Source organism: Yokenella regensburgei ATCC 49455 (genome assembly GCF_000735455.1).
Lineage (GTDB): Bacteria > Pseudomonadota > Gammaproteobacteria > Enterobacterales > Enterobacteriaceae > Yokenella > Yokenella regensburgei.
Genome location: NZ_JMPS01000081.1, coordinates 1 through 55,436, shown reverse-complemented (window position 1 = coordinate 55,436; position 55,436 = coordinate 1). Strand labels below are relative to the sequence as shown.

The following is a 55,436-nucleotide window of genomic DNA, read 5'->3' as shown; positions in this document are numbered from 1 at the left end:
GGCAGCCCGTCCAGCACACCCTGTGAGTAGGGCTCTGCCTGATGCTGGCTGGCGAAACTACCGTGATCGGCAGGGTGCCAGTCCTGGCTTGCCACTACCGCATCGCCGCGCGCCTTGCACCAGCCGATAAGCTGATTTGCCACATCGATAGTGCTATCACCTTCCGGCACGGCAAGCGCGCCGCCGGCGCAAAAATCGTTTTGTAGATCAACCAGCAACAATGCACGATGGCTCATGGTCACTCCTTAATCATCCAGCGTCAGCTCGCCGCGCAGGTTCTGCTGCATCGCGATGCGCATCTCTTCCACGTCGAGATCCTGACTTAACAGATAGTGAAGCTTAGTCAGCGTCGCCTCAACGGTCATGTCGGCACCGCCAATCACCCCGGCATGCGCCAGCGCGTTACCGGTGGCATAGCCGCCCATATTCACCTTGCCAGACATACACTGGGTTAGATTAATCACCAGAATGCCGCGCTGGCTGGCCTGCGCCAGTTCCTGGAGAAACTCACCGTTCTGAGGCGCATTGCCGACGCCATAGGAGCGCAGGATCAGCGCTTTCACCGGCTGGCGCAGGAAGTTACGCACCACTTCGGCGGAAATTCCCGGATAGATGGTGACCACACCAATCGGCTGCGGGGTAATCGGATGAACGATCAGCTCACCCTCGCCGTGAGGGGCCGCTGGGGTATTGAGACGGCGGATATGGATCCCGGCCTCCAGCAGCGGCGGCAGGTTAGGGGAGGCAAAGGCATCAAAGCCGTCGGCGTGGGCTTTAGTGGTGCGGTTGCCCCGGAACAGACGGTTGTTGAAAAACAGCGTCACTTCGTTGATCGGGTAGTTTGCCGCTACGTACAGCGCGTTCAGCAGGTTGATCTGCCCGTCAGAGCGCAGCTCCGCGAGCGGGATTTGCGAACCGGTCACGATCACCGGCTTGCCCAGGTTCTCCAGCATGAAGGAGAGAGCCGAGGCGGTGAACGCCATCGTGTCGGTGCCGTGCAGGATCACGAAACCGTCGTACTCGTCGTAATGGGCCTTAATATCGTCGGCGATATGCTGCCAGTCTTCCGGCGTCATGTCCGAAGAGTCCATCAGCGGCGCGTATTCATGAATGGTGAAGGAGGGCATCTCCGGGCGATGGAATTCAGGCATCAGCGCCAGCTGGCGCTGCAGGTGACCAGAGACAGGAATGTAACCGTGTTCGGAGCGTTGCATACCGATGGTACCGCCGGTGTAGGCAACGTAGATTGATTTCTTTTGCATGGTATCAGGCTATGACATAAAGAAAATCCCCTCCATTCGGAGGGGATAAGGATTAACGTATATTGGCGCAGGTCAGGCAAATTGCATAGCGGTTTTGCGGATCGTTAAAGACCGCAAGCTTGTCGCTCTCCGCTTTCACTGCATTTGCCGCCGTAGCCAGCGGGGCCGGAAGGGCAGCCTGAATCGCGGCTGGCAGCGCTGCGCGTACAGAACCGGTCAGGCTATCGAGCACCATGTTGAAGAACGACGGTTCGTCCTGATAGTACTCAATATGCCACTGTTTGAGCTTCGCCAGCTCGGCCGCTTTTGCTACCGCATCGTCGAAGTCGCCGAGACTGTCGACCAGACCGTTGGTTTTCGCGTCGGTACCGGTCCAGACGTGGCCCTGGGCAATTTTATCTACCTGTTCCGGTGTGCTGTTACGTGCATTCGCCACCAGGGTGATAAAGCGCTTGTAGCCATTCTCAATACTGAGCTGCATCATCTCCTGCACTTCCTGCGGCAGGGCTTTGGTGAGCGACACGTCCGCCAGCGGTGAAGTGGCAACGCCATCGGTGTGAACGCCAACGGAATCGAGCGTATTTTCCACGGTATTGATAACGCCAAAGATGCCGATGGAACCGGTCAGGGTGCTTGGGTTAGCAATGATGTAGTTAGCCGGGGTGGAGATCCAGTAACCGCCGGATGCCGCCATACCCCCCATCGATACCACAATCGGTTTGCCTGCGGCTTTCGCGGCTGCCAGTTCCGAACGGATAACTTCAGATGCCGTCACGCTGCCGCCCGGGCTGTTCACCCGCAGGACAATCGCTTTCACTTTCGGGTCAAGGCGCGCGTCGCGGATCTGCGCGGCGGTGGTATCACCCCCAACGTTCCCCGGCGTTTCCTGGCCGTCCATGATGGCGCCATTGGCGAAGATAACCGCCACGCTGTCGCCCTGATCGGACGGTGTTTTCAGCGCGTAATCGTAGAAGCTGATGTTACGGAAGTTTTTGTCCGCTTTGCTCCAGCCAAACTGTTTGGTCAGCGCTTTTTCCACTTCAGCGCTGGAGGCCAGTACGTCCACCAGTTTGTTATCAAGCGCGTACTTCGCGGTGTCACCGTCGGTTTTACGCAGGCCTTCGAGCATCTCTTTCGCACCCGGGAACACCTGCTGCGGCGTTATCTGGCGGTTGGCGGCAACGGTGGTCAGGTAGTTCTGCCACAGTTCGCCAATCCAGCGGCTGTCGGCTTCGCGCGCTGCCGGTGACATATCATCACGGATAAACGGCTCAACGGCAGATTTATAGGTCCCGACGCGGAAGACGTGGGTTGAGACTTTCAGCTTGTCGAGCAGGGCTTTGTAGTACAGGCCGTTGGTCGCGAAGCCATGTAAATCAACAACGCCCTGTGGGGAGAGGTAAATTTTATTGGCGAAGCTCGCCAGATAGTACTGGCCCTGGCTGTAGTTATCGCCCACGGCATACACCGGTTTGCCGCTGTCGCGGAATTCGCGCAGCGCTTTGCCGATATACTGCATGGAGGGCTGGTCGGCCCCGGCGAAATCTTTCAGATCCAGCACGATACCGGTGATGTTGCGATCATCTTTTGCCTGACGAATGGTCTGCACGATATCGAACAGGGAGTTTTCCTGCAGACGATCCGAGCTTGCGCCCAGCAGCTGACGACTCAGCGCGCCGATTTTACCGCTGGTCGAAGGCTTATCCACCACCACGCCGGTAATATTCAGCGTTAATGCGCCGCGGGCGGTGCGTTCAGAGGTGCTGCTGCTGAACTGCAGCCACACGCCAACCACCACCAGCACAATCAGAATAAAGAACAAATTCAGCACCAGCTCACGGACAAAATTGAGCAAGCGCCAGGTCCATTTAAAGAATCCGGCAAAAATTCGCCATAGGGTTCGCATGTATTCTCCCTGACAAAACAGATAAAGAGGGCGCAACTGCAGGCGCAACGTTGGGTTATCCTAAAGTTCCCGTCAGCGATTGTCAGCAGGAATCGCCTCCGGTGCTGTAACAATTTCCACGCGCATGTTAATTTTATGAAAAATAACGTCACAGGAGCAGCTTAAATGGACGCACTCGAATTATTGATTAATCGCCGCAGCGCCTCCCGTCTGGCCGAACCGGCCCCGGCGGGTGAGCAATTAGAGAATATTTTACGCGCCGGGATGCGTGCCCCTGATCACGGTACTCTGCAGCCGTGGCAATTTTTCGTGATTGAAGGCGAGGGGCGCGAGCGTTTCAGCCAGCTGCTGGAGCGCGGTGCCGTCGCTGCCGGGCAGGACGAAAAGGCGATTGAGAAAGCACGCAATGCACCGTTCCGCGCGCCGCTCATCATTGCCGTCGTCGCGAAGTGCCAGGAGCATCACAAGGTACCGAAGTGGGAGCAGGAGATGTCGGCGGGCTGCGCGGTGATGGCAATGCAGATGGCGGCAGTGGCGCAGGGCTTTAACGGTATCTGGCGCAGCGGCGCGTTGACCGAAAGCGACCTCGTTCGCGAAGGGCTGAAGTGCCGTTCGGAAGATAAAATTGTCGGCTTCCTGTACCTCGGTACACCACAGCTGAAGGCCTCTACCACCGTTAGCGTTGCTGATACCGCGCCGTTCGTGGTGCGTTTCTGACGCGTTGATTTTTTGTGGCCGGGCACTGCTGCCCGGCCCATCATGCTTATTTCTTCTGTTTCGCGAACTCGTCTTTCGCTTTCTGTAATTGCTGCTGGAATGCCGGGTTGGTGTGCAGCGTGGCGACAACCGCTGAACCGACAACCCTTGCTGCATCCACATCGCTCTGCCAGTGATAGCCGCAGATCACCCGGCTTTGCCCCAGCTCAAAGCCTCGTTTTAAGATGTCGTTCTGTCGCTGCGGGTTTATCTCTGCCAGTACCAGCGCCGTAGCCCAGCCGATAGAGGTGTGGCCCGACGGGTATGAACCGTTTTTCGACAGCTTATCCTGCTCAGTGGTATTGCAGGTGGATACGCCGTAGAAGGCAAACGGGCGAATACGCATGTACTTCTCTTTCGCCCCGCGGGTCGCCAGATCGCCCGCGTCCTCAATCATGTTAGTCAGAAGCTTGTGCAGCTCTGGTGCGTCTTTTTCGGTGATCGGCGAGCCAAACGCGCCGGAGAAGGCGTTAGCCACGCCGCCGCCGCTGAGGTTGGCATCTTCCGCCGCGAGCTTACCGCGCTCGGTGCCGCGCAGCAGGCGACCTTTCTCATACATCGCCTGATCGTTCAGAAACGCAATACTGCCGACTTCCGGCGGCGGTGGCAGCAGTGCCAGGCTGTCAATCGCCTGCGCATTGGTCAGGTAATACAGATCGGGCTTGGTCGTGGCATCGTTGCCTGAAGGGGCAAGAGCAAAAGCGCTGGTGGTAAACAACCCGGCAAGACACAAAGCTATCACGCGTTTCTTCATCATTTATTCCTTTCTAATGGGAAAACTCCTGCTGACAACCGTTTCGTTGTCATAATTCTGTCATATTGTAGTAAAAGTAAAATCAACGTTAAAAACATTGCCCTGGCTCGCAAAACGCAGGTTTTGTCTGCTTAATGAGCAACAGTGCGCGAAATCAGACGGCAACACTTACCTGTACGGCGTTTGGGCGCTAACATATCCGGATTGCAATGACAGGAGATGTCCATGAGCGAGCAAGCCATTCGTTTAACGCAATACAGCCACGGAGCCGGTTGCGGTTGTAAAATTTCCCCCAAAGTGCTGGAAACCATCCTGCATAGTGAGCAGGCGAAGTTTATCGACCCGAACCTGCTTGTCGGTAACGAGACCCGCGACGACGCGGCGGTCTACGATCTGGGTAACGGTACTTCCGTTATCAGCACTACCGATTTCTTCATGCCTATCGTCGATAATCCGTTTGATTTTGGCCGCATCGCCGCGACCAACGCCATCAGCGATATTTTTGCCATGGGCGGCAAACCTATTATGGCGATCGCCATTCTCGGCTGGCCAATCGAAAAACTGGCGCCGGAGATAGCCCGTGAGGTGATTGAAGGCGGGCGCTTTGCCTGTCAGCAGGCGGGGATAGCCCTTGCCGGCGGCCACTCTATCGATGCCCCGGAGCCGATTTTCGGCCTCGCGGTTACCGGTATCGTACCGACCGAGCGGGTGAAGAAAAACAGCACCGCGCAGGCGGGATGCAAGCTGTTCCTGACCAAACCGCTGGGCATCGGTGTGCTGACCACCGCCGAGAAAAAATCGCTGCTGAAGCCAGAGCACAAAGGTCTCGCTACCGAAGTGATGTGCCAGATGAACCTCGCGGGTGCCGCTTTTGCCAACATTGAAGGCGTGAAGGCGATGACCGACGTCACCGGTTTTGGCCTGCTCGGACACCTGAGCGAAATGTGTCAGGGCGCAGGTGTACAGGCGCAGGTGCGCTTTGCCGATGTGCCAAAACTGCCGGGCGTGGAAGAGTACATCAAGCTGGGCGCCGTGCCGGGCGGTACCGGGCGTAACTTCGCAAGCTACGGTCATCTGATGGGCGAAATGCCGGATGAGTGGCGCGCGCTGTTGTGCGATCCGCAAACCTCCGGTGGGCTGCTGCTGGCCGTCGCACCAGGTTCAGAGACCGAAGTGCAGGCCGCCGCGGCTGAGTTTGGTATTACGCTGACCGCTATTGGTGAGCTTATCACCGCGCGTGGTGGACGACCGATGATCGAGATTCGTTAATTCGATGCGGCTGTTTATTGCGGAAAAGCCGAGTCTGGGCCGCGCCATTGCCGATGTGCTGCCAAAGCCACATCGCAAAGGCGACGGCTATATAGAGTGTGGTAACGGGCAGGTGGTGACCTGGTGTATCGGTCACCTGCTGGAGCAGGCGCAGCCGGATATCTACGACAGCCGCTACGCCCGCTGGAATCTGGCAGACCTGCCGATTGTGCCGGAGAAGTGGCAGCTCCAGCCGCGTCCTTCGGTGACCAAACAGCTCAACGTTATCAAGCGGTTTCTTCATGAAGCCAGCGAAGTCATTCACGCCGGAGACCCGGATCGCGAAGGACAGTTGCTGGTGGATGAAGTGCTGGATTACCTGCAGCTGTCCCCGGAAAAGCGTCAGCAGGTACAGCGTTGCCTGATTAACGATCTCAACCCGCAGGCGGTAGAACGGGCGATTTCGCGCCTGCGTGCCAACAGCGAGTTTATTCCGCTTTGCGTATCTGCTCTGGCCCGTGCCCGCGCTGACTGGCTGTACGGCATCAACATGACCCGCGCCTGGACGCTGCTTGGGCGCAATGCCGGGTACCAGGGGGTGCTGTCGGTGGGGCGCGTACAGACGCCGGTGCTGGGGCTGGTGGTTCGCCGCGACGAAGAGATAGCAAACTTTGTCGCTAAAGACTTCTTCGAGGTGAAAGCGCATATCGTCACGCCAAAAGACGAGCGCTTTACCGCCACCTGGCAGCCGAGCGAGGCCTGTGAACCGTACCAGGATGAAGAAGGACGCCTGCTGCATCGCCCGCTGGCAGAGCACGTGGTTAACCGTATCGGTGGTCAACCGGCTATCGTTACCGCATACAACGACAAGCGCGACTCTGAGGCCGCACCGCTGCCGTTTTCGCTTTCGGCCCTGCAGATTGAAGCCGCCAAACGCTACGCTCTGAGTGCGCAAAACGTGCTGGATATCTGCCAGAAGCTGTATGAAACCCACAAACTGATTACCTATCCGCGCTCCGACTGCCGCTACCTGCCTGAAGAGCATTTTGCCGGTCGTCATGCGGTGCTGAACGCGATTGGCGTGCACGCGCCTGGTCTGCTGCCGCAGCCTGCGGTGGATGTCGATACGCGTAACCGCTGCTGGGACGATAAAAAGGTTGATGCCCACCACGCGATTATCCCGACGGCGCGCAGTTCGTCCGTGCATCTGAGCGAGAACGAAGCCAGGGTGTATGAACTGGTGGCGCGTCAGTATCTGATGCAGTTCTGCGCCGACGCGGTGTATCGCAAGTGTCAGATCGATCTCGATATCGCCAACGGCAAATTTATCGCCAAAGCACGTTTCCTGGCGGAAGCGGGCTGGCGCACGTTGTTAGGCGCAAAGGAGCGTGACGAAGAGAACGACGGCACGCCGCTGCCGGTGGTCGCGAAAGACGATACGCTGTTGTGCGAAAAGGGTGAGGTGGTTGAACGTCAGACGCAGCCGCCGCGCCATTTTACCGATGCGACGCTGCTCTCGGCGATGACCGGTATCGCCCGTTTTGTGCAGGACAAAGACCTGAAAAAAGTGCTGCGCGCAACCGACGGCCTGGGGACGGAGGCAACCCGCGCCGGAATTATCGAGCTGCTGTTCAAGCGCGGCTTCCTGACCAAGAAAGGGCGTTATATTCACTCAACCGATCCGGGAAAGGCGCTGATTCACTCGCTGCCTGAACTGGCATCGCGTCCGGATATGACCGCGCACTGGGAATCGGTGCTGACGCAAATCAGCGAAAAGCAGTGTCGGTATCAGGACTTTATGTACCCGCTGGTCGGCACACTGCACGAGCTGATTGAGCTGGCGCGCGGCACCCGAGTCAGCCAGTTCCGGGGGCTGGTCGCGCCCGGCGGCGAGACGCCGAAGAAGAAAACCTTCAGCAAGGTGAAGAAAAAGAAACCGGCAGAGCCGGAGGCGTCCTGACGATATCGCTTACCCGACCTACGCGCAAACGTAGGCCGGGTAAGGTGCATCCGGCAATCGACGTAACTTAAATTACGCCCTGCGCCAGCATCGCGTCGGCAACCTTAACGAAGCCCGCGATGTTGGCACCCTGCACGTAGTGCGTTTGTTTACCTTCACCACCGTACTCGACGCAGGCATGGTGAATATCCAGCATGATGTGGTGCAAACGCGCATCTACTTTTTCTGCTTTCCAGCCCATGCGCGCCGCGTTCTGCGCCATCTCAAGACCGGACGTTGCGACGCCACCGGCGTTGGCCGCTTTACCTGGCGCAAACAGTACGCCAGCCTCAAGGAACAGGTCGGTGGCCGCGATGGTGGTCGGCATGTTCGCGCCTTCTGCCACCGCCTTCACGCCGCCCGCAATCAGCGCACGGGCCGCATCGACGTCCAGCTCGTTCTGCGTGGCACACGGCAGGGCGATATCCACCGGCACTGACCACGGCTGCTGGCCTTCCTGATACTGAAGGCCAAACTCGTGGGCGTAGTCGGCGACGCGACCATCGCGGCTGGCTTTGATCTCGCAAAGACGAGCAAGTTTTTCAGCGTTGAAGCCCGCTTCATCTACCACGGTACCGCTGGAGTCAGAGGCGGTGACCACCCGGGCGCCGAGCGCCATCGCTTTTTCGATAGCGTACTGCGCCACGTTGCCAGAACCGGATACCGCAACGCGCATCCCTTCAAAGCCCAGACCGTGGCGCTTCAGCATCGCATCGGTGAAATAGATAAGGCCGTAGCCGGTGGCTTCCGGGCGGATCAGGCTGCCGCCAAACGACAACCCCTTACCGGTGAAGACGCAGGAGGTATCGTTGGAGAGCTTTTTCATCATCCCGGCCATAAAGCCCACTTCGCGGGCGCCCACGCCGATATCGCCCGCCGGTACGTCGGTGTCTGAGCCGAGGTGGCGGTACAGCTCGGTCATCAGCGCCTGGCAAAAACGCATAATTTCGCCTTCGCTTTTACCTTTAGGGTCAAAATCGCTGCCGCCTTTACCACCGCCCATCGGCAGGGTGGTCAGGGCGTTTTTGAAGGTCTGCTCAAAGCCAAGGAACTTCAGAATCGACAGGTTAACCGAGGGATGAAAGCGCATGCCGCCCTTAAAGGGACCGATTGCCGAGCTAAACTGCACGCGCCAGGCGCGGTTTACCTGCACCTGATTACGATCGTCAACCCAGGTGACGCGGAACTGGATGACGCGCTCTGGCTCTACCAGGCGCTCCAGCAGCGACATCTGACGATAGCGCGGATTGTGTTCGAGGAATGGCCACAGCGTGGTCATCACTTCCCGTACGGCCTGCGCGAATTCCGGCTGATGCGGGTCGCGCTGCTGTACCCCTGAGAGAAATGATTCCAGAGACGGTTTCTGTTCCATAGATATAAGAACCTCTTATGATTGTTAGTAATTGTATTTGCTAAGATTATAATTATTGGAAACGAGCGTTTTTCCGACTATACCACCCGCGACGGCGCGGCTGGCAAGGAAAATTTAAGGATGTTCGCGAATGAGCCGATATAGTTAGTTCAGAAGCCATCAGGAAGATAAAACATGAAACGAATCGTGATTGCCGGATTACTGGCGCTGATTGCCGGTAGCGCTCAGGCAGACCGTTACCGTCCGGATGTTGAAGTGAACGTACCGCCGGAAGTTTTCAGCTCCAGCGGCCAGCGTGCACAGCCCTGCAATCAGTGCTGTATCTACGAAAACCAGAATTATTCGGAAGGGGCGGTCATTAAGACCGATGGGGTTCTGCTGCAGTGTCAGCGCGACGAAAAAGCCATCAGCACGAATCCGCTGGTCTGGCGGCGCGTAAAGCCATAAATGCTTCCAGGAGCGGAATATCCGCCGGGGCCAGCGTATAATCCAGCGCTGCCTGCGGTGTACACCACACCAGCGCGCTGTGGTAGTGCGCCGTCAGTTCGCCGCTGAAGCCGGGCACATGCCAGGCGTACAGATGGATAATCCGCCCTGAAATTTCACGCTGGTGGCTGGCCACGTACACGCCAGGCGTTGCGGTGATCCCCAGCTCCTCCTGCAGCTCGCGAACCAGCGCCTGCGGCTGGCTTTCACCGGCTTCGACTTTCCCACCAGCAAATTCCCACATGCCTGCCTGATCGGCATGTGCAGGACGCTGTGCCAGCAGAATTTTGCCGTCTTTCTCGATTATCGCGGCAACAACATCAATCTTTTTAAGCATATGAATCAACATTCTGAAAAGCAGGATGCCATAATATCGCTCTCTTCTTCATAGCAACAGCGTGACCTGGAGTCAGAAGTGAAAAAACATGCGCCATGGGTGCCGCCCCTCGATAAGCTTCCCGTGAGTCTGAAACCCATCGTTTCGCTGCAGAAAAAACATTATGGCGCAGTGCTGAACCCGACGCGCTGGTGGGGGCGAATGCCTCGCCTGTTCTGGCTGGTGGCGCTGTTTGTCGGCTGGCTGGAGCGTCGCCGTGCGCGGCTGGCGCCGGAGCTGCGTGCGCTGCTGATGACCCGGGTCTCGCAGGTGTGTCATTGCGCCTTTTGCATTGATGCCAACAGCCTGCGGCTGGCAGAGCGCAGTGGGGCGATGGATAAAGTGCTGGCAGTAGCCGAATGGCCGCTGTCGTCACTGTTTAACGAGAAAGAGCGTGCGGCGCTGGCCTATGCCGATGCGGTGACGGCGACGCCTCCGCAGGTAGACGATGCACTGAAAGCGGAGCTGACCCGCCATTTTACCCCGGATGAGATAAGCGAAATGACGGCGTTAATCGCCTTCCAGAATCTTTCGGCACGCTTTAACGCAGCGCTGGATATTCCTTCCCAGGGGCTGTGTCAGAGCGGAGGGCGGCCGGATGCTTGACCGACATCTGCACCCACGAATTAAGCCACTACTTAATGCACTGGCGCTGCCGCTGGAAAAAGCGGGAGTGAGCGCCGATGGCGTGACGCTCACCGGCTTTGCCATCGGCGTGCTGGCACTGCCGTTTCTGGCGCAGGGCTGGTACCTTCCGGCGCTGGTGGTGATAGTGCTGAATCGCCTGCTTGATGGGCTGGACGGTGCGCTGGCGCGGCGGCGCGGATTAAGCGATGCCGGAGGCTTTCTCGATATTTCTCTCGATTTTCTGTTTTACGCGCTGGTGCCGTTTGGTTTTATTCTTGCTTCCCCGGCGCAGAACGCGCTGGCGGGAGGATGGCTGCTGTTTGCTTTTATCGGTACCGGCAGCAGTTTTCTGGCTTTTGCGGCGCTGGCGGCAAAGCACCAGATTGATAACCCAGGCTATGCACACAAGTCGTTTTATTACCTGGGGGGGCTAACCGAGGGTAGCGAAACTATCGCTCTGTTTGTACTGTGTTGCCTGTTTCCAGCCTGGTTTCCGTGGCTGGCGTGGTTGTTTGGCGCACTGTGCTGGCTCACTACCCTGACGCGTATCTGGAGCGGATACCTGACGTTAAAGCGCTGCGAGTGAATCTTGCCGGATAAGGCGTTAACCCTATCCGGCAGGGATTGCCGATTACATCTCCTGACCCGGGCCGCGCTCACCGCGCTGTACCGGGTTTTTGGCATCAGAGCTCCACTCATACCAGCCGCCGTCATAAACGGAGATATTCGGCCAGCCCATGGCCCGGGCGTACATGAAGGTTTCTGAGGCGCGCCAGCCGGTACCGCAGTAGAACGATACCTGCTGTGATGGCAGGATATTCCACGCTTTCCACATCGCGCTGATGTCATCGGCGCTGCGCATGGTGCCGTCCGGATTGTGGAAATCTTCCATGTGGGTGGAGTCGCTACCGGCGTGGCCCCAGCGGGCACCGGCAATTTCACCTTTTGGCTTAATGTAGCTGTAGCCGCTGGTGGTCCCGATGAATTCCGGCCACGAGCGAATGCTGACCAGCGACGCATCCTGGCGGTGCAGCAGCGCGCGGGCCTGATTCATATCAAGCATCAGCTGCGGCTGGCCGGGGATCGGCGCGCCAAAATCAGGCTCTGCTTTTACCGTCGACGGCGTCCCTCGCTCGACCGGCAGATCGCTGTCGCTCCAGGTTTTCCAGCCACCGTCGAGCAGGCGGACATCTTTCACCCCGGCATACAGCATGATCTGCGCCACGCGTGCGGCGGCGTAAACATCACGACCGTAGAGGATCACCGTGGTGTCGTGGCGAATACCGTGCTTCGCCAGCATGGCTTTAAGAAAGGCGTCTGGCACTTTATTCCACAGCGGTTCGCTCTCGACTTCGTTGGTATCAATATACCCCGCGCCCGGAATATGGCTCAGCAGGAAATATTTCGGCGCACCCCAGCCCGCTTCTATTACCTTCCAGTCACCGGCCGGTCTGGCGGTAACTGCGTTACCCTGCTGCAGGTCGTGCAGCCACTGCGGATAGACCAGCTGCTCGAAGTGAGCGAGTTTCTGCAGACGCTCCGGGGAGCTCAGGGCATCGCTTAGGGTTGCGGTGCGGTCAAAGCCCGCTTTGTGCAACCGCGCGGTAACGGCGTTGACGTCGTCCGGATTACCGTACAGCGCCAGAGGCGTATCCGGCTTCAGCTGCTGCGCTTTCGCCCAGGCGGTGAGCTGCTCGTCGCTCATTGCTGAAAGCCAGCGAGCGGCCAGATTACGTGCGGCGGGTTCATGCCCCTGCGGGCCGTTAGCCGTCTGCGGCCAGCCGTTGTAAAACGCGCTCGGGCGCGTATCGATAATGATACCGTTTTGCTGCTGGATCTGTGCGAAGGTGTGAGCAGAGGCCATTTCAGCGGCCAGCGTTGAAGCAGAAGAGGTCAGCCCGATAAGCAGGGCCAGCGCGGTCAGTTGAGAAACACGTTTCATCGAATTGCCCGTCCCAGGTAAATTGAAGCGTCATTCTGGAGCTCCGTTCGGAGAAATACGTTGCGCTAACGCAGGTTATTGCCAGCTTTCAATCTGCAGACAACGGCCACCTGGCGGTATATCGGCAGCGTCGTGGGTGACCAGCACCACCGGAATAGCCAGCCCCGAAAGCTCGGCAAACACCCATTCGCGAAAGCGCTCGCGCAGGGGGGCATCCAGCCGGTTAAAAGGCTCATCAAGCAGCAGCGCTTTCGGTTGTGCCAGCATCGCGCGCAGCAGGCTAACCCGTGCCCGTTGGCCGCCGGAGAGCGTTGCCGGATCGCGGGCGTAAAAACCGGCGAGACCGGCTTCAGTCAGGGCGGCCTCAACCATTTCCCGACGCTCACCGCCTTTCACGCTCGCCGGTAGCGCCAGCAGCAGGTTTTTCCCCACGCTAAAGTGGTCGAACAGCAGCGCGTCCTGAAACAGGACCCCGATTTCCCGCTGGGCAGTAGTAAGCCCATCCAGCCGACGGTCGTTGAGCCACAGCTCTCCTTGTGCCTTAAACGGCGCGGGCAGCGCGCCAATCATCCAGGCAAACAGCGTAGATTTACCGCTGCCGGAAGCGCCCATCAGGGTGACGACTTCTCCGGGCTCAACGCTGAAGCTGACATGGTTAAGCCGCGGCGCGGTATTGAGCGCAAGCGTGAGATTATTGACGATAAGCATCAGCGGAGTCCTTGTCGATAGTGCGCGATCGTGCGCGTAAGCAGGGCGACCAGGGTAAACATCAGCGCCGGAAGCAGCAGTTGCCAGAGCGAGGATATCGCGAGCCAGTGCAGCGAGCCGCCGCTGCTTTGCGCGACGGCATCGGTCGTCAGCGTCGGGACGCGACCGCCGCCGAGCCACAGGGTTGGTAAATACTGGGCAATACTCACGGAAAACCCCACGGCGAGAGCAGAGAGAATAGCGCGCATCAACTGCGGGCATTTCACCTGCAGGAAAATCCGCCCCTGCGACCAGCCCAGCGTGCGGGCAATCAGCGGCAGACGCGGGTCGAGCCGCCGCCACGCCGGATGCAGCACAAACAACATCCACGGCACCACCCACAACAAGTGCCCCCAGAATACGGCGATAAAGCTGCCGTCGAGCCACAGGTGTAGCACCAGCTGATATTGTCCGGCAACCAGCGGCAGTGTGGGTAACAGCAGGGGAAGAAACAGCCAGGGCGTGAGTCTGGCGATACCCCATTCAAGCCAGAGCAGGCACAGAACGCCGCCACACAGGCAGGAGAGTAACGCCAGCCAGAGACTGTTATTCAGACTTTCTGTCGTGGGCAAGGCCAGCCGTGCCATCGCCAGCAGCACCACGACGCAGAGCACGCCGCTGCCTGGCAGCGCTAACGAAAATGTCTGCCCTGCAGGATGGGATCTCTGCCGATGGCGTACACCATCCGCAGGCGGTGCGCGGCGTTGCTGTAAACGCCAGCCGCCGAAGATAATAAGCGCCATTACGGCGAGAAGCATCACCAGCAGCAGGCAGGCAAGCTGACCTTTGGTCTGCTGCAAAGCATCAATCTGGTTTAGCCAGCTCCAGGCGAGTACCGCCAGGGTGGGCGGGTTTCCTGGCCCCAGCATTAGCGCCACATCCACCACCGAGAGCGTCCACGCACCCGTGGCCAGCAGCACCAGCCCGAGAGCAGGCGCGATGGCCGGGAGTACCAGCATATTCAGACACTGCCAGCGGCTGTAGCCGAGGCTTTTCAGCACCAGCGTTTGCTGCGCCAGCCGCTTTTCTCCCAGTACGCCATACATCGCCCACAGGATGAATCCGCTCTCTTTGACCGCAAGCGTCAACCCCATACCGATGCCATAACGATCCACCAGCGGCGTACAGCGACCGCAGAGCTGGAACAGCCAGCCGCCCTCGGCGAAGAGCAGCAGCGCGCTGGCGGCAAAGGCAACGTGCGGTATTGCCAGCAGCAGCGGCAGGCGGCTTATCAGCTTTTGCCAGCCGGCAGAGGGCCACAGGGCGGCCATGGCGCACAGTGCAATCATCAGCGCGCCGCCGGTCGCTATCAGGCTTGATATCAGCGTTGCCGTCAGCGCCTGCGGCACCTGCGGGTCGGCAAACAACGCCTGCCAGTTCGCGCTCGAAAATGCCGGTGAGAGCAGCAGCCCGGCGGCGGGGAGCAAAGGCAGCATAACCGCCATCATTGCCGCCAGCGTCAGGAGAGTTAGTAAGTACCGTAACGATGCAGCCATGCCTGTTCCAGTGCGCTAACCCATGCAGCATGCGGCTCTGCCAGAACCGGTGGTGATTTTTGCGGCAGGCGCGAGGCAAGCGTTGCCCGTAGTGCTGGTTCGAGCTTCGCCGGGTCGAGCACGCTCGGATCGCCCCAGATAGCCGGGTCTGATTTACGCAGCTGGGCTTCCGGCGACAGCAGGAAGTTTGCCACCACCTGAGCACCTGCCGTGGCGCGGGCATTGGCCGGGATCGCCACAAAGTGGACGTTACCGATCATGCCCTTCTTAAAACCGAAGCTGTAGCTGTCGTCCGGCAGTTCACCGCTGGCCATTTTTTGCCGGGCATGCATTGGGTTAAAGGTCAGGGACAGGCGCAGCGTCCCCTGGGCAAGCATGGTGTCCATCCGCGCAGGAGACGCCGGGAAGTCTTTCCCTTGCCGCCATAACCAGGGGTGTAGTTTGTCGAGATAAGCCCACAGCGGGGCGGTCACTGCGACAAAGGTGCTGTTATCCGGCGGTTGTTTCAGCAGCTGTGGGTCCGGCGTCAGCGCCAGCAGCAGTTGTTCAAGAAACGCTGTGGCGGTGAAATCCGGCGGGCGTGGATAGGTTACCGTTCCGGGGTTTGCCTGCGCGTAGCGCAGTAGTGCCTCCGGTGAGGTGGGCGGTGCTGACGTTTCTGAACGACGGGCGATAAAAGTTAACTGAGCGCTGCCCCAGGGCGATTCCGCTCCGTCCACGGGCACGGAAAAATCTTCCCGCACCGGTTTTTGGGTATCGACATAGCGCCAGTTCGGTAGCGTTTCCGCCCACCCGGTGCGCAAAAGATTTGCCTCTTTCAGGCTGCGAAAGTTCTCGCCATTCACCCACAGCAGGTCAATCGAGCCGTTATGGGTACGTCCGGCAGCAGCTTCGCTCTTGATGCGTTTAACGCTGTCGGCGGCATCGGCAATCGGCACCACGCGAAGCGTGACGGCGTAGTGGCGTTTTACTTCTCCACTGACCCAGTCAAGATAGTGGTTTACGGCGGGATCGCCGCCCCAGGCGTTGAACCACACGGTCTGGCCGTGGGCTTCCTGTTTTATCTGCTGCCAGCTATCGGTGGCAAAGGCATGGCCTGCGGTGAGCAGTCCGGCGGTGAGGAGGAGGTAATAACGCACACGGCGCATAATGCATCCTTAATGTTGAACAAAACGGGCCAGCAGCTTGCGCGATACCAGCGGCAACAGACCTATCAGCGCGAAAGCGCCCAGCAGGCCAGGGGAGAGTATATCCTGCAATGAGTGCAGATTTCCGAGCTCTCGCCCGGCATTCAGATAAACCACCGTCGCGGGCAGCATACCGAGCTGGCTGACCCACCAGTAGCGCATAGCGCCAATTCGCGTGACGCCCGCCAGCAGGTTCACCAGAAAAAACGGTAACAGCGGCATCAACCGCAGCGCAAAGAGGTAAAACGCCCCATCGCGCGCGATGCCAGCGTTAACGGTCGCCATTTGTCGGGGAAAACGCCCGCAGACCCAGTTTGCCAGCAGATAGCGGCTCGCCAGCATCGCCAGCAGCGCGCCGAGCGTTGAGGCAAACGAGACGAGTGGAATGGCTATCCACAGCGGGAACAGCGACCCGCCAAGCAGCGTTAACAGCGCCGCTCCGGGGATAGATAACGCGGACACCGCCACGTACAGGGCAAAATAGAGCACCGCCCCGAGAAGGGGATGCTGGTGCCATTCGGCGCTAAGCGCCTGATGAGATTGCTGCAGGGCGTTCAGGGAGAGCATGTCGCGGGGGATAAGCGTAAACCCCGCGACGATGCAGACGATGAGGATAACCAGCAGCGAGAGCTGATGACGATTCAACCGCGTTTATTTTCCTTTAAAGGTTGCCCAGACCGGCGCGTGGTCGGAGGGTTTTTCCATGCTGCGGATGTCGTAGTCGATGCCGGTTTCGACGCAGTGCTGGGCCAGCGGGTTGCTTGCCAGCAGCAGATCTATGCGCAGGCCGCGGTTATCGTCAAAACCTTTGGAGCGGTAGTCGAACCACGAGAAGCGGTCGTGGTTATCCGGGTTAGCGTGGCGCCAGGTATCTACCAGCCCCCAGCCCAGCAGGCGCTGCATCCACTCGCGCTCTTCCGGCAGGAAGGAGCATTTGCCGGTGCGCAGCCAGCGTTTGCGGCTGTCTTCGCCAATGCCGATATCCAGATCCGTCGGGCTGATGTTCATATCACCCATGATTAGTACCGGATTGTCCTTATTCAGGTCGCCGGTTAGGTAATCCTGCAGATCCTGATAAAACCGGGTTTTGGCAGGGAACTTCGTCGGATGGTCGCGGCTTTCACCCTGCGGGAAGTAGCCGTTAATCACGGTGACAGTGCCGAACGGCGAAGGGATGTCCGCCATGATGATGCGGCGCTGGGCCTCTTCGTCATCGCCCGGAAAACCGCGACGCACGGCAATGGGCGTTTCTTTGGTCAGCAGCGCCACGCCGTAGTGGCCTTTCTGCCCGTGATAAAAGACGTTGTAACCGAGTTTTGCGACATCTTCGAGCGGGAACATGTCGTCGTGAACCTTTGTCTCCTGCAGGCCAATGACGTCGGGCTGATGTTTCTCGACGATGGCTTCCAGTTGATGAGGGCGGGCGCGCAGGCCGTTGATATTAAAAGAAACAAATTTCATAGTCGCTGCCACTGTGCAAGGTGAATTGTGCAGGAATGGTAGCAGAATTTCATCACGGTGACTGCATTAGCGCAGGATATTCTGCCGATTGCAGCGATACCTGGTCATCACGGTGCAATGTGTGCCCAAAAGCGACGCATTTCGCCCTAAAACGGGGCATCTCTCTGCGATAAATTTCGTAGACGATCACAAATCACGAATTCAGTTTTACTAATGCATAACGCTGCAGTTATTAGCACTTCTAATGGCGCTTATTCGCGCTTTTATGCACTTATTATGCATTCATTGTGAATGGTGATTTGCTGTAACTCATTGATTTTTAGTTTTCACCCTCCGGTTATGCAAATTTAGCGCTGGCTGGCACGAACCGTGCAATCTACATTTACAGCGCAAACACACCATAATTTTTAACATTATCTACACATATAATTTACCGGAAGAGGTCACTATGTCTCAGTCAATTACGCGTAGCAATTTTGATGAATGGATGATGCCGGTTTACGCGCCGGCGGCCTTTATTCCGGTGCGTGGAGCGGGTTCACGCCTGTGGGATCAGCAGGGTAAAGAGTACATCGACTTCGCCGGAGGGATTGCCGTTAACGCCCTGGGGCACGCGCACCCGGCGATGGTCAAAGCGCTCACCGAACAGGCGCAAAAATTCTGGCATACCGGCAACGGCTACACCAACGAACCGGCGCTGCGCCTTGCCAAACAGTTGATTGACGCCACCTTCGCCGAACGGATTTTCTTCTGTAACTCCGGGGCGGAAGCCAACGAGGCGGCGCTGAAGCTGGCGCGTAAGTACGCGCATGACCATTTCGGCAAACAGAAGAGCGGGATCGTGGCGTTCAAAAATGCCTTCCACGGCCGCACGCTGTTTACCGTTTCCGCCGGCGGACAGCCGTCTTATTCTCAGGATTTCACGCCGCTGCCGCCGGACATCAGCCATGCGGTATATAACTCGCTGGAGTCCGCGCGTGAGCTGATTAATGACAATACCTGCGCGGTGATCGTTGAGCCGATGCAGGGGGAAGGTGGCGTGGTCCCGGCAACGCCGGAGTTCCTGAAAGGGCTGCGTGAGCTTTGCGATCAACACAACGCGCTGCTGATTTTTGATGAAGTACAAACCGGCGTTGGCCGCACCGGTGAACTGTATGCCTATATGCACTACGGCGTCACCCCGGATCTCCTCTCTACCGCCAAAGCGCTGGGAGGCGGTTTCCCGATTGGCGCACTGCTGACGACAGAAAAATGTGCGGCGGTGATGACCGTGGGCACGCATGGCACGACCTACGGTGGCAACCCGCTGGCGAGCGCCGTTGCCGGGGAGGTGCTCTCTATTATTAACACCCGTGAAGTGCTGAACGGGGTTAAACAGCGTCACCAGTGGTTTAGTGAACGTTTGCAGGCGATTAACAACAAGCTGGGGCTGTTCCAGGAAATTCGTGGAATGGGCCTGCTGATTGGCTGCGTACTGAAAGAAGAACATGCCGGCAAGGCGAAGGCCATCAGCCAGCTTGCAGCGGAAGAAGGGGTGATGATCCTGATAGCTGGAGCCAACGTGGTGCGTTTCGCCCCGGCGCTGATTATCAGTGAAGAAGAAGTGAGTGTTGGTCTTGATCGCTTTGCGGCTGCCTGTGAGCGCTTCATCAAAGGACAGTCATCATGATGGTCATCCGTCCGGTCGGGCGCGAGGATTTGCCTGCACTGTTGAAACTGGCAGGGAAAACGGGGGGCGGGCTGACCTCGCTCCCGGCTGATGAAACCACCCTTGCGGCGCGAATTGAGCGTGCAATCGCGACCTGGGAAGGTACGCTGCCGAAAAGCGATCAGGGTTACGTTTTTGTGCTGGAAGATTCAACCACCGGCACGGTGGCGGGGATTTGCGCCATTGAAGTCGCGGTTGGTCTTAACGACCCGTGGTACAACTACCGCGTGGGGACGATGGTTCACGCTTCGAAAGAGCTGGGCGTGTATAACGCGTTGCCGACGCTGTTCCTCACTCATGACCACACCGGCAGCAGCGAGCTGTGCACGCTGTTCCTTGACCCGGAGTGGCGTAAAGAGGGCAACGGCTATCTGTTGTCGAAGTCGCGCTTTATGTTTATGGCGGCCTTCCGCGATCGCTTTAATGACAAAGTGGTGGCGGAGATGCGCGGAGTTATCGACGAACACGGTTATTCACCGTTCTGGGAAAGCCTTGGTCAGCGCTTCTTCTCGATGGAGTTTGCCCGCGCTGATTATCTTTGTGGCACCGGGCAGAAGGCGTTTATCGCCGAACTGATGCCGAAACACCCCATTTATACCGATTTCTTAAGTGAAGAAGCCAAAGCGGTGATAGGCCAGGTGCATCCGCAAACTGCGCCAGCTCGTGCGGTACTGGAGAAAGAAGGTTTCCGTTATCGTAACTACGTCGATATTTTTGACGGTGGCCCGACGCTTGAGTGTGACATCGACCGGGTACGCGCCATCCGTAAAAGCCGCCTGGTAGAGGTGGTGGAAGGACAGCCAGCGCCGGGTGAATTACCGGCTTGCCTGGTCTCCAATGAGCAATATCAGCAATTCCGCGCCATGCTTATTCATGCCGACCCGCATTGTGAACGGCTGGTGCTTACGGCTCAGCAGCTTGATGCCCTGAAATGTCATGCCGGCGATCGTATCCGTCTGGTTCGTCTTTGCCCCGAGGAGAAAAAGCAATGAGTTTATGGATTAACGGTGACTGGGTCACCGGTCGCGGCAATGCCCGCAGCAAAGCGAACCCGGTGACGCACGAGTTGCTGTGGAGTGGCAACGATGCCGACGCTGAACAGGTGGCGCAGGCGGTGCAGGCGGCGCGCCGGGCATTTCCTCAGTGGGCGAGAAGAGCGTTCAACGAGCGCCAGGCAATCGTAGAAAAGTTTGCGGCGTTGCTGGAGAGCCATAAAGATGCGGTAACAGAAACCATCGCCCGTGAAACCGGCAAACCACGCTGGGAAGCGGCGACGGAAGTCACTGCGATGATCAATAAAATCGCCATTTCGGTGAAGTCGTATCACAGCCGTACCGGCGAGCAGGAAACCGCAATGCCTGATGGTGCGGCCACTCTGCGCCACCGTCCGCACGGCGTGCTGGCGGTGTTCGGCCCGTATAATTTCCCGGGGCATCTCCCGAACGGTCATATCGTTCCGGCGTTGCTGGCGGGGAATACCGTGGTGTTTAAGCCAAGCGAACTGACGCCCGGCAGCGGTGAGGTGGTCGTGAAGTTATGGGAGCAGGCGGGCTTACCGGCGGGAGTGTTAAACCTGCTGCAGGGCGGTCGCGAAACCGGCGAGGCGCTGAGCGCTGAAGAGAATATCGACGGGGTGCTGTTTACCGGCAGCTCCGCGACCGGTTTCCATCTGCACCGCCAGCTGGCGGGTCAACCGCAAAAAATGCTGGCCCTCGAGATGGGAGGGAATAACCCGCTGATTGTCGATGCACCGAGCGATATCGACGGCGCGGTACATCTGACGATTCAGTCAGCGTTCATCACCGCCGGGCAGCGCTGCACCTGTGCACGCCGCCTGCTGGTGAAACGTGGCGCCGAAGGCGATGCGTTTCTGGCCCGTCTGGTTGACGTCGCACGCCGCCTGACCCCGGGGCGCTGGGATGCCCAGCCGCAGCCGTTCCTCGGCGGATTAGTTTCCCCGCAGGCCGCGCTGCATGTACATAATGCCTGGCTGACCCACGTGGCGAACGGCGGTAGAACGCTGCTTGAACCACGGGTGCTGGAAGCAGGAGCCTCATTATTAACGCCGGGCATTATCGAGATGACGGGCGTGAGTAAGGTGGCGGACGAAGAGGTCTTTGGCCCGCTGCTGTGCGTCTGGCGCTACGATGATTTTGACGAGGCGATCGCGATGGCCAACGCCACTCGCTACGGCCTGGCCTGCGGACTGATTTCACCCGAGCGGGAAAAATTCGACCAGCTGCTGCTCGAGTCTCGCGCCGGGATCGTCAACTGGAACAAACCGCTCACCGGTGCGGCGAGTACGGCACCGTTTGGCGGTACCGGGGCATCGGGCAACCATCGCCCGGGAGCCTGGTATGCCGCAGACTACTGCGCATGGCCGATGGCAAGCCTTGAGTCACCCGCTTTTGCCTTACCGGCCACCCTCAGTCCGGGGCTGGATTTTTCGCGCGGAGAGTCATTATGAACGCCTGGGAAGTCAACTTTGATGGCCTGGTGGGGCTGACGCATCACTACGCCGGGCTCTCTTTTGGTAATGAAGCCTCGACGAAGCACCGCTTTCAGGTCTCTAACCCGCAGCTGGCGGCGAAGCAGGGGCTTTTGAAGATGAAGGCGCTGGCTGACGCCGGTTTTAAGCAGGCGGTGATCCCGCCGCAGGAGCGGCCGAACGTTGCCCTGCTGCGCCAGATTGGTTTTAGCGGTACCGATGAGCAGGTGGTGGAGAAGGCGGCATCGCAGGTGCCGCACCTGCTCTCTGCCGCCAGCTCTGCTTCCTCAATGTGGGTGGCAAATGCCGCCACCGTGGCACCTTCTGCGGATACCCTTGATGGCCGGGTGCATCTGACGGTGGCGAACCTGAACAACAAGTTTCACCGCGCCAGTGAAGCCCCGACGACGGAAGCACTGCTGCGGGCGATTTTCCGTGATGAGCACCATTTCAGCGTTCACCGCGCGCTGCCGCAGGTTGCGATGTTCGGCGATGAAGGCGCAGCCAACCACAACCGTTTTGGCGGTGACTACGGGCAGCCTGGCGTGCAGCTGTTTGTCTATGGTCGCGATGAGCACGGTGAGCAGCGCCCGCAGCGTTACCCGGCGCGGCAGACGCTGGAGGCAAGCCAGGCCGTTGCACGGTTAAACCGGGTGAACCCGCATCAACTTATCTTCGCCCAGCAGAATCCGGCGGTGATCGATAAAGGTGTCTTCCACAATGACGTGATTGCGGTGAGTAACGGCCAGGTGCTGTTCTGCCACGAGCAGGCCTTTGTTGACCAGAGCGGGCTGCTCGCGAAGCTCTCGGCGCGTGTGCCGGGCTTTACGCCGGTGGTGGTGCCGGCGGCGCGGGTATCGGTGGAAGATGCCGTTGCTACTTATCTGTTTAACAGCCAACTGCTGAGCAAGCCCGACGGCAGCATGATGCTGGTATTGCCAAAAGAGTCGCAGCAGCACGAAGGGGTCTGGCGCTACCTCAATGAGGTTCTGGCGCAGGATAACCCGATTAACGAGCTGAAGGTGTTTGACCTGCGTGAGAGCATGGCCAACGGCGGGGGGCCTGCGTGTCTGCGCCTGCGGGTGGTGCTGAACGAGCGCGAGCTGGCGGCGGTGAATCCGGCAGTACTGATGAATGACACGCTGTTCAACACGCTGAACGACTGGGTCGATCGCCACTATCGTGACCGCTTAACCCAGGCTGACCTCGCCGATCCGCAACTGCTGCGTGAAGGGCGTGAGGCGCTCGACAGATTGACGCAGATCCTGAATCTGGGGTCTGTTTATCCGTTCCAGCGCTAAGGAGCAACGATGCATGACTTTCTGGCGCTGACGCTGACGGGGAAACTGCCCGGTAGCTTTCATGGTGATACTGACCATTTTCGCTGGCACTGGCTCGACAGGGGCATTCTGCAACTGACGCCGCACGAACCCGCGGCTCGCTCGCTGGTGCTTTCGGCGGGCATTCACGGTAATGAAACCGCGCCGGTAGAGATGGTGATGCAACTGCTGGATGCCTTGTTCAACGGCACCCTGGCGCTGCGTTGTCGGCTGCTGGTGGTACTGGGTAACCCGGTAGCGCTCAGGGACAACCAGCGTTATCTGCACAGCGATATGAACCGCATGTTCGGTGGGCGCTGGCAGAAGTTTGAGCCGAGCGGGGAAACCGCGCGGGCGGCGCTGCTGGAGGAAACCGTGCTGCAGTTCTGGCGGCGAGGGAACGAGCGTGAGCGCTGGCATCTGGATATGCATACGGCGATCCGTGGCTCCCACCACGTGCGTTTTGGCGTGTTGCCTTCACGTACGACGCCCTGGGATGAAGACTTTCTGCGCTGGCTTGGCGATGCCGGGCTGGAGGCGCTGGTATTCCATCGAGAGCCAGGCGGTACGTTCAGCCACTTCAGCGGTGAACATGGGCGGGCACTTGCCTGTACGCTGGAGCTCGGTAAAGCGCTGCCGTTCGGGCAAAACGATCTCAGCCAGTTTGCACAGACGCAGCGGGCGCTGATGCAGCTTTTGGGCGGTAGTGCGTCGACACCGGCCGCTGAGCCACCGCTGCGTTACCGGGTGGCACAGCAGGTGACCCGCCACAGCGAGGCCTTCAGGCTGCATATGTCGGGTGATACGCTCAATTTCACGGCCTTTTCGCCGGGAACTCTGCTGGCGGAAGACGGCGACACGCGTTATGCGGTGGGGAGTGAGACGGAGTATGTGTTGTTCCCGAATCCTTCCGTGGCATTGGGGCTACGCGCCGGTTTAATGCTGGTCCGTGAAGCGTAACGGTAATTCAGACCAGGATCTCAGTATCCTGGTTTTTTATTAACATTCTCATTTTGATAAATACAGATTTTTCCTGGTGAAACGCTTTATTTTTATTTTTCTTCCCGCTATGCTTTTGTTTAGTTCCCTTTAAAATCATCAAGATGATAATATTTTTATCTCTTTTTCATCATTATTCCTTATTCTCTCCACAATTGAGCAAAAATTGTTTTCTATACTTTCATTGTTTTACTTACGTTCTGACTCATTGACATTAAAGGTCGTAAAGTTAATCACGACAACGCGGCGAATCGCCGCCAGAATAACTGAAAGTAAGGAATAACCGATGAAGAAGATTACTGCTCTGTTTGTTGCCTCTACTCTGGCTCTGGGTGCCGCTAACCTGGCGCATGCTGCAGACACTACCGCGCCGGCAGCATCGTCTGACAGCAAACCGATGATGATGCACCATAAAGGTAAAGGCATGCAGCACGACATGATGTTCCAGGGGCTGAACCTGACCGATGCGCAGAAACAGCAGGTCCGCGACATCATGAAGTCCCAGCGTGAAAACATGAAGCGCCCGTCCGTTGAAGAACGCCGTGCGATGCATGACCTGATCGCAAGCGACAGCTTCGACAAAGCGAAAGCGGAAGCGCAGATCGACAAAATGGCGGCGCAGCACAAAACCATGATGCTCTCCCGTATGGAAGCGCAGAACAAAATCTACAACATTTTGACTCCGGAACAGAAAAAGCAATTTAATGCCAATTTTGAGAAGCGTCTGACAGAACGTTCAGCGCCGGAAGGTAAAATGCCAATGTCTGCTGAGTAACCTCACAGCACACATTCAAGACCGCCGGTCTTGCTCACATTCCGCTAACGTGCGGTGGGCAGGCCCGGCGGTTTTTCTTTTTATTTTTTGCCCCTAAGGTAAAACATCGCATCTGCCGATAATCTGGTAGCAAAAAAAACAATAATACGGTGGCCGTTCAGGCTGCCTTCCGATGCGTGAGCGCGGTTCAGGAGTTGTGATGGATTACTTTGATATTCGTAAGATGCCGGTCAGCCTCTGGCGTAACGGCGGGGGCGAGACGAGAGAGCTTTGCTGTATCCCTGCCGGTACGCGGGATTTCACCTGGCGCGCCAGTATTGCGACCATTGCCAGCAGCGGCGATTTTTCTGCCTTCCCGGGCGTTGACCGGGTCATAACGCTGCTGGAGGGTGGGGAAGTGATGCTTGATGGCGGTAGTGCGTTTCGTCATACGCTCAAACACCTTCAACCGTTTTACTTTGCGGGTGAACAGCCGGTGAATGCGCAAATCACCGAAGGCATGATGTCGATGGACTTTAACGTCATGACGCGCCGTGACCGCTGCAAGGCGAGCGTCAGGCTTGCCGACAGAACCTTTACCACCTGGGCACCCAGCGGCGGCATTGTGTTTGTGCTGAGCGGGGCGTGGCAGCTGGGTGATAAGCTGTTAACGGCCGATCAGGGCGCGTACTGGCAGGAGGGAAGCCACACGCTGCGGCTGCTGAAGCCGGAAGGGCAACTGCTGTATGGCGAAATAAGCTGGCTTGCAGGACAGGTGCTGGCGGCCTCCGCCTGATTCATTGCTTTATCAGGCCGCCCGCCCGGGCAGCCTGAGTTCCTGTCCTTATTTCTTCCAGAAATCGTCGAAGACGGTGATCGGCGGACGGCGTTTGTGTTCGGTTTTCACGTACCAGCCTTCGATGGTACGGGCGATAGCGTCGTCGAGTTTTTTCCCTTCCAGGTAATCGTCGATATTCTCGTAGGTGACGCCGAGCGCGGCTTCATCCGGCAGAGAAGGGCGGTTGTCTTCAAGATCTGCCGTTGGCACTTTCAGATACAGATGCTCCGGGCAGCCCAGCGCCGCCAGCAGCTGTTTACCCTGACGCTTATTGAGGCGGTAGATAGGGTTGATGTCGGTGCCGCCATCGCCGTATTTGGTGAAGAAACCGGTAATGGCTTCTGCTGCGTGATCGGTACCTACTACCACGCCTTTGGTCATCCCGGCGATGCTGTACTGCGCTTTCATGCGCTCGCGGGCTTTCTCATTGCCACGGACAAAATCGCTGAGTTCAATACCCGCTTCCCGCAATGCCTGCTCGCTGGCGAGCACTGCGCCTTTAATATTCACCGTCAACACGCGGTCGGGTTGAATAAAGGTGATAGCATCCTGGCAATCCTGTTCGTCTGCCTGCACGCCGAAAGGAAGACGTACGGCGATAAATTGCAGCGCGCTGTCGCCGCTCTCTTCACGCAGTTCACTAATGGCCATCTGGCACAGTTTGCCGGTCAACGTTGAGTCCTGTCCGCCGCTGATGCCGAGTACCAGCGACTTAATGAATGGATAGGTTTTCAGATACTCTTTCAGAAAATCTACGCTGCGGCGTATTTCAAGCTGGGCGTCTACCTGCGGCTTAGCCCCAAGTGCGCGAATAATCTCGTGTTGTAGCGTCATGCAACACCTCCATAGAATGAACCTGCAATGCGTTAAAGCTACCTCTTTGGCATTTAAACGACAAGGATCACAGTTTTAACTGGCTGAAAAAAATCCACCGGTGTCAGGAGATGGAGTGGGCAGAGAAGTTGAAAAATTGTCTGATCTATTCCAGGCTTATAACACGCTGAAAAACAATAGGACGGAATATGAACAAGAACGTAGCAGGAATGTTAGGCGCAGCGGCAGTACTCACTATGCTGGCCGGTTGTACAGCCTATGATCGCACCAAAGATCAGTTCACCCAGCCGGTGGTGAAGGATGTGAAGAAAGGGATGAGCCGCCAGCAGGTTCAGCAGATTGCCGGTAAACCTTCATCAGAAATAACGATGATCCACGCACGTGGTACTTGTCAGACTTATATCCTGGGTCAACGGGATGGTAAAACGGAGACCTACTTCGTCGCCCTTGATGACACGGGACATGTGGTCAACTCTGGCTATCAGACCTGCTCTGAGTATGACACTGACCCGCAGGCTGCTAAGAAGTAATCGCACATTTGCCTGAGCTCTACGAAAGGCCCGCCAACAACGGCGGGTTTTTTTTATTTTTTGTGCTTATTTTTTTACGCGAAATATTTGACCAAAATGTGAAGGTAGTCAAAACGCGAGGTCAATGAGAGACAATTTTATGTTGTGAGGAATTATCTTACGCAAAATCGTTGCCGTATACTCAACTCATCAACAATAGTAACTAAAGGTTACACAGGCCCGGTTCTGTGGTGTAAGGATGCTATCCCGAGCCGGGAGACGACAGATTAAATAAAGTTGAGGAAGCGTGTATGGAAAAGAAACACATCTATCTGTTCTGCTCTGCGGGAATGTCTACGTCGCTGTTGGTATCTAAAATGCGTACCCAGGCGGAGAAATACGAAGTTCCTGTGATTATTGAAGCTTACCCTGAAACGCTGGCCGGTGAAAAAGGCCAACAGGCTGACGTCGTATTACTTGGGCCACAAATTGCGTATATGTTGCCTGAAATTCAGCGCCTGCTACCGAATAAACCGGTTGAGGTGATTGATTCCATTCTGTACGGCAAGATCGATGGTTTAGGTGTTCTTAAGGCTGCAGTTGCAGCAATTAAAAAAGCAGCAGCGCAGTAACTTTTTATTTTATTATTTTTCCCGTCAAAGAGTAATTTCACACACATGAGCCGTAATACTCATTACGGCATTTAAGGGTATTTTTATATGAGTAGAGTCATCGGTTCGCTTGAAAAGGTACTCCTTCCTTTTGCAGTTAAAATAGGAAAGCAGCCTCACATTAATGCGATCAAAAACGGTTTTATTAAATTAATGCCGTTAACGCTCGCTGGCGCGATGTTTGTCCTTATTAACAACGTGTTCCTGAGTTTTGGTGAAGGCTCGTTTTTCTTTTCCCTGGGTGTTCGGCTAGACCCCTCGACCATTGAAACCTTAAATGGTTTTAAAGCCATCGGTGGCAACGTGTACAACGGTACATTGGGTATTATGTCACTGATGGCGCCTTTTTTTATAGGCATGGCCCTGGCGGAAGAGCGCAAAGTTGATCCATTAGCAGCGGGCCTGTTATCCGTTGCCGCCTTTATGACCGTAACGCCATACAGCGTGGGCGAAGCCTATGCCGTGGGTGCTAACTGGTTAGGCGGGCAGAATATTATCTCCGGTATGATTATCGGCCTCGTGGTGGCTGAGCTGTTTACCTTTGTTATTCGCCGCAACTGGGTGATCACGTTACCGGATAGCGTGCCGTCTTCGGTTTCACGCTCCTTCTCGGCGCTGATCCCAGGTTTCCTGATCCTCTCCGTATTCGGGATTATCTCCTGGATGCTGACCCACTGGCAGACCAACTTCCACCAGATAATCATGGACTCCATCTCCACGCCGCTGGCGGCGATGGGTAGCGTGGTTGGCTGGGCTTACGTGGTGTTCAACTCACTGCTGTGGTTCTTTGGTGTTCACGGCTCTCTGGCGCTGACCGCACTCGATAACGGCATCATGACCCCATGGGCGCTGGAAAACATCGCACTGTACAACCAGTATGGCTCGGTAGATGCGGCTATCGCTGCAGGTAAAGAGTTCCACTTCTGGGCGAAACCTATGCTCGACTCCTACATCCTGCTGGGGGGTTCTGGTGCGACGCTGGGTCTGATTATCGCTATCTTTATCGCTTCTCGTCGCGCTGACCATCGTCAGGTTGCTAAGCTGGCGCTGCCTTCCGGCATCTTCCAGATTAACGAGCCGATTCTGTTTGGTCTGCCGATTATCATGAACCCGGTGATGTTCATTCCGTTTGTGCTGGTGCAGCCGATTCTGGCCGCCATCACTCTTGCCGCGTACTCGATGGGCATTATTCCACCGGTCACTAACCTGGCACCGTGGACCATGCCTACCGGCCTCGGCGCCTTCTTCAACAGTAATGGCAGTATCGCTGCACTGTTGGTCGCATTGTTCAACTTAGGTATCTCGGTGCTGGTTTACCTGCCGTTCGTGGTGGTCTCCAACAAGGCGCAGACCGTGATTGATGAGCAAGAAAGCGAAGAAGATATCGCAAATTCACTGAAATTCTGATGCCGTGCGGTGTGGAGGGAACACCCTCTGCACCGCCAGAATCAAGAGGGAAAAGTTATGTTCGATCTGGATAACATCATGGACGCGGAAACCCCGGAGAACGACCTCGAAGAGGTGGTGATGGGGCTTATCATCAACTCAGGGCAGGCGCGTAGCCTGGCATACACTGCGCTCAAGCAAGCCAAGCAGGGTGATTTTGTCACCGCCAAGGCGACCATGGAGCAGTCCCGCACTGCGCTCAGTGAAGCGCATCGCGTGCAGACCCAGCTCATCGAAAGCGATGAAGGCGAGGGGAAAATGAAGGTGAGCCTGGTGCTGGTTCATGCGCAGGATCATCTGATGACCTCAATGCTGGCACGCGAACTGGTTGCGGAATTGATTGAGCTGCATGAGAAGGTACAATAACAGGCTATCAACGCGATGAGGCAGCCGAAAATGTTAACCATGGAAATCAGTACCGCCAGAGAACAACAGCTTTTCAACGGGAACAACTTCCATGTGGTTATCTACAACAAAACGGAAAGCGTCAGCGGTTTGCATCAGCACGACTACTACGAATTTACCATTGTCTTAACCGGCCGTTACTATCAGGTCATCAACGGTAAAAAGGTCCTGCTGGAGCGCGGAGATTTTGTGTTCATCCCGATGGGGTCGCACCACCAGAGTTTCTATGAGTTTGGTGCTACCCGGATCCTCAACGTCGGGATCAGCAAACGCTTCTTCGAAGCACATTATCAACCGCTGTTACCGTTTGGTCTGGTCGCATCGCAGGTATATTCAGTTAAAAGTACCTTTCTCAGCTATGTGGAATCGGTGATTGCGTCGCTCAATTTCCGCGAAACGGAATTTGATGAGTTTATCGAACTGGTCTCTTTTTATGTGATTAACCGTTTACGGCATTATCGCGAAGAACCCGCCCAGGACGTTACGCCTCAGTGGTTAAAAAATACCGTTGAGGATATGCACGATAAACTGAAATTTGGTGAAGGGGCGCTGGAAACCATGGTCGAGCTCTCGGGAAAATCTCAGGAGTATTTAACCCGGGCTACCCAGCGTTATTACGGTAAAACCCCGATGCAGATAATTAATGATATCCGCATTAACTTCGCCAAGAAACAACTTGAGATCACTAACTATTCAGTAACGGATATTGCTTACGAGTCTGGCTATAGTAGTCCTAGTCTTTTTATTAAGACATTCAAAAAGCTGACTTCATTTACGCCAAGCAATTACCGGAAAAAACTGACCAGTATTAATTAATATCAGGCGAAAACATTTTCGCCTTACTTCAAGATTTCATTTGCCTGACCGCGCATAAAAACGTGGAGGAATCCCCACGTTTACATTGCGGAACCACAAGGGAGAAAGTTATGAGCCAGAAATTAAAAGTAGTCACTATTGGTGGCGGCAGCAGCTATACCCCGGAATTACTGGAAGGTTTCCTCAAGCGTTATCATGAACTGCCGGTCAGTGAGTTGTGGCTGGTGGATGTCGCCGAAGGTCAGGAGAAGCTGGATATTATTCACGCCCTGTGCCAGCGCATGGTTGAAAAAGCCGGCGTACCGATGAAGGTTTATAAAACTCTCGACCGCCGTCAGGCGCTGGAGGGTGCAGACTTCGTTACCACCCAACTGCGCGTTGGCCAGCTGAAAGCGCGTGAAAAAGATGAGCGTATTCCGCTGAGCCATGGCTATCTCGGCCAGGAAACCAACGGGGCAGGTGGGCTGTTCAAAGGCCTGCGCACCATTCCGGTGATTTTCGATATCGTTAAAGACGTGCAGGAAATTTGCCCGAATGCGTGGGTGATTAACTTCACTAACCCGGCCGGTATGGTGACCGAGGCGGTTTACCGTCATACCGGATTCAAGCGTTTTATTGGCGTGTGCAACATCCCTATCGGCATGAAGATGTTCATCACCGATGTACTGAACATCAGCGAAAAAGACTCCCTCTCCATCGATTTGTTCGGTCTGAACCACATGGTGTTCATCCGTGACGTGCTGGTGAACGGTGAATCGCGCTTTGCCGAGCTGCTGGACGGCGTTGCCTCCGGAACGCTCACCGCCAACACGGTGAAAAACATCTTCGACCTGCCGTTCAGCGAAGGTCTGATTCGCTCTCTCAACCTGCTGCCGTGCTCCTATCTGCTGTACTACTTTAAGCAAAAAGAGATGCTGGCCATTGAAATGGGCGAGTACTACAAAGGCGGCGCCCGTGCGCAGGTGGTGCAGAAGGTCGAGAAGCAGCTGTTTGAGCTGTATAAAGATCCGAACCTCAACATCAAACCGAAGGAGCTGGAGCTGCGCGGTGGGGCGTACTACTCTGATGCGGCCTGCGAGGTTATCAACGCCATCTACAACGACAAGCAGGCGGAGCATTACGTTAACGTCCCGCACCACGGACATATCGATAATATTCCGGCAGACTGGGCGGTGGAAATGACCTGTATCCTCGGTCGTGACGGTGCGCAGCCGCATCCGCGCATCACTCACTTCGATGACAAAGTCATGGGCCTTATCCACACCATTAAAGGCTTTGAAATCGCCGCCAGTCAGGCGGCTATCAGCGGTGAACTGAACGATGTGCTGCTGGCGCTGAACCTGAGCCCGCTCATCCACTCAGACCGTGATGCGGAATCGCTGGCGCGTGAAATGATCCTCGCGCACGAGACCTGGTTGCCGAACTTTGCGTCGACTATTCAAAAACTGAAGCAGTAACGGGAGGGCAGATGGAACGTATTCTGATAGTCAATGCCGATGACTTTGGCCTCAGCAAGGGGCAGAACTACGGAATTGTCGAAGCCTGCAAGCATGGTCTGGTAACCTCAACCACGGCGCTGGTGAACGGTGGTGCTATTGAACATGCCGCAGCGCTTAGCCGTCGCGTTCCGGAGCTCGCGGTCGGCATGCACTTTGTGCTGACCCTCGGCACACCGCTTTCCCCAATGCCTTCGCTTACCCGCGAAGGTAAACTCGGGAAGTGGATCTGGCAGATGGCTGAAGAAGACACGCTGCCGCTGGATGAGATTGCCCACGAGCTGGCGCTGCAGTATCAGCGCTTTGTCGAGCTGTTCGGCTGTGAACCGACGCATATCGATGGTCACCACCATGTGCATATGATCCCGCAGATCTTCCCGTTGGTGGCAGAGTTTGCCAAAGCTCATGGCGTAGCGATGCGTATCGACAGAAGCCTGGTACAGCGTGACGGTCTGGACGATAGCGGTATTCGCAGCAGCGATGGTTTTGCCAGCGAGTTTTACGGGGAAGCGGTTACCGAATCGTTGTTCCTGCAGACGCTGGACGATTCCGCCGCTCGCGGTGAGCGTTCGATTGAGGTGATGTGTCATCCGGCGTTTGTTGACCACACCATCATGCAGAGCGCCTACTGCTATCCGCGGCTGACGGAGCTTGAAGTGCTTACCTCCGACGCGCTGAAGTATGCTGTCGCCGAGCGTGGTTACCGTCTCGGCACCTATCGGGACGTTTGATCCTCCAGTGCCCGGCTAATTAGCCGGGCATTTTGTTTAATCTTGTCTTGTTCGCACAGAGGGAGCGACGATTTGCTCCGGGATCGGCTATCATAGCGTTTTACCGTTTTGATTTTTCTGTGTGTGAACCAACCGCCTATGAAACCTCTGCGCCAACAAAACCGCCGCGTTATCTCCTACGTTCCCCGCATTGAGCCCGCTCCCCCTGAGCATGCGCTGAAGGTGGAGGGTTATAAAGATGTCTGGCTGCTGCGCGGTAAATATGTGGCGTTTGTATTGATGGGCGAGCATTTCTGCCGTTCACAGGCGTTCAGCGTGCCTGAGTCCGCTCAGCGCTGGGCGCTGCAGATGCGCCAGGAAGGAGAAATCGAAGAGTAGGGGTGTTTCTGCTTCACCCGATCCCTTTATTCCGGGCTGGTAACAGCATAAAAAAAGGGCCGACGAATCGGCCCTTTTTTGCATTGGTTTAGCGATGTGCCAGTTCGACGTCTTCTTCGCTGTCGAGCACCGCTTTATCGGTCTGGCGCAGCCACTGGCTGGTCAGAGTACCGGCGGTCATGGAGCCGCTGACGTTCAGTGCGGTACGGCCCATGTCGATAAGCGGTTCGACGGAAATCAGCAGTGCGACCAGCGTGACCGGCAGCCCCATTGCGGGCAGAACGATCAGTGCGGCGAAGGTTGCACCGCCACCCACACCGGCAACGCCTGCGGAGCTGATGGTGACAATCCCGACCAGTGTGGCAATCCACAGCGGATCCAGCGGGTTAATACCCACCGTCGGTGCAACCATCACCGCCAGCATCGCCGGGTAGAGACCCGCACAGCCGTTCTGGCCAATGGTCGCCCCGAAAGAGGCAGAGAAGCTGGCGATAGATTCCGGGATGCCCAGACGACGGGTCTGCGCTTCGACGCTCAGCGGGATAGACGCGGCGCTGGAGCGGCTGGTAAAGGCGAAGGTCAGCACCGGCCAGACTTTACGGAAGTACTTCAGCGGGCTCACGCCGTTGACGCCAAGCAGAATGCCATGCACCACAAACATAATTGCCAGACCGAGGTAGGAAGCGACCACGAAGCTGCCGAGTTTGATGATGTCGTGCAGGTTAGAACCAGCAACCACTTTCGTCATCAGCGCCAGTACGCCGTACGGGGTCAGCTGCATCACCAGACGAACCAGCTTCATCACCCAGCCCTGCAGGGTATCGATGGCGGTCAGTACGCGCTTGCCTTTGGCTTCGTCATCTTTCAGCAGTTTCAGCGCCGCAACACCGAGGAAGGCGGCGAAAATCACCAGGCTGATGATCGAGGTCGGGTTCGCGCCGGTCAGGTCGGCAAACGGGTTTTTCGGAATAAAGGAGAGCAGCAGCTGAGGAACGGTGAGATCCGCCAGTTTGCCCACGTAGTTGCTCTGAATGGCGTTCAGACGCGCGGTTTCGGCGCTGCCCTGAACCAGACCTTCCGCCGTCAGGCCAAACAGGTTAGTCACCAGCACGCCAACCAGCGCCGCGATAAGCGTGGTAAACAGCAGGGTACCGATGGTCAGGAAGCTGATTTTACCCAGCTGTGAGGCGTTATGCAGGCGGGCAACTGCGCTCAAAATAGAGGCAAAGACCAGCGGCATGACGATCATTTGCAGCAGTTGTACATAGCCGTTGCCGACGATGTTGAACCACTGAATAGAATCTTTCAGCACCTGGCTGTCGGATCCATAAATGAGCTGCAGGGCCAGGCCAAAGACCACCCCAATTACCAGACCCACTAATACTTTTTTCGCAAGACTCCACTGTTTATGGCGAGTCTGCGCCAGAGCAAATAGCAATACGGCGAACACAACAACGTTCGCGATTAATGGAAAGTTCATCCCCGTTCTCCTGAAATGGAAATAAGGTCGGCTTAGTAGCATTACCGACTCTGATGGCGAAAGGTTAGCAGAAGTGATTAGTGGCGCTTATATCCAAATGGAATGGTTTATGACAAAAATCATTTTTCCGTTGGTTTAATGTTCGTTTTGGTGATGAATGAAACGATTGAAGTTCATTTGCAGCGAATTAATCATGTCGGATGACCACCGCACCGCGCTATTTTCCGGCAGCGACTGCGGCATCCATATCGCCCAGGCAAATAACGCCATGCACAATACGCGTTCAAGCTGGTTGCCTTTTTGCGGGCGAAGAACGGGGAAACGAAAACGCCAGCGGCACGGCCACAGCAGCGGTACGCCTGCCGGGGTCAGCATATCGGCGAGAATATGGCTCAGGTAACCGAGCACCATACCCTGCAGCGCGTCGGCGGGGATGATCCAGCTTTCCGGTACTTTCAGAGAGAAGAGGGTCAGTGCGGCAAAAACGGCCAGCAGGCTATGGGTAAAGCCCCGATGCCCAAACGCACGGGCGACCGGGGTGGAGACCCACTTCAATCGCTGGCCGAGAAAAGACTTCGGATGATCGATATCCGGCAGCAGACAGGTCAGTACCGCCGACGGCACAATATGCCACCAGTCACCCTGCGCCAGCACAGGCGTCAGCTCAGCATTTTTGGCAAATACCGCACAGGCGATGGAAAAGAGCAGGTGACCTTCTGCCGTCATGATAAAACCCGATAAACTGTCGATACATCCAGTATAGGGTTTTTATACAGTGTTCGGAAGTGGTGACGTTGTAACTCTTTGTCACAAAACCCAGTAAAATCAGGGCGGGTAGCCGAATTGCTACCCGTCTGGTGATTAACCGAGCAGGTTTTCGGCGGTCAGCTGCTGCAGACTGGTTAATTTCACTTCAGCCAGCACATAGCGGGGGTCGTTCTGATGCTCGTGGTCCGGCACCACAATCGAGCGCATACGCGCCGCTTTACTGGCAATCATGCCGTTAACGGAGTCTTCCAGCGCCACGCAGCATAGCGGGTCGATACCCAGCTTTGTAGCACAGTCGATGTACACCTGCGGGTGCGGTTTGCTGTACGGCAGTTTTTCAGCGGAAGCCAGCGCATCGAACTGGTCGCGCAGATCAAACATCGTCAGCACTTTTTCCAGCATGTGCAGCGGAGAAGCCGAGGCGAGGCCCACTTTCAGCCCCTGAGCTTTGCACAGGGCAACGGCTTCGCGCACGCCCGGCAGCAGCGGACGGCTCTCTTCCACAAGCGTAATGGCACGACTGATGATGCGCTCCGTCACTTCGGCACGGCTCGGGCCGTCCCACGGCTGCTGGGCGAACCACAGATCAACCACCATATCGATACGCAAACCGAGCGTATCCGGCAGTTCGCTACGTCGGGAAATATCCACCCCCAGACTTGCTATCACATCCAGTTCAGCACGATCCCACAACGGCTCGGAATCAATGAGTAATCCATCCATATCGAAAATAGCGGCAAGTATTTGGCGCGGGGTTGACATCAGAACCTCTCCTTCAGGCTTATCGGGAACAGTCTCTGCGCATGGTAACGTATTTCACCTGAAAGATCGGGCGAAATTTGCTGGCTGCGGGTAGACTTAGGAGCACTGGAGCGTCTTTACAAGGGGAACTCATGACGTATCAACAGGCTGGACGTATTGCCATTCTCAAACGCCTTGCAGGATGGGTGATTTTTATTCCGGCAGTCCTCTCCACACTGATATCCGTGCTGAAGTTTATGTATGAGCACAGCGAAAAAAAGCCGGGGATCAGCGCCGTGATGCAGGACTTTGCACACGTCATGATCGAGATGGCGCGTTTTAACACGCCTTTTTTGAACGTATTCTGGTACAACTCACCGCTGCCGGATTTCAAAAACAGCCTGAATATTCTGTTCTGGATTATTTATGTGCTGGTGTTTGTCGGGCTGGCGCTGCAGGCCTCCGGAGCCCGAATGAGCCGCCAGGCGAAGTTCCTGCGCGAAGGGGTGGAAGACCAGATGATCCTTGAGAAGGCAAAAGGGGCAGAGGGGCTGACGCGTGAACAGGTTGAGGCGCGGATTGTCGTGCCGCATCACACCATTCTGCTGCAATTCTTTCCACTGTATGTCCTGCCGGTGATTATTATCGTGGTGGGCTACTTCTTCTTTTCATTGCTGGGCTTTTTATAAAAGCATTCCGGCCGCAGAGTGCGGCCGGAGAGAGGTTACAGCGTTGGCAGCGGGCGGGGTTTCCCTTCGCTGTCGACCGCGACGTAGATAAACAACGCCTCGGTGGCTTTATAACGCTGGCCAATCGGCTCGGACGACACTTTCTTCACCCACACCTCAATATTGATAGTGATCGAGGTCTGGCCGCGCTTCACGCAGCGTGCGTAGCAGCACACCACATCGCCAACCGCGACCGGGCGTAAAAAGGTCATACCGTCGACCCGTACGGTCACCACGCGACCATGGGCAATCTCTTTTGCCATGATAGCGCCGCCAATATCCATCTGAGACATCAACCAGCCGCCAAAAATATCACCGTTGGCGTTGGTATCAGAAGGCATGGCGAGGGTGCGTAATACCAGTTCACCGTGCGGAACGTTTGTTGCTTCGGTCATTATTGATCATCCTGCGGCATGTGGCGGTAAATATAGACTCCACTCAGCAGAGTAAAGACCAGCGTCAGCGCCGTCAGGCCGAACACTTTGAAATTGACCCAGATATTCTGCGGTAGCCAGAACGCGATATAGATATTGGCAAGCCCACAGAGAATGAAAAATACCGCCCAGGCGATATTCAGCTTCGACCACACTTCCTGCGGCAGGCTGATCTCTTTGCCCAGCATGCGCTGGATAAGCGGCTTTTTCATTACCCACTGGCTAATCAGCAGGGCACCGGCAAACAGCGCGTAGATAACGGTGACCTTCCATTTGATGAACTCATCGTTGTGGAAGAACAGGGTCAGACCGCCAAACACCGCCACCAGAAGGAAGGTGATCAGGGCCATTTTTTCGACCTTGCGATAGCGCACCCAGCTGTAAATCAGCACGATGGCGGTAGCAATAATCAGCGCCGTGGTCGCGGCATAGATGTCGTACAGCTTATAAAAAGCGAAGAATACGACCAGCGGTAAAAAAATCCAGAAACTGCTTCATACTTCGGTTCCGTCATTCAGTCATGGCCCAACGGGCCGGGCCATGGGATAAGTTTAGTTGCGAATCAGCATATACAGGCGGAATAAATAGACCAGCAGCACCGCGGAAATCAGGTTGCTGAGGGTATTTACCACCACCGCGCCAATGTACGGCGTCAGCACGGCAAAATCAGAAGCGAACAGCAGCAGCAGGGTCTTTGCCAGCAGCCAGAAGATAACCGCCGGAGCCACCAGACGCATGTTCGCCCACGCGAGCTTCATGCTGCTGCGCATGGCGCCAAAGATGCCGAGTTTATCCTGAACCAGCATCACCGGGGCGAAGGCCAGCACAATGGCCAGCAGTACGCCAGGCACCACGACCAGCATCACACCCATCTGCACCAGGAATGTGGTGACCAGAATCAGCAGAAACAGCTTTGGCAACACCGGCGCGCTGGCACCGATAGCCCGCAGCGCGCTGACGCGATGACCGGCTGAAACCAGCTGGATCAGTAACAGAACGCCGCCCGCGAGGATGGCGTTAGCAATCAACCCGGAAAAAGTAGACGCCGCCGAGGCGCGTAGCAGAATTTGCTGCTGCTCCGGCGTCATGTTCTGGACCAGTTCAAACAGCCCGCCGCTACCTGCCAGGTTGTCGCCCTCGCGCAGTACAGAGAGCTGCTCTTCGCTCGGTGAAAAGGCATGACCCAACACCACGGTGATAAAGGCGCACAGCAGTGCAATCAGTAAAATGGTAACAAACTGATTACGAATAAAATTACCCGTGTCACGGTAAACGGACTGCGCCGTGATAGACATGCACTCTCCTTGAGTATTGCAGGTGTTAATTAGGCCGCAATTGTAACTCAGATGAGCGCCGCGTGGCAGCATCAACTCGGGTATGGAAAAGCATATCTTTGTAAAGGCGACGTTTGCATAAACGTGATGACCGGGCGAAGGACACTCGGCAGGCGCCGGGAAAGTGAGTGCATGTAATGAAGAAAACCGGAAAATTGATATAAATTCCATTTGGTTGCTTCAAATTGGACGTCAAAATTAATCTGGATCAATAAATGTTAAATCATTAGACCTAATGTGATCTGAGTTGGATCGTTTTTACCTCATTGTGGGTATATTTGCCCGCGCTTGTAAAAAACCATAATGAGGGAATGGATATGAAGAAACTTGCAGTGGCGGCACTGGTTTTAAGCAGCCTTTCTGGCGGGGCATGGGCGCATGAAGCGGGAGAGTTTTTCATCCGAGCGGGGACGGCGACGGTTCGCCCGACCGAAGGTTCAGACAACGTTCTGGGCAGCCTCGGCAGCTTTAACGTCAGCAACAATACCCAACTGGGATTAACCTTCACCTATATGGCGACGGATAACATCGGGATCGAACTGCTGGCGGCCACGCCGTTCCGCCACCAGGTAGGAACCGGACCGACCGGGACTATCGCCACCGTGAATCAGTTGCCACCAACGTTAATGGCACAGTGGTACTTTGGCGATGCTAACAGCAAAATGCGCCCTTATATTGGCGCGGGTATCAACTACACCACCTTCTTCAATGCAGACTTTAACGATACGGGTAAAGATGCCGGGTTGTCCGACCTGAGCCTGAAGGACTCCTGGGGCGCTGCGGGGCAGGTTGGTTTTGATTACCTCCTCAACCGCGACTGGCTGCTGAACATGTCGGTCTGGTACATGGATATCGACACCGACGTCAAATTCAAAGCCGGCGGCGTGGATCAGAAAGTCAGTACTCGTCTGGATCCGTGGGTATTCATGTTCTCCGCGGGCTACCGCTTCTAAGCCCCATCAACAGAGCTGGTCTCCTCAGACCAGCTTTTTTTCTTCACTCCTGATAGCTTACGTTAACTATCGGCCCTGTATGATGCCGGTCATTGATGCAATGACAGGATGGTAACAGTGATGATGAAGTGGTGTACCGGTTTGCTCCTGCTGGCTTGCTTCCTGGGGGGAGTGACGATGTACTACCTGGCTATCGATCAGTTAGATTGCGATATGATTTTCCTGGGCGGCGATGACGACTGATTCTGGCTCGGAAATTAAGACGACGACTATTGCGACCCACCCTTGCGGACTCTAGATTAAAAGCATCTCAGTGCCTTTTAAGGATGGATTATGTCAACGCAACGTAGTGGTCTTATTTCCGCTGTGGCGCTTTCCCTGATTGCCTCGCTATTGTCGACGCCGGTTCTGGCGAATCCCGGAAATGGCAATGGTCATGGCAACGGCAATGGCGGCAATAATGGCAATAGCGGTAACCATAGTTCCCAGGGGAATAATGGTAAAAATAACGAATCTCATGGCAGCTATAAGAATAATGGTAACCCGGCGAACGTCGGTGCTGATGTGAGTTTTTCCGATGCGCGAAGACTCGCTGTGCAGTACGGGTTGACCGGATACAAATCCTTGCCGCCGGGGATCGCCAAAAATCTGGCCCGTGGGAAACCACTCCCTCCCGGTATTGCGAAAAAGACCGTCCCGGCTTCAATGCTCAACCAGTTGCCGCACTATCCAGGCTATGAATGGCGCGTGGTCGGGGATAACCTGGTTCTTATCGCCCTCAGCACCGCGATTGTCACCTCCATCATCAACGGGGTATTTGACTGATTGCGTTACCGCGTTGCGCTGGAATTTACAAAACAATAATCGCTGGCTTGCCAGAGCATTAGGATAACGTCGGCGATAAAACCAGCAAACCGTGACGACACGCGGCTTGAACATTACCTTCAATAAAACTACTGTATATAAAAACAGTATTGTTGATGGTGATTATTATGCAGTTTCTCACATCCAGAGAAGGGGAAGCGGTAGTTGAACTTCCCCTGTTCACTGACCGGGTGTCGTGCGGCTTTCCAAGCCCGGCCCAGGACTACGTCGAAGACACGCTTGACCTGAATCAGCTGGTGGTCAAGCACCCGAGCGCAACCTACTTTATCAAAGTTAGCGGTGATTCCATGATTGGCGTGGGCATTGGCCATGGCGACCTGCTGGTGGTTGACCGCTCCCTGACGGCAGAGCATGGCGATATCGTGGTCGCTGCCGTGACGGGTGAATTTACGGTGAAGGAGCTGCAGGTGCGACCATACCTGCAGCTGGTTGCGCATAACCCTGACTATTCTCCTATTCGTTTTCATGCTGGCGAAGAACTACAAATCTTTGGCGTGGTGACGCACACAATTAAAGCGCACAAATATGTTCGCGCTGGTTGACGTCAACAGCTTCTATGCTTCCTGCGAGACCGTTTTTCGCCCCGATCTGCAGGGGAAACCGGTGGTGGTAGTTTCCAATAACGATGGTTGTATTATTTCGCGTTCGTCGGAAGCCAAAGCCCTGGATATCAAAATGGGCGCGCCATATTTCAAGATCAAAGATGATTTGCGCCGCCAGCGGGTAGCGGTTTTTAGCTCGAACTATGCGCTATATGCCGATATGAGCCACCGCGTGATGCTGACGCTGGGTGAGATGGCGCCCTCCATTGAGGTTTATTCCATCGACGAGGCGTTTATTGATCTCTGTGGTGTAGAGAACTGCACGTCGCTCGCGCTATTTGGCCAGCAGATGCGTGAACGGGTGCTGAAACATACCGGGCTCACCGTCGGTGTGGGAATAGCGCCAACCAAGACATTGGCAAAAATAGCGAATTTTGCGGCGAAAACGTGGAGTAAAACGCAGGGGGTGGTGGATCTTTCCGACGGTGAACGTCAGCGGAAACTGCTGGCTCTGGTGCCGGTAGCAGAGGTATGGGGGGTTGGTCGGCGGATCAGCAAAAAGCTCAACGCGATGGGCATCGAGAATGCCTTACAGCTGGCGAACAGCTCCACCTGGGTAATGCGTAACCATTTTAATGTTGTGCTGGAGCGCACCGTGCGCGAGCTGCGCGGCGAGTCCTGCCTGGCGCTGGATGAGTTTGCGCCAACTAAACAGCAGATAATCTGCAGCCGCTCATTTGGGCACCGCATCACGGAATACCGCGACATGCACCAGGCTATCTGCGCCTACGCCGAGCGCGCCGCAGAGAAGCTACGCAGCGAAAGGCAGTATTGTGGTGCAATAAGTATTTTTATGCGCACCAGCCCGCATGCGGAAAACGAAATTTTCTATGGCCCGCAGGCCAGCGGCCGCCTGACTATCCCCACCAACGATACCCGCGATATTATCCGTATTGCCACGAGCGGTCTCGACCGGATCTGGAAAGACGGCTTCCGTTATATGAAGGCCGGGGTGATGCTGAGCGACTTTTTTAGCCAGGGCGTCGCGCAACTTAATTTGTTTGATGAATATCAGCCACGGCAAAACAGCGATGCGTTGATGGACGTTGTCGACAGTCTCAACCATTCCGGGCGTGGCACTATCTGGTTCGCCGGACAGGGGATCCAAAAAAGCTGGAGCATGAAGCGTGAAATGCTGTCGCCAGGCTATACCACCCGCTACGCCGATTTACCGGTAGCGAGGTAGCTGACGTTTTTTTTATTTCGGGTTGGGGAAAAGTATTTGGCGCGCGATCTGCGGTCCTGTAAATCAGACCGCAGAAAAATTAATCGAAATATTCGTGCTCTATATTTACATATAGTATTCGATCATGCCGCTTTTCTTCGCCACCCAGTCGTAGAGCCGTTGTCCGCGAAGGTTCGTCTCATGGGTGTGCCAGTACACGCGGGAGGAGTGGCGTTTACGGGCATGTTGTTGAACATACTCAATGAGCTGCTTACCAATATGTTTGCCGCGAACATCTTCGTTCACAAATAAATCTTCAAGGTAGCAATAATCTGATTCCGCCCAGGTTGAACGGTGAAAAAGATAATGAACAAAGCCGACGATTTTACCATCGCATTTAGCAACGGCGCAGAACATCGGTTCAACAGGATTTAGAAAACGGTCCCAGGTTAATTGCGTCATATTATCTGAGAGTTCTGTGCGATAAAATATCAGATAATTTTTCCATAGCGGTAGCCAGTCGGCAAAATCTTCTTGTACGGCGGGTTCAATAGTTATTTTGCTGGAGTCAGTACTTTTATTGTTCATAGGTCTCCTGATATCTGGATAATCAGTGGTATTCTGTAGAGACGATCCTAAATGCCTTCCACGCCGAGGCATAGGGACACTTTATGGATATTTATAGGATCCACTTTTTACATAAGAGTCAGAGCGATGAAAAAAATAAACGCACCTCTGTTTCAGGAACTCCTCCTGGAGAAAGGTGTTATCAAAGAGCAGGTCTACCATGCTCTGCGTAACGCGATAGTAGAGGAGCGTTTGCCGTTGGGGTCGAAGATCCCCTCAACCCGCGCGCTGGCAGAGATGATGTCCATTTCCCGCAACTCGGTTATCGCCGGTTACGACAGGCTGGCCGATGAAGGGTATATCGTCACGCTGAAGGGGGCTGGTACCTTTGTTGCGCAAAGTATCCCCGATAGCAACATCAGTAATGGTTTCTCAAAAAAGCCGCAAAAGAAGGATATCCCTACTGATGGCCCGCTAAATGCCGATATTGCGCGCGTGCGCAACCTGTGGTCTGAAGAGCCAGAGGGGGATGAGCGCAATCCACTTTTTTGCGTTGGCGTTGGCTGTACAGACCTGGTTCCCCATGGAATATGGGGACGATTGCTCGGGCAGGTCTGGAAAGAGTCACGCTATGAACTCGGCCTGCACACCAGTTCCCAGGGATTTCTGCCTTTAAGAAGGGCTATCAGCCACTATATCCAGTCGACGCGCGGCGTTAACTGCGTTGAGGATAATATTATTATCGTCAATGGGATCCAGCAGGCGATGAGTATCACCGCCCGGGCGCTGCTCTCAAAGGGAGACGAGGTCTGGCTGGATGATCCAGGTTACAAAGGCGCTCGTGGTGTCTTTATGTCAACGGGGGCGCTGGTGAGGCCGGTTCGGGTTGATGAGGAAGGCATGGATGTGAGTGATGGGATCCGCCGCTTTCCGCTGGCAAAGCTTGCTTATGTTGTGCCTTCAGACCAGTACCCGCTAGGCGGGACGCTGAGCTTATCCCGCCGTCGCGAGCTTCTCGACTGGGCCGACACTCACCAGGCGTGGATCTTTGAAGATGACTATAACAGTGAGTTTCGCTACGCCGATCGCTCCGTGCAGGCGCTGCAGGGGCTGGATACGCAACAGCGGGTCATCTATGCCGGGACATTCTCAAAAATGATGTATCCGGAGTTCCGCATTGGATTTTTAGTGGTTCCTCCCGGGCTAAAAGAGCAGTTCGTGGTCACCAAATATCTTGCCGATCTCAGTACCGGCTATCTGGAACAGGCGGTGCTGGCGCGCTTCATTGAAGAGGGCCACTACGCCCGGCATGTGCGACGGGTGCGTAAGGCGTGCTATGAGCGAAGAACGGCGGTGGTAAAGGCGATTCAACGGCATCTTTCCGGGAAAATGACCGTCCAGCAGTCGGACTCCGGCGTGCATATTGTCTGCTGGCTGCATAATGGTCTGACGGGACATGAGGTTGAAGTGAAAGCCCGTCAACTGGGGATGGGGATACAGTCATTAAGTCACTATTATCACGGAGAGACCTCACGCGAGGGGATCCTGATTGGTTTTGCCAATCATCCTCCGCAGGCGATGGTTGACGGTATTCGTCGCCTGGCGGAGGTGATTTAAACGACGACAGACAGTAAACTAAGAGTAGAGCAAGGCATGGTTTGAGCGGGCGTTGTGCATTACACTGCGCGCTGTAAAAACTGAGTAGATAAACGATTAGGTAGGTAAGCTGCAATGGCGATGAACGGAACGATCACAACCTGGTTTAAAGATAAAGGTTTTGGTTTTATCAAAGATGAAAACGGTGACAACCGCTATTTTCATGTGATTAAGGTCGCTAACCCTGATCTGATTAAAAAGGATGCGGAAGTCACTTTCGAACCCACGACCAATAACAAAGGGTTATCGGCGTATGCGGTAAAAGTGGTGCCGGAAAGCAAATACATTTATATCGCCGGTGAGCGACTGAAGCTGACTTCTATCAAATCTTACCTCGTGTACAGTGAAGAAGTGCCGGCTGAGACCCGCATTGATAAAGAGAATGCGGTGCTGTCTGTCGGCGTGCTGATGAGCAGTATCAGGCCCAAAACCGACACGAAGCCAGGTGAGATGCGCTCACTGAAAAAACTGGCCATCACCACTTTCCAGGGCACGACGTTAATTTTCTCAGAAGATGAGATAGACATCGACGCCACGGTAAAAATGCTTAAGGTCTGACACGGGCGCTAATGCCCCGGAGCGATTCATGAACAATGAAATACCACTGAAATATTATGACATCACGGAAGAGTATGCGACGGAAGCCGCCCAGCCGGTAAGCGAGGCGGAGCACGACTCGCTGGCGCACTACTTCCAGCTGCTGCTGACCCGCTTAATGAATAACGAAGAGATTAGCGAAGAGGCGCAGGTTGAGATGGCCCGTGAAGCCGGTATCGATGCCAAACGTATCGATGATATCGCCGAGTTTCTGAACCGCTGGGGCAATGAATAACGTCTTACGCCATGCCTTGTGGTACGGGTTTCAAAGATGTTAGCTTATGCCAAAACAGGGCAGTAAAAAGAGTCAATTATGTTTTGTGTTATCTACCGTAGTGCTAAACGCGAGCAAACCTACCTGTATGTCGAGAAAAAGGACGACTTTTCTCGTGTGCCGGAAGAGCTCATGCGTGGCTTTGGTCAACCGCAGCTGGCAATGCTGTTGCCGCTGGACGGACGAAAAAAGCTGGCTAATGCTGATATTGAGAAAGTGAAAAAAGCACTGGAAGAACAGGGCTATTACTTACAACTCCCACCCCCGCCGGAAGACCTGCTGAAAATGCATCTCGGCAAGGCGGAGAAAAAATAATCAGGGGAAGCGAATGTATCAACACCATAACTGGCAGGGTGCGCTGCTGGATTACCCGGTAAGTAAAGTGGTTTGTGTTGGCAGTAACTACGCTAAACACATTAAGGAGATGGGCAGCGCGACGCCGAAAGATCCGGTGCTGTTTATTAAGCCAGAGACGGCGCTTTGTGATATCCGCCAGCCGTTGGCGATCCCCCAGGACCTGGGTTCCGTGCATCACGAGGTTGAACTGGCGGTCCTGATTGGCGCCACGCTGCGTCAGGCGACAGAAGATCACGTGCGAAAAGCAATTGCCGGTTATGGTGTAGCGCTGGATCTGACGCTGCGTGACGTTCAGGCGGAGATGAAGAAAGCCGGGCAGCCGTGGGAAAAGGCGAAAGGGTTTGATAATTCATGTCCGATCTCCGGTTTTATTCCCGCCGCCGAGTTTAAACACGATCCGCAGAACAGCACGCTCAGCCTGACGGTGAATGGCGCAGTACGCCAGCAGGGCAGTACCGCAGATATGATCCATCATATTGTGCCGCTGATTGCCTACATGAGCCGCTTCTTCACCCTCAAGCCGGGTGATGTCATTCTGACCGGTACTCCGGAAGGCGTTGGTCCTCTGCAGAGCGGCGACGAGCTGGAAGTGAGTTTAAACCAGCTGTCCCTCACGACCCGCGTACTGTAAAATAGCTTTGCCGCCGTTTCGGGCGGCAAAACTTGCATCGACGTGCCAGAGTGGTTATAAGGTGCACCCTGATTTTTAATGGCGGACACCCTTATGAGCGATACTCCTTTCTGGCAAAGCAAAACTCTCGACGAAATGACCGACGCGGAGTGGGAGTCGCTGTGTGATGGCTGCGGCCAGTGCTGCCTGCATAAGCTGATGGACGACGACACCGACGAAATCTACTTCACCAACGTCGCCTGCAAGCAGCTGAACATCAAAACCTGCCAGTGCCGTAACTACGAACGCCGCTTCGAGTATGAGCCGGATTGCATCAAACTGACCCGCGATAACCTGCCTACCTTCGAATGGCTGCCGCATACCTGCGCCTACCGTCTGCTGGCGGAAGGGCAGCCGCTACCGACCTGGCATCCTCTGCTGACCGGTTCAAAAGCCGCGATGCACGGTGAACGCATTTCCGTGCGCCATATTGCGGTGAAAGAGGCCGACGTCGTCGACTGGCAGGATCATATCCTGAATAAACCCGACTGGGCTCGTTAAGTGTTGAAAGAAAAAACGCCACGGTTTTAACCCGTGGCGTTTTCATTAAACCTAATAACGAGATTAGAACAGCACGGAATAGTTCATACCAAAGGTACGGCCACGGCCTTTATAGGTGTACAGCCCCGGTGCGCCATAGGTCGGGCTGTAGAGCCCAGGTGCACGCTGTCCCCAGACGGTGGTGTAGTCTTTGTCGAACAGGTTCTCGACGCTGAAGCTGAGTTTACCCACCGGCAGGTTGTAGCTGCCGAGGAAATCAACGGTGTTGTAACCGTCAATTTTCTTACCGGCGGCGTCGGAAACGTCGAAGGTCTGTGTGCTCTGCATGCGCAGAGTCCAGTCGCCCGGCGCCCAGTTCACCCATGCGCTCACCTTAGACGGGCTGGCGCTGTCGACGGTTAATTTCTGCCAGCTGCCGTTCACACGGGTCTCAGACTTAATAGCGTTAAAGTTGGAACCAAGGCTCCAGTCACTCTCGCTAAAGAAGTAGTCCACCTGACCTTCCACCCCATAAATACGACGTTTGTCGTCTTCCATGGTAATGGTCATGTCGGATTTGTTGATGTTGATGGTCTTATCGGAGAGCGAGTAGTACGCCGCCACCTGGGTGCGCAGGTTATCGCCGGTCAGACGCCAGCCGAGTTCATAGGCGTTAACCTTAATACCGTCGAGCTTAGAGTCGTTCACGTTAACGCTGTTGTTGAGGCGGTAGTGGCCGTTAACCAGCGTGTAGTTGCCGGAGCCGTAGTACTTCGCCAGATCCGGGATTTCAAAGCCCTGTGAGAAGTTAAACCACACCTGCTGACGGTCGGTGACATGGCCGAGGATCCCGGCGTTGAACAGGAAGTTGTTATAATCGGTTTTCCCGCCTGGCACCGCATCCGCAGAGGTTGCCTTACCGGTGGCAATGGCCTGCTGCTGGGCATAACCGACGAAATCATCGACCCGGTTTTCGGTGTACTGATAGCGCACGCCGCCGCTTAAGGTGATGGCGTCAATATCGTAACTTGCCTGCAGGAATGGCCCAAGGTTGGTGATGCTATAGCTCGGGTAACGCCCTACGTTATAGGCGTTCTTGAGCGTCATCCCACCGCTGGCGGCGGCGGTAGCGAGGTCAAAAAACTGCTGGTTGGCGTTGAACGACTCGTGATCGAGGTCGACGCCCCAGGTGAGGGTTAAATCGTCAACCGGCTTGCTGTTTACCGTAAGCTTACCGCCGTAGAAGTCGGTCTTCTGCTGGGAAGCGCCAATGCTGGTGACGGTACCTTTGGTCAGCGTCGGGAACGGGTAGAAGGTCAGGCTCTCGTCGCGATAGTAAACCTGCGCCACCAGCTCCTGGCCGAGGAAATCGGTGTTGGAGTACTGAAGGTTAATCAGGTGACGCTCGGTACCCGGCAGACGGTCAGAGTCGAGATTGTCCTTGTTGTAGGCTTGGGCATCCCCGGTCACCGCCGAGAAGTTATCGCCGAGGAACAGGCCATGCTTACCGTCGGACTCGCTCTTATAGTACTGGGTCGTCAGCTGCAGCTGCTGGGTCTCATTGATGTTGATGGTCCCGGTACCCATGATATCCAGACGGTCGGAATACTGCAGGCCGGTCTGCGTGTTATCAATGATGACCTCATCACCTTTACCGTCGTACCAGCCGCCGTAGCGCTGATAGGCCACGGAAATACGCCCGGAGGCGTTGTCGTTACCGCCGCTGACCGCTGCCGCAATGTTATCGTCATGGTCGTTGTGGCTGTTGAAGCCGGTTTTGGTTCCGGTCTGGAACTCAACTTCGGTTTCCGGCTGACCTTTTTTGGTGACGATATTAATAAGGCCACCGGTACTACCACCGCCGTACAGCGAAGTGGCACCGGAGATAACTTCGATACGCGAGATGTTAAACGGATCGATAGAATCCAGCTGGCGGCTGTCGCTGCGCGAAGAGTTCAGGCGCACGCCGTCGACCATCACCATCATCGAACGACCGCGCATGTTCATGCCGTAGTTGGTGCGGCCCTGGCTGCTGACGTCCATACCGGGAATGAGCTGAGCCAGCACTTCTTTCAGCTCTTTTCCGCCCTGAACCTGCTGCTCAATTTCAGCCTGTTCAATCACCCAGGTAGTCTGTGCCATATCTGTAACGCTGTGGTTGGCGCGGCTGGCGGTCACCACTAATGACTCTTCTTTATTGTCTTGTGCCGATGCAGAGGCAGAAAGTATTGCCAGAAGGCAAGGATTTAAAACCCAAAGATAAGGACGCTTCATTGTTATAGTGTTCCTGGTTTACTGTGTTAGTACTCAGTGGTTTTTAGGGGCTGTGAAACCTGGCGTAGATCGTGGCTGGCCTCACTGCGCCAGTGGATAACACCAGGGGTGGTGGAAAGCTCAAACGGTGTGCCAGGGTGCGCCCGGTTGATAATCCGCGCCGCGCGCCAGGCCATCAGGCTCAGCTGTGGTTCGGCGATGCCGAGGCTGTGCATCCCTGCATTCACGGCAAACAGGCGGTTGTGCTGCGGGCCATCCCATTCCAGAGAAAAATCGGTATTGACCACGAAGTCTTCGTCACGGGTCAGACGCAGGCGCGGCGCCAGCGGAGCCAGAAACGCCGGACGCGCCGGGCTGTAGCCGGTGGCAAAAATCACTACGTCGGTGTCCAGCGTCTCTTCACCGTGATCGAGGTGGTGGCGCAGGGTCAGGCGCTGGTGCTCATCCTGGGGGCTCACGCGCGTTACCGAGCGGGAAGGCAACAGGTGCGCCCACGGTTTTTCGCGCAGCACCTCGAAGCGGTGGTACATGGCGCGATAGATAGCCAGCAGCGATTCGGTGGTGATGCCGTCGGAGGTCATCTTCTGCTCGCGGAGCATCTGCTCACGGGCCGCTTCACCGAGGGTGGCAAAGCTTTCCAGGTACTCCGGAGTAAAGTACTCGTTGGCGAAAGCGGCCTCGTCGAGCGCGTTGTAATTATTCCGCCGTGAAACCCAGTTCAGCGCTTTCGGCTGGCCCCATTCTCCACGGAAGATGTTGAGGAACAGGTCCGCGCCGCTCTGACCCCCGCCGACAACGGTGACGCGTTTTCCGGCGAGGTCGGGGGTGCGCAGCATCATTTCACTCGCGTGGAAGCAGCGGTCGCTCTGCTCGTTGACGCAGGCGGGCAGGTTAATCTGCTTACCGATGCCGAGGCACACGTGGCGGGCAAAGAAGCGGTCGCGTTGGGTCACCACTTCAAACAGGCCGGACTTCTCGTCGTAGCTCACCTGCTGCACCTGCTGGCTGAAGGCGAGGTTGGTCAGGTTGTCGGCCGCCCAGCACAGATAGTCAGCAAACTCTTCGCGGGAGACGGTGCGCTGCTCGGTGGTCAGAAAACGATAGAATTTTTTACGCTTTACCAGATAGTTCAGGAAGCTGTGGCGGTTGGTCGGATCGACCGCGCTCACCAAATCTTTCAGGAAACTGGTCTGCATGTAGCAGTCCGGCACCATCATCCCCGGGTGCCACGAGAAGTGGGGCTTACGCTCGAGGAACAGCGTGCTGAAGCCTTCCAGACCTTCGGCCAGCGCGGCAATACTTAAGTTGAATGGGCCAATACCAATGCCAATGAAATCATAGGTTTTCATTCTGCGGACTCCCTGGAGACCAGATAAAGCGGGTTATCGAGATCGGTTAAGTAATTCGGCAGCATGCGGCTACCGCCATCGTGTTCGGAGAAGGTGAGCTTCACGGGATTCAAAATCACGCGGATGATTTGCGGTTTGAACAGGTCAAACAGCGCGAAGCGCTCTGCCATCTGCGGGTGCTGTGCCATGTAGCGCTCAAGTACGCAGGCGAGCAGCTGATAGAAGCGTTTTTCGCTGACGCCACACTGCTCGGTGAGGCGGGAGATAAAGCGCAGCACGGTAACGAAATGGCCGGTCTGCAGATCATGAATGATGTAGTCGGCGCTAAGGCGCGCAGTGACATCTTTCACCGGCTGCGGCAGGGTGTCGGCCTCCGGGAAATTGATATCGACAAGGCGCATATCGCCCTGGAAATCCTTCAGCAGAATGCGCTGCGGCACATGGTCTTTCATCACCAGAGTGACGTTCTGCCCGTGGGCAATCAGCGCCACGCCGTAGCGGCACAGCAGGTGGTAGAACGGCAGCACTACGGCGCTAAACATCTGCGTGAGCCATGCCTCAGCGCTCAGACCGGAGCGCGCAATCCAGGCGTCAATCAACGGGCGGCCCTGGTCGTCGCTTTCCATCAGCGCGGCCATCAGCACCGCCTGCTCGCCATCCTGCAGATAGCACGACGGGCTTTCGCGCCAGATAACCCCCAGCATCTCCTGATAGCGATAAGGCGCGGCAGGCAGCGCGGCGTAACCGCGGTGCGCCAGATATCCGGCGGCAGGCTCGCCCAAAATTTGCGCCCCCAGTGCCTGCAGGGTGGCATCGCCGGCAAACTGCTGCTGCAACCAGCGTGAGGCCAGCGGCCCGGCGGCGATGTATTTTCCCGGGATCCCGCGATAGCAGGAGGTGTTGTAAATGGTGAGCGGTAGCTTGATATCAAAAGCTGAGCGGCGGCTGACGTTAGTCAGGGTGCGCAGCGACTGCTGAGCGAGGTACTCGTCGCCAAACTCGCCGAGACTGACGATTTCACCACGGGCGATCTGCGCCACAAAGTGCAGGGCGATTTTTTGCTGCCACTGCCACGGATGCTGTGGCACCGGCAGCCAGTTGTGGTCAAGGCCCAGCGCCTGCCAGTGCTCGTTAAAACGCTGGCGTTCAGCGTTATCCATAGCGCTTGCCAGCAGGTTACCGATATCGCAGTCGGCGTCGCTGCTCCAAACCAGGCTTTCACGGCGAACCGCTATCCAGTGCAGGCGAAAACGCCCGCGATACTCCGGCGCATACTGCTGCAGCGCATCGAGGCCCCAGCCGCGACGGCCCTTGTTGAAGATGAACTTTGGGTGCCCGGCAAGCAGACACTGCAGCTCGTCCGGGTCGAGGTCGATAAGCGCATCGGCACTCAACCCTTTACGGGCAGAGAGCAGTTGCAGATCGCCGCGCAGGGTGGCGTAGAGATCTTCCAGATGCTCGGCGGTTTGCGCATCGCTCATCCCCAGCACCTGCGCCAGCTGACGCAGCGCGTTTTCCGCTTCAATCGGGGTATGACTCTGGTTGCTGAGCGTGGCGCTATCAATATGCAGCCAGCCCCAGATCCCGCGCCTGGCGCTGAACTGCCAGCGCTCATCGCCCAGTGAAATCGACCAGCGCTGTGGCGCGGTTTCTTCAGCGGAAATGGCGCGCTCGTACTCAAGCTCGGCGAGGATCTTCGCTACCATCTCGCGGTTAACCTGCTCCCACGCGCGGATCATAGCCCCACCTCCGTGAAGAAGCGCTGACGTTCGCTCATCACCAGACGCGAGCGTTTATGCGGGAAGTCGAACTCTTTAACGGTGCTAAAACCGGCGACCGGCAGGTGGCGGAACAGGCGCTGGTTGTCAAAGCGAGGTTCGGCAACAAGGCGGGTGGTACGGGGTTCGTCGAGCCACAGATAGTGGCTGATACCGCGCAGCCAGCTACGGATGTACTGCGCACCGCGCCACTGCTCTTCGCCCACCAGCATGTGCAAACCGCGATCGAACGGCTGCCAACGATAGTGGCGACCAATACGGTCTTCCGGCGCCCAGTAAATTTCGAAATAGCCAAACGGCTGGTCGTCAAAACAGCCGATCAGCGGGTAGCAGTAGCTTGAGTCCAGCTGCTTGCGCAGATAATTTTCCTGCTCTGCCTGCGGTCCGGCCATCTCCCAGAAGGCATTGACGCGCGGGGCGTTCATCCAGCGGGTGAAGCGCCCGGCATCTTCTTCAAGGCTTGCGATCCGCAGGCTCAGGGTACGGTTAATTTGCGGATCGTAGCGGCGATAAACCTCGCCAGTGGGGCGCGCCGGGCGTACCGGGAAGCACAGCTGGCGTGCGTCATCAAACTGCAGATCGTGACGAGGCGTCGCGCGTTCACCACAAAGCCACAGCGGCAGCTGCCAGAAGGTCTCGCGGGAGAAGTAATCGCTCTGCGCCAGCGCAAACAGGCGCGTTGCCTCTGCGTGATGTTGCCACTGCGCCCACGGCAGAGTGACGCCAGAAAGCTGAGGCGCGGCAACGAACAGCTGATCCAGCGCATCAACCAGCCAGCCGTCTTCTGTGCCGTCGATGAAGAGCAGCACCGCGCTGCCGTCGAGCCCCAGCGACAGCGGCAGCGCCACATCACGCAGCGCGCAGCGGAAGCCGAAACCGTCATGAACAATCTTCGCGTGCGGCATCAGGCAGGCTCCTTATAGAACGGGTTCAGGAAATCGAAATAGATAACCGCCGGATCGACGATGGTGTTTTCGTTGTGGTCGTGCAGGTAACAGAAGAAGTTGCCTTTGCAGTTCCAGTGCTGACCGTCGAGCACGTAGTCAAGGCAGCGGGTGTCCTTCGCGGTCTGGCGTAATTGCGCCAGCGCATCGCGAACCAGCGCCATCAGGCTCTCTTCACTGTCGAATCCGGCGGCGCCCAGCGCGGCGGTAACCGCAAGCGTCGAGTTCACCAGCAGGTAGTAAGGGAAGTAGCGCAGCAGCTGGGCTTCGCTGAAGCGGTTTTCTGCCTCCAGCTCGTTCTCTTCGCGCAGCCACTCGTCGGCGCCTGCGGTAAAGGCGCTGCCCTGGCAGTCGCGATAGAGCAGGCCGACCGGCAGGTCCTGCTGCATCTCCACCAGAATGTTTTGCTGGTGGGCGAGCAGCACCAGGCCGTAGTCCGCTTCGGCGCTGAACAGCGGCAGCAGAACGCGCTCGCAGTAGGCTTCCACCCAGCAGCGGGCGGCGGTCGCCAGCGGCAGATTCAGGCGCTGGCTGAGGCGCTTAACGGCGGCGGCGAGCAGGCTATCACCCCCGTCTGGCGCGGCCTGGGTCAGGCTCACCAGGACGTTGGTCTGGCTCTGTGGGGTGTCAAACAGCAGGTTGACGCGCAGCGCCATCAGGCTCTCTTCCTGCACGTTGCCGTGGTCGTCCAGCACACCGACCCAGCCGTCTTCCTGCATCACCCGCATCGTCGGGTAGCGGGTCTGCAACGTTTGCCAGCGCGGGGTTTGCGCCAGGCGTGCGAGGCGCATGCCGCGTTTCACCTCTTTGACCGACAGCGTGCGAACCGAGTTGGTCAGACGCACGCTGAGGGAGAATTTGATCATGTCGTGATTGCTTTCGCTGTACAGCGAGCGCGATGAGCTGGTCGGCAGCCAGCGGGCACCGGCCTCGCCTAAGTCTTGCAGCGCACCGCGCTTCACCAGCGCCTGGCACCACGCCTGGGTGAGCAGATGTTCGGCCTGCCACGGGTGCATCGGCACCAGCCAGCAGTCGTCGGTGAAGTGGTGCAGCAGCTCCGGGGCACTCTCAGCGGCAAAGCGCAGCAGGCGGTCGCGCAGGGTGTGCGTCAGGCTGTCGCCGGTGACGAAATGGCGGTCGAGCGCAAACCAGCGCAGCGGGAAGCGGGAGGCGAAATCCGGCAGATAGCGACGGGCTTCGCTCTCGTTAAAGGGTTCGTGTGATTTTGGCGCCGGGTGAAATGCGTGTCCCACCAACAGCGCCTGTTCTGCCTCGGCAAAGTTCAGCGGGCGGGCGCGCAGATTGCCCCAGTCATGGCGGATATCAATGGCCTGCCAGGTATGGCTATGGCTCTCCAGTACGCGCCCGGCAAAGCGGGTCAGTGTTTCTTCTGACAGGCCGCCTTTGACCGAAGGTTTTGCCAGAACTTTTTCAACCAGCTGTGAAAAATCAAGAGCTTGTATGTTGTCGCTATCGGAATGAATAAGCACGGCGGGGAAGCGATACTGGTGATGCTGAGTGGGTGAGAAATAGCGTAACGGAAGACGAATAGCCTGGGTGTTGCAAAGCGGCAGATGGATGAAGGCGGTATCAGCCGAGGTGTCGGCCGGGTGGTACTGCCAGTCATCCGTTTCGCGCAATAGCGCATTCAGGAAACACTGGGCCGCGACGTCGGTATCGGTCTTGCGGGGCAGGGAACGCATAACAGAATCTCACTCCATGACTGATAATAATTCTCGTTATGATATTCATTCTATTTACACTGACAACTATTTTTGTAATATTTATTTTCATTAACTACATAATTTCCTCACATTTTTTGACACTATTTTCACATTTATATGAGCATATCCGCGCAGGAAGTCAGTGAGAAAAGTACCCTGAAACCCACATGGCCACTGGCGTTGTGCGCCGGTTTACTGGGGATTGGGCAGAACGGTTTGCTGGTGGTGTTACCACAGCTGGTCTCAATGACCGGATTATCGTTATCGGTGTGGGCCGGGTTGTTGATGCTGGGATCGATGCTGTTCCTGCCTGGCTCACCGTGGTGGGGGCGTCAGGCCGAGCTGCGTGGCTGTAAATTCGTGGTGCTGTCGGCGCTTGGGGGCTATCTTGCAAGCTTCGCCCTGATGGCGCTGGTGGTGTGGGGAATGGCCGCCGGGGTGGTAGGGGCGACGTTCGGGATCGTGGGGCTGGTGATTTCCAGGGTCGTCTACGGCCTGACGGTATCGGGGATGGTACCTGCCGCCCAGACGTGGGCGATGCAGCGCGCCGGGCAGGCGCACCGGATGGCGGCGCTGGCGTCGATAAGCTCGGGCCTGAGCTGTGGTCGTCTGATAGGGCCGCCGCTGGCCGCCGCCGCATTGAGCCTGCAGCCGCAGGCGCCGCT

Annotated in this window: 58 protein-coding genes and 1 pseudogene (1 of these 59 running past the window's edge); 34 read left to right on the top strand and 25 right to left on the bottom strand. The window is 56.3% G+C overall.

Going from position 1 to position 55,436, the window contains the following annotated elements; all coding sequences use genetic code 11:
* The 3 genes in view from pncA to sppA are tightly spaced (at most 52 nt apart) and all read right to left on the bottom strand, a layout consistent with a single transcriptional unit that may run on beyond the window.
* Window positions 1–236: the 5' end (the start) of a bifunctional nicotinamidase/pyrazinamidase gene (gene pncA, locus GYRE_RS20820; protein ID WP_006819585.1), read on the bottom strand. Its footprint begins 406 nt before the window's first position; 236 of the gene's 642 nt are visible here — the first part of the coding sequence; its start codon is at window positions 234–236; the stop codon falls past the left edge of the window.
* A gap of 9 nt (window positions 237–245) precedes the next feature.
* Window positions 246–1,262, bottom strand: a complete 1,017-nt coding sequence (gene ansA / locus GYRE_RS20815; protein WP_006819586.1) for an asparaginase — start codon at window positions 1,260–1,262, stop codon at window positions 246–248.
* Between the two features lie 52 nt (window positions 1,263–1,314).
* The gene (sppA, locus tag GYRE_RS20810) at window positions 1,315–3,168 is read right to left on the bottom strand and encodes a signal peptide peptidase SppA (protein WP_006819587.1); all 1,854 of its coding nucleotides are present in this window, start codon (window positions 3,166–3,168) and stop codon (window positions 1,315–1,317) included.
* Window positions 3,169–3,333: 165 nt separating this feature from the next.
* On the opposite strand from sppA, the gene GYRE_RS20805 reads away from it, so the two are divergent.
* A complete protein-coding gene (locus GYRE_RS20805) occupies window positions 3,334–3,885 on the top strand; it encodes an NAD(P)H nitroreductase (protein ID WP_006819588.1) in 552 nt (183 codons plus the stop codon).
* Between the two features lie 46 nt (window positions 3,886–3,931).
* Here GYRE_RS20805 and phoC read toward each other — a convergent pair whose 3' ends face one another.
* On the bottom strand, window positions 3,932–4,678 hold the full coding sequence (gene phoC / locus GYRE_RS20800; RefSeq protein WP_038258046.1) for an acid phosphatase PhoC: 747 nt from the start codon (window positions 4,676–4,678) through the stop codon (window positions 3,932–3,934).
* Window positions 4,679–4,903: 225 nt separating this feature from the next.
* On the opposite strand from phoC, the gene selD reads away from it, so the two are divergent.
* Together selD and GYRE_RS20790 are read left to right on the top strand one after the other, a co-directional pair.
* Complete coding sequence (selD, locus tag GYRE_RS20795; protein ID WP_038258044.1) at window positions 4,904–5,947, top strand: selenide, water dikinase SelD; 1,044 nt, start codon at window positions 4,904–4,906, stop codon at window positions 5,945–5,947.
* A 4-nt stretch (window positions 5,948–5,951) separates the two neighbouring features.
* Entirely contained in the window at window positions 5,952–7,886 is a 1,935-nt protein-coding gene (locus tag GYRE_RS20790) for a DNA topoisomerase III (protein WP_038258043.1), read from the top strand.
* Window positions 7,887–7,953: 67 nt separating this feature from the next.
* On the opposite strand, the gene gdhA is transcribed toward GYRE_RS20790, so the two are convergent.
* On the bottom strand, window positions 7,954–9,297 hold the full coding sequence (gene gdhA, locus GYRE_RS20785; protein ID WP_038258042.1) for an NADP-specific glutamate dehydrogenase: 1,344 nt from the start codon (window positions 9,295–9,297) through the stop codon (window positions 7,954–7,956).
* A gap of 174 nt (window positions 9,298–9,471) precedes the next feature.
* Here gdhA and GYRE_RS20780 point away from each other — a divergent pair, with 174 nt between their 5' ends.
* Window positions 9,472–9,744: a YnjH family protein gene (locus tag GYRE_RS20780; RefSeq protein WP_038258040.1), complete on the top strand. Its 273-nt coding sequence runs from the start codon at window positions 9,472–9,474 to the stop codon at window positions 9,742–9,744.
* On the opposite strand, the gene GYRE_RS20775 is transcribed toward GYRE_RS20780, so the two are convergent.
* Window positions 9,704–10,120 carry a pyrimidine (deoxy)nucleoside triphosphate diphosphatase gene (locus GYRE_RS20775; RefSeq protein ID WP_038258122.1) on the bottom strand — a complete coding sequence of 139 codons (417 nt, stop codon included), beginning with the start codon at window positions 10,118–10,120 and terminating at the stop codon, window positions 9,704–9,706. The two genes, GYRE_RS20780 and GYRE_RS20775, sit on opposite strands and share 41 nt — an antisense overlap.
* Window positions 10,121–10,198: 78 nt before the next feature.
* Here GYRE_RS20775 and GYRE_RS20770 point away from each other — a divergent pair, with 78 nt between their 5' ends.
* Both GYRE_RS20770 and GYRE_RS20765 read left to right on the top strand, forming a co-directional pair.
* Window positions 10,199–10,765 carry a carboxymuconolactone decarboxylase family protein gene (locus GYRE_RS20770; protein ID WP_038258038.1) on the top strand — a complete coding sequence of 189 codons (567 nt, stop codon included), beginning with the start codon at window positions 10,199–10,201 and terminating at the stop codon, window positions 10,763–10,765.
* On the top strand, window positions 10,758–11,372 hold the full coding sequence (locus GYRE_RS20765) for a CDP-alcohol phosphatidyltransferase family protein (protein WP_038258035.1): 615 nt from the start codon (window positions 10,758–10,760) through the stop codon (window positions 11,370–11,372). The genes GYRE_RS20770 and GYRE_RS20765 overlap by 8 nt, the downstream gene beginning before the upstream one ends.
* Window positions 11,373–11,417: 45 nt before the next feature.
* Here the strand turns inward: GYRE_RS20765 and GYRE_RS20760 are convergent, their stop codons facing one another.
* The 6 genes from GYRE_RS20760 to xthA form a co-directional block, all read right to left on the bottom strand.
* Window positions 11,418–12,728 carry a sulfurtransferase gene (locus GYRE_RS20760; RefSeq protein WP_038258032.1) on the bottom strand — a complete coding sequence of 437 codons (1,311 nt, stop codon included), beginning with the start codon at window positions 12,726–12,728 and terminating at the stop codon, window positions 11,418–11,420.
* Between the two features lie 75 nt (window positions 12,729–12,803).
* Window positions 12,804–13,436 (bottom strand): ATP-binding cassette domain-containing protein, encoded by a 633-nt coding sequence (locus tag GYRE_RS20755; RefSeq protein WP_038258031.1) that lies wholly within the window; start codon window positions 13,434–13,436, stop codon window positions 12,804–12,806.
* Entirely contained in the window at window positions 13,436–14,971 is a 1,536-nt protein-coding gene (locus GYRE_RS20750; protein WP_038258029.1) for an ABC transporter permease family protein, read from the bottom strand. The genes GYRE_RS20755 and GYRE_RS20750 overlap by 1 nt, the downstream gene beginning before the upstream one ends.
* The gene (locus tag GYRE_RS20745; RefSeq protein ID WP_038258027.1) at window positions 14,944–16,119 is read right to left on the bottom strand and encodes an ABC transporter substrate-binding protein; all 1,176 of its coding nucleotides are present in this window, start codon (window positions 16,117–16,119) and stop codon (window positions 14,944–14,946) included. Before GYRE_RS20745 ends, GYRE_RS20750 begins: the two co-directional genes overlap by 28 nt.
* A gap of 9 nt (window positions 16,120–16,128) precedes the next feature.
* A complete protein-coding gene (locus tag GYRE_RS20740; RefSeq protein WP_038258025.1) occupies window positions 16,129–16,803 on the bottom strand; it encodes a TVP38/TMEM64 family protein in 675 nt (224 codons plus the stop codon).
* Between the two features lie 6 nt (window positions 16,804–16,809).
* Window positions 16,810–17,619: an exodeoxyribonuclease III gene (xthA, locus tag GYRE_RS20735; RefSeq protein WP_038258022.1), complete on the bottom strand. Its 810-nt coding sequence runs from the start codon at window positions 17,617–17,619 to the stop codon at window positions 16,810–16,812.
* 448 nt (window positions 17,620–18,067) lie between these two features.
* Here xthA and astC point away from each other — a divergent pair, with 448 nt between their 5' ends.
* From astC to ves, 7 genes are all read left to right on the top strand, one after another.
* Window positions 18,068–19,288: a succinylornithine/acetylornithine transaminase gene (gene astC / locus GYRE_RS20730; protein WP_038258019.1), complete on the top strand. Its 1,221-nt coding sequence runs from the start codon at window positions 18,068–18,070 to the stop codon at window positions 19,286–19,288.
* The gene (gene astA, locus GYRE_RS20725; RefSeq protein WP_006819603.1) at window positions 19,285–20,319 is read left to right on the top strand and encodes an arginine N-succinyltransferase; all 1,035 of its coding nucleotides are present in this window, start codon (window positions 19,285–19,287) and stop codon (window positions 20,317–20,319) included. Before astC ends, astA begins: the two co-directional genes overlap by 4 nt.
* Complete coding sequence (gene astD / locus GYRE_RS20720) at window positions 20,316–21,794, top strand: succinylglutamate-semialdehyde dehydrogenase (RefSeq protein WP_038258018.1); 1,479 nt, start codon at window positions 20,316–20,318, stop codon at window positions 21,792–21,794. Before astA ends, astD begins: the two co-directional genes overlap by 4 nt.
* Window positions 21,791–23,116: an N-succinylarginine dihydrolase gene (gene astB / locus GYRE_RS20715; protein WP_038258016.1), complete on the top strand. Its 1,326-nt coding sequence runs from the start codon at window positions 21,791–21,793 to the stop codon at window positions 23,114–23,116. Before astD ends, astB begins: the two co-directional genes overlap by 4 nt.
* A gap of 9 nt (window positions 23,117–23,125) precedes the next feature.
* Window positions 23,126–24,094, top strand: coding sequence for a succinylglutamate desuccinylase (astE, locus tag GYRE_RS20710; protein WP_038258014.1), 969 nt, complete (start codon window positions 23,126–23,128; stop codon window positions 24,092–24,094).
* Window positions 24,095–24,419: 325 nt separating this feature from the next.
* The gene (gene spy / locus GYRE_RS20705; RefSeq protein ID WP_006819608.1) at window positions 24,420–24,908 is read left to right on the top strand and encodes an ATP-independent periplasmic protein-refolding chaperone Spy; all 489 of its coding nucleotides are present in this window, start codon (window positions 24,420–24,422) and stop codon (window positions 24,906–24,908) included.
* A 199-nt stretch (window positions 24,909–25,107) separates the two neighbouring features.
* Window positions 25,108–25,683, top strand: a complete 576-nt coding sequence (gene ves, locus GYRE_RS20700) for an environmental stress-induced protein Ves (RefSeq protein WP_006819609.1) — start codon at window positions 25,108–25,110, stop codon at window positions 25,681–25,683.
* Between the two features lie 48 nt (window positions 25,684–25,731).
* Here ves and nadE read toward each other — a convergent pair whose 3' ends face one another.
* The gene (gene nadE, locus GYRE_RS20695; RefSeq protein ID WP_006819610.1) at window positions 25,732–26,559 is read right to left on the bottom strand and encodes an ammonia-dependent NAD(+) synthetase; all 828 of its coding nucleotides are present in this window, start codon (window positions 26,557–26,559) and stop codon (window positions 25,732–25,734) included.
* Window positions 26,560–26,747: 188 nt separating this feature from the next.
* Between nadE and osmE the strand changes: the two genes are divergently transcribed.
* From osmE to cedA, 8 genes are all read left to right on the top strand, one after another.
* Complete coding sequence (gene osmE / locus GYRE_RS20690; RefSeq protein WP_006819611.1) at window positions 26,748–27,089, top strand: osmotically-inducible lipoprotein OsmE; 342 nt, start codon at window positions 26,748–26,750, stop codon at window positions 27,087–27,089.
* Between the two features lie 290 nt (window positions 27,090–27,379).
* On the top strand, window positions 27,380–27,700 hold the full coding sequence (chbB, locus tag GYRE_RS20685) for a PTS N,N'-diacetylchitobiose transporter subunit IIB (RefSeq protein WP_006819613.1): 321 nt from the start codon (window positions 27,380–27,382) through the stop codon (window positions 27,698–27,700).
* 87 nt (window positions 27,701–27,787) lie between these two features.
* Complete coding sequence (gene chbC, locus GYRE_RS20680) at window positions 27,788–29,146, top strand: PTS N,N'-diacetylchitobiose transporter subunit IIC (protein WP_006819614.1); 1,359 nt, start codon at window positions 27,788–27,790, stop codon at window positions 29,144–29,146.
* 57 nt (window positions 29,147–29,203) lie between these two features.
* Entirely contained in the window at window positions 29,204–29,551 is a 348-nt protein-coding gene (gene chbA / locus GYRE_RS20675) for a PTS N,N'-diacetylchitobiose transporter subunit IIA (RefSeq protein ID WP_006819615.1), read from the top strand.
* A gap of 30 nt (window positions 29,552–29,581) precedes the next feature.
* A complete protein-coding gene (chbR, locus tag GYRE_RS20670; protein ID WP_112471413.1) occupies window positions 29,582–30,406 on the top strand; it encodes a transcriptional regulator ChbR in 825 nt (274 codons plus the stop codon).
* A 110-nt stretch (window positions 30,407–30,516) separates the two neighbouring features.
* The gene (locus GYRE_RS20665; protein ID WP_006819617.1) at window positions 30,517–31,863 is read left to right on the top strand and encodes a 6-phospho-beta-glucosidase; all 1,347 of its coding nucleotides are present in this window, start codon (window positions 30,517–30,519) and stop codon (window positions 31,861–31,863) included.
* An 11-nt stretch (window positions 31,864–31,874) separates the two neighbouring features.
* Window positions 31,875–32,633, top strand: a complete 759-nt coding sequence (gene chbG / locus GYRE_RS20660; RefSeq protein ID WP_006819618.1) for a chitin disaccharide deacetylase — start codon at window positions 31,875–31,877, stop codon at window positions 32,631–32,633.
* A 123-nt stretch (window positions 32,634–32,756) separates the two neighbouring features.
* On the top strand, window positions 32,757–33,011 hold the full coding sequence (cedA, locus tag GYRE_RS20655) for a cell division activator CedA (RefSeq protein WP_258521982.1): 255 nt from the start codon (window positions 32,757–32,759) through the stop codon (window positions 33,009–33,011).
* Between the two features lie 88 nt (window positions 33,012–33,099).
* Here cedA and GYRE_RS20650 read toward each other — a convergent pair whose 3' ends face one another.
* The 3 genes from GYRE_RS20650 to hxpB all read right to left on the bottom strand — a co-directional run bounded on the left by GYRE_RS20650 (window position 33,100) and on the right by hxpB (window position 36,021).
* A complete protein-coding gene (locus GYRE_RS20650; protein WP_038258009.1) occupies window positions 33,100–34,491 on the bottom strand; it encodes an L-cystine transporter in 1,392 nt (463 codons plus the stop codon).
* 135 nt (window positions 34,492–34,626) lie between these two features.
* The gene (locus tag GYRE_RS20645) at window positions 34,627–35,217 is read right to left on the bottom strand and encodes a metal-dependent hydrolase (RefSeq protein WP_038258006.1); all 591 of its coding nucleotides are present in this window, start codon (window positions 35,215–35,217) and stop codon (window positions 34,627–34,629) included.
* A gap of 135 nt (window positions 35,218–35,352) precedes the next feature.
* Window positions 35,353–36,021 carry a hexitol phosphatase HxpB gene (gene hxpB, locus GYRE_RS20640; protein WP_006819622.1) on the bottom strand — a complete coding sequence of 223 codons (669 nt, stop codon included), beginning with the start codon at window positions 36,019–36,021 and terminating at the stop codon, window positions 35,353–35,355.
* Window positions 36,022–36,152: 131 nt separating this feature from the next.
* Between hxpB and GYRE_RS20635 the strand changes: the two genes are divergently transcribed.
* Window positions 36,153–36,689 (top strand): YniB family protein, encoded by a 537-nt coding sequence (locus tag GYRE_RS20635; RefSeq protein WP_006819623.1) that lies wholly within the window; start codon window positions 36,153–36,155, stop codon window positions 36,687–36,689.
* 35 nt (window positions 36,690–36,724) lie between these two features.
* Here the strand turns inward: GYRE_RS20635 and yciA are convergent, their stop codons facing one another.
* The 3 genes and pseudogenes from yciA to GYRE_RS20620 form a co-directional block, all read right to left on the bottom strand.
* On the bottom strand, window positions 36,725–37,123 hold the full coding sequence (gene yciA / locus GYRE_RS20630) for an acyl-CoA thioester hydrolase YciA (protein WP_006819624.1): 399 nt from the start codon (window positions 37,121–37,123) through the stop codon (window positions 36,725–36,727).
* A pseudogene (locus GYRE_RS20625) lies at window positions 37,123–37,660 on the bottom strand (septation protein A). Before GYRE_RS20625 ends, yciA begins: the two are co-directional and overlap by 1 nt.
* Window positions 37,661–37,713: 53 nt before the next feature.
* On the bottom strand, window positions 37,714–38,457 hold the full coding sequence (locus GYRE_RS20620; protein WP_006819626.1) for a YciC family protein: 744 nt from the start codon (window positions 38,455–38,457) through the stop codon (window positions 37,714–37,716).
* A gap of 356 nt (window positions 38,458–38,813) precedes the next feature.
* Between GYRE_RS20620 and ompW the strand changes: the two genes are divergently transcribed.
* From ompW to umuC, 5 genes are all read left to right on the top strand, one after another.
* Window positions 38,814–39,449 (top strand): outer membrane protein OmpW, encoded by a 636-nt coding sequence (gene ompW, locus GYRE_RS20615; protein WP_038258120.1) that lies wholly within the window; start codon window positions 38,814–38,816, stop codon window positions 39,447–39,449.
* Window positions 39,450–39,566: 117 nt separating this feature from the next.
* Window positions 39,567–39,692, top strand: a complete 126-nt coding sequence (locus GYRE_RS25140) for a hypothetical protein (protein ID WP_258521983.1) — start codon at window positions 39,567–39,569, stop codon at window positions 39,690–39,692.
* Window positions 39,693–39,782: 90 nt separating this feature from the next.
* A complete protein-coding gene (locus GYRE_RS20610) occupies window positions 39,783–40,274 on the top strand; it encodes an anti-virulence regulator CigR family protein (protein ID WP_006819629.1) in 492 nt (163 codons plus the stop codon).
* Window positions 40,275–40,441: 167 nt separating this feature from the next.
* A complete protein-coding gene (gene umuD, locus GYRE_RS20605) occupies window positions 40,442–40,876 on the top strand; it encodes a translesion error-prone DNA polymerase V autoproteolytic subunit (protein WP_038258118.1) in 435 nt (144 codons plus the stop codon).
* The gene (gene umuC, locus GYRE_RS20600; RefSeq protein WP_038258003.1) at window positions 40,860–42,122 is read left to right on the top strand and encodes a translesion error-prone DNA polymerase V subunit UmuC; all 1,263 of its coding nucleotides are present in this window, start codon (window positions 40,860–40,862) and stop codon (window positions 42,120–42,122) included. Before umuD ends, umuC begins: the two co-directional genes overlap by 17 nt.
* 105 nt (window positions 42,123–42,227) lie before the next feature.
* Here the strand turns inward: umuC and GYRE_RS20595 are convergent, their stop codons facing one another.
* Complete coding sequence (locus tag GYRE_RS20595) at window positions 42,228–42,689, bottom strand: GNAT family N-acetyltransferase (RefSeq protein ID WP_038258001.1); 462 nt, start codon at window positions 42,687–42,689, stop codon at window positions 42,228–42,230.
* A 126-nt stretch (window positions 42,690–42,815) separates the two neighbouring features.
* Here GYRE_RS20595 and pdxR point away from each other — a divergent pair, with 126 nt between their 5' ends.
* The 6 genes from pdxR (at window position 42,816) to GYRE_RS20565 (ending at window position 46,723) form a co-directional block, all read left to right on the top strand.
* Window positions 42,816–44,285: a MocR-like pyridoxine biosynthesis transcription factor PdxR gene (pdxR, locus tag GYRE_RS20590; protein WP_038257999.1), complete on the top strand. Its 1,470-nt coding sequence runs from the start codon at window positions 42,816–42,818 to the stop codon at window positions 44,283–44,285.
* Window positions 44,286–44,399: 114 nt separating this feature from the next.
* Window positions 44,400–44,882 carry a cold-shock protein gene (locus tag GYRE_RS20585; RefSeq protein ID WP_006819635.1) on the top strand — a complete coding sequence of 161 codons (483 nt, stop codon included), beginning with the start codon at window positions 44,400–44,402 and terminating at the stop codon, window positions 44,880–44,882.
* A gap of 28 nt (window positions 44,883–44,910) precedes the next feature.
* Window positions 44,911–45,156 (top strand): DUF2543 family protein, encoded by a 246-nt coding sequence (locus GYRE_RS20580; RefSeq protein ID WP_006819636.1) that lies wholly within the window; start codon window positions 44,911–44,913, stop codon window positions 45,154–45,156.
* A gap of 78 nt (window positions 45,157–45,234) precedes the next feature.
* A complete protein-coding gene (locus tag GYRE_RS20575; RefSeq protein ID WP_006819637.1) occupies window positions 45,235–45,510 on the top strand; it encodes a YcgL domain-containing protein in 276 nt (91 codons plus the stop codon).
* Between the two features lie 13 nt (window positions 45,511–45,523).
* Complete coding sequence (locus GYRE_RS20570; RefSeq protein ID WP_006819638.1) at window positions 45,524–46,183, top strand: fumarylacetoacetate hydrolase family protein; 660 nt, start codon at window positions 45,524–45,526, stop codon at window positions 46,181–46,183.
* A gap of 93 nt (window positions 46,184–46,276) precedes the next feature.
* Window positions 46,277–46,723, top strand: a complete 447-nt coding sequence (locus tag GYRE_RS20565) for a YcgN family cysteine cluster protein (protein WP_209319596.1) — start codon at window positions 46,277–46,279, stop codon at window positions 46,721–46,723.
* A gap of 63 nt (window positions 46,724–46,786) precedes the next feature.
* On the opposite strand, the gene GYRE_RS20560 is transcribed toward GYRE_RS20565, so the two are convergent.
* The 5 genes from GYRE_RS20560 to GYRE_RS20540 are packed head-to-tail and all read right to left on the bottom strand — an operon-like array spanning window position 46,787 to window position 54,750.
* Window positions 46,787–48,976 (bottom strand): TonB-dependent siderophore receptor, encoded by a 2,190-nt coding sequence (locus tag GYRE_RS20560; protein ID WP_006819640.1) that lies wholly within the window; start codon window positions 48,974–48,976, stop codon window positions 46,787–46,789.
* Window positions 48,977–49,002: 26 nt separating this feature from the next.
* On the bottom strand, window positions 49,003–50,325 hold the full coding sequence (locus GYRE_RS20555; protein WP_006819641.1) for a lysine N(6)-hydroxylase/L-ornithine N(5)-oxygenase family protein: 1,323 nt from the start codon (window positions 50,323–50,325) through the stop codon (window positions 49,003–49,005).
* On the bottom strand, window positions 50,322–52,064 hold the full coding sequence (gene iucC / locus GYRE_RS20550) for an IucA/IucC family protein (RefSeq protein ID WP_038257995.1): 1,743 nt from the start codon (window positions 52,062–52,064) through the stop codon (window positions 50,322–50,324). The genes GYRE_RS20555 and iucC overlap by 4 nt, the downstream gene beginning before the upstream one ends.
* A complete protein-coding gene (locus GYRE_RS20545) occupies window positions 52,061–53,008 on the bottom strand; it encodes a GNAT family N-acetyltransferase (protein ID WP_038257993.1) in 948 nt (315 codons plus the stop codon). The genes iucC and GYRE_RS20545 overlap by 4 nt, the downstream gene beginning before the upstream one ends.
* Entirely contained in the window at window positions 53,008–54,750 is a 1,743-nt protein-coding gene (locus GYRE_RS20540) for an IucA/IucC family protein (protein ID WP_038257990.1), read from the bottom strand. Before GYRE_RS20540 ends, GYRE_RS20545 begins: the two co-directional genes overlap by 1 nt.
* A 138-nt stretch (window positions 54,751–54,888) precedes the next feature.
* On the opposite strand from GYRE_RS20540, the gene GYRE_RS20535 reads away from it, so the two are divergent.
* On the top strand, window positions 54,889–55,436 hold a 548-nt coding region (locus GYRE_RS20535), incomplete at its 3' end, for an MFS transporter (protein ID WP_038258116.1).

What these genes read in the sequence shown, in the direction of transcription:
- chbA (WP_006819615.1), top strand. Translation starts at nt 29,204, where the DNA reads ATGTTCGATCTGGATAACATCATGGACGCGGAAACCCCGGAGAACGAC.
- nadE (WP_006819610.1), bottom strand. Translation starts at nt 26,559, where the DNA reads ATGACGCTACAACACGAGATTATTCGCGCACTTGGGGCTAAGCCGCAG.
- chbG (WP_006819618.1), top strand. Translation starts at nt 31,875, where the DNA reads ATGGAACGTATTCTGATAGTCAATGCCGATGACTTTGGCCTCAGCAAG.
- selD (WP_038258044.1), top strand. Translation starts at nt 4,904, where the DNA reads ATGAGCGAGCAAGCCATTCGTTTAACGCAATACAGCCACGGAGCCGGT.
- hxpB (WP_006819622.1), bottom strand. Translation starts at nt 36,021, where the DNA reads ATGTCAACCCCGCGCCAAATACTTGCCGCTATTTTCGATATGGATGGA.
- GYRE_RS20650 (WP_038258009.1), bottom strand. Translation starts at nt 34,491, where the DNA reads ATGAACTTTCCATTAATCGCGAACGTTGTTGTGTTCGCCGTATTGCTA.
- iucC (WP_038257995.1), bottom strand. Translation starts at nt 52,064, where the DNA reads ATGATCCGCGCGTGGGAGCAGGTTAACCGCGAGATGGTAGCGAAGATC.
- GYRE_RS20560 (WP_006819640.1), bottom strand. Translation starts at nt 48,976, where the DNA reads ATGAAGCGTCCTTATCTTTGGGTTTTAAATCCTTGCCTTCTGGCAATA.
- GYRE_RS20645 (WP_038258006.1), bottom strand. Translation starts at nt 35,217, where the DNA reads ATGACGGCAGAAGGTCACCTGCTCTTTTCCATCGCCTGTGCGGTATTT.
- GYRE_RS20765 (WP_038258035.1), top strand. Translation starts at nt 10,758, where the DNA reads ATGCTTGACCGACATCTGCACCCACGAATTAAGCCACTACTTAATGCA.
- GYRE_RS20805 (WP_006819588.1), top strand. Translation starts at nt 3,334, where the DNA reads ATGGACGCACTCGAATTATTGATTAATCGCCGCAGCGCCTCCCGTCTG.
- GYRE_RS20665 (WP_006819617.1), top strand. Translation starts at nt 30,517, where the DNA reads ATGAGCCAGAAATTAAAAGTAGTCACTATTGGTGGCGGCAGCAGCTAT.
- osmE (WP_006819611.1), top strand. Translation starts at nt 26,748, where the DNA reads ATGAACAAGAACGTAGCAGGAATGTTAGGCGCAGCGGCAGTACTCACT.
- spy (WP_006819608.1), top strand. Translation starts at nt 24,420, where the DNA reads ATGAAGAAGATTACTGCTCTGTTTGTTGCCTCTACTCTGGCTCTGGGT.
- GYRE_RS20780 (WP_038258040.1), top strand. Translation starts at nt 9,472, where the DNA reads ATGAAACGAATCGTGATTGCCGGATTACTGGCGCTGATTGCCGGTAGC.
- umuD (WP_038258118.1), top strand. Translation starts at nt 40,442, where the DNA reads ATGCAGTTTCTCACATCCAGAGAAGGGGAAGCGGTAGTTGAACTTCCC.
- GYRE_RS20545 (WP_038257993.1), bottom strand. Translation starts at nt 53,008, where the DNA reads ATGCCGCACGCGAAGATTGTTCATGACGGTTTCGGCTTCCGCTGCGCG.
- ompW (WP_038258120.1), top strand. Translation starts at nt 38,814, where the DNA reads ATGAAGAAACTTGCAGTGGCGGCACTGGTTTTAAGCAGCCTTTCTGGC.
- GYRE_RS20775 (WP_038258122.1), bottom strand. Translation starts at nt 10,120, where the DNA reads ATGCTTAAAAAGATTGATGTTGTTGCCGCGATAATCGAGAAAGACGGC.
- chbC (WP_006819614.1), top strand. Translation starts at nt 27,788, where the DNA reads ATGAGTAGAGTCATCGGTTCGCTTGAAAAGGTACTCCTTCCTTTTGCA.
- umuC (WP_038258003.1), top strand. Translation starts at nt 40,860, where the DNA reads ATGTTCGCGCTGGTTGACGTCAACAGCTTCTATGCTTCCTGCGAGACC.
- chbB (WP_006819613.1), top strand. Translation starts at nt 27,380, where the DNA reads ATGGAAAAGAAACACATCTATCTGTTCTGCTCTGCGGGAATGTCTACG.
- GYRE_RS20555 (WP_006819641.1), bottom strand. Translation starts at nt 50,325, where the DNA reads ATGAAAACCTATGATTTCATTGGCATTGGTATTGGCCCATTCAACTTA.
- GYRE_RS20595 (WP_038258001.1), bottom strand. Translation starts at nt 42,689, where the DNA reads ATGAACAATAAAAGTACTGACTCCAGCAAAATAACTATTGAACCCGCC.
- ves (WP_006819609.1), top strand. Translation starts at nt 25,108, where the DNA reads ATGGATTACTTTGATATTCGTAAGATGCCGGTCAGCCTCTGGCGTAAC.
- astD (WP_038258018.1), top strand. Translation starts at nt 20,316, where the DNA reads ATGAGTTTATGGATTAACGGTGACTGGGTCACCGGTCGCGGCAATGCC.
- sppA (WP_006819587.1), bottom strand. Translation starts at nt 3,168, where the DNA reads ATGCGAACCCTATGGCGAATTTTTGCCGGATTCTTTAAATGGACCTGG.
- GYRE_RS20570 (WP_006819638.1), top strand. Translation starts at nt 45,524, where the DNA reads ATGTATCAACACCATAACTGGCAGGGTGCGCTGCTGGATTACCCGGTA.
- astE (WP_038258014.1), top strand. Translation starts at nt 23,126, where the DNA reads ATGCATGACTTTCTGGCGCTGACGCTGACGGGGAAACTGCCCGGTAGC.
- GYRE_RS20755 (WP_038258031.1), bottom strand. Translation starts at nt 13,436, where the DNA reads ATGCTTATCGTCAATAATCTCACGCTTGCGCTCAATACCGCGCCGCGG.
- astA (WP_006819603.1), top strand. Translation starts at nt 19,285, where the DNA reads ATGATGGTCATCCGTCCGGTCGGGCGCGAGGATTTGCCTGCACTGTTG.
- GYRE_RS20610 (WP_006819629.1), top strand. Translation starts at nt 39,783, where the DNA reads ATGTCAACGCAACGTAGTGGTCTTATTTCCGCTGTGGCGCTTTCCCTG.
- GYRE_RS20580 (WP_006819636.1), top strand. Translation starts at nt 44,911, where the DNA reads ATGAACAATGAAATACCACTGAAATATTATGACATCACGGAAGAGTAT.
- astC (WP_038258019.1), top strand. Translation starts at nt 18,068, where the DNA reads ATGTCTCAGTCAATTACGCGTAGCAATTTTGATGAATGGATGATGCCG.
- GYRE_RS20565 (WP_209319596.1), top strand. Translation starts at nt 46,277, where the DNA reads ATGAGCGATACTCCTTTCTGGCAAAGCAAAACTCTCGACGAAATGACC.
- GYRE_RS20620 (WP_006819626.1), bottom strand. Translation starts at nt 38,457, where the DNA reads ATGTCTATCACGGCGCAGTCCGTTTACCGTGACACGGGTAATTTTATT.
- GYRE_RS20575 (WP_006819637.1), top strand. Translation starts at nt 45,235, where the DNA reads ATGTTTTGTGTTATCTACCGTAGTGCTAAACGCGAGCAAACCTACCTG.
- yciA (WP_006819624.1), bottom strand. Translation starts at nt 37,123, where the DNA reads ATGACCGAAGCAACAAACGTTCCGCACGGTGAACTGGTATTACGCACC.
- chbR (WP_112471413.1), top strand. Translation starts at nt 29,582, where the DNA reads ATGTTAACCATGGAAATCAGTACCGCCAGAGAACAACAGCTTTTCAAC.
- GYRE_RS20760 (WP_038258032.1), bottom strand. Translation starts at nt 12,728, where the DNA reads ATGAAACGTGTTTCTCAACTGACCGCGCTGGCCCTGCTTATCGGGCTG.
- gdhA (WP_038258042.1), bottom strand. Translation starts at nt 9,297, where the DNA reads ATGGAACAGAAACCGTCTCTGGAATCATTTCTCTCAGGGGTACAGCAG.
- pdxR (WP_038257999.1), top strand. Translation starts at nt 42,816, where the DNA reads ATGAAAAAAATAAACGCACCTCTGTTTCAGGAACTCCTCCTGGAGAAA.
- GYRE_RS20540 (WP_038257990.1), bottom strand. Translation starts at nt 54,750, where the DNA reads ATGCGTTCCCTGCCCCGCAAGACCGATACCGACGTCGCGGCCCAGTGT.
- GYRE_RS20635 (WP_006819623.1), top strand. Translation starts at nt 36,153, where the DNA reads ATGACGTATCAACAGGCTGGACGTATTGCCATTCTCAAACGCCTTGCA.
- phoC (WP_038258046.1), bottom strand. Translation starts at nt 4,678, where the DNA reads ATGAAGAAACGCGTGATAGCTTTGTGTCTTGCCGGGTTGTTTACCACC.
- astB (WP_038258016.1), top strand. Translation starts at nt 21,791, where the DNA reads ATGAACGCCTGGGAAGTCAACTTTGATGGCCTGGTGGGGCTGACGCAT.
- GYRE_RS20790 (WP_038258043.1), top strand. Translation starts at nt 5,952, where the DNA reads ATGCGGCTGTTTATTGCGGAAAAGCCGAGTCTGGGCCGCGCCATTGCC.
- GYRE_RS20745 (WP_038258027.1), bottom strand. Translation starts at nt 16,119, where the DNA reads ATGCGCCGTGTGCGTTATTACCTCCTCCTCACCGCCGGACTGCTCACC.
- GYRE_RS20585 (WP_006819635.1), top strand. Translation starts at nt 44,400, where the DNA reads ATGGCGATGAACGGAACGATCACAACCTGGTTTAAAGATAAAGGTTTT.
- ansA (WP_006819586.1), bottom strand. Translation starts at nt 1,262, where the DNA reads ATGCAAAAGAAATCAATCTACGTTGCCTACACCGGCGGTACCATCGGT.
- GYRE_RS20750 (WP_038258029.1), bottom strand. Translation starts at nt 14,971, where the DNA reads ATGGCTGCATCGTTACGGTACTTACTAACTCTCCTGACGCTGGCGGCA.
- xthA (WP_038258022.1), bottom strand. Translation starts at nt 17,619, where the DNA reads ATGAAATTTGTTTCTTTTAATATCAACGGCCTGCGCGCCCGCCCTCAT.